Source organism: Desulfonauticus sp., from assembly GCF_055126295.1.
Window position 1 is genome coordinate 1 of record NZ_JBSRHE010000013.1, and the last position, 56,030, is coordinate 56,030.

Sequence of the window (56,030 nt, forward strand, 5' to 3'; positions counted from 1 at the left end):
TTTCATACGAATGAGCTTTTCATCTATTACCTGCAGGGCACCATCAGCAGTCTGGATAAGGGAGATGGCATCATTGGCATTACGAATACCCTGGTTCAAAGAAGCAATATCTGCTCGCATAAGCTCACGAATCGCCAGCCCAGCAGCGTCATCCGCAGCTGTACCTACCCTAAGACCAGAAGAAAGCCTTCTGGTAGAAACCCCCAGCCTGCCATAGGCAGTGGAGAGGTTTCTGGCAGCATTCATTGCCATTAAGTTGTGATTAACGACCAAAGACATTTTTTCCTCCTTAAATGACTTTGGTTAAATTTATTCAAAAATAATACCAAAAATGTCCCTTAAGTTTTTAGCCAAAAAGACGATAAAAAGAATGAACCTAAAAAGGAGTAGAGCCATGCGCATAGAAGGAATTAGTTCTCAAACAAAAATGAACATCTCTAACTTAGAGGAGCATAAAGTAAAAAACAGAGAGCAAACTCAAAAACTAGAACTAAAAGACTTGAGCAAACTCAAAGATTTAACTCAATCCCTCAACCAATACCTGGAAGCGCAGGAAATCCCTCTCAAGTTTAGAGTGCAAAACGAACAAAAGGTAGTGCAGGTAAACCTGATTGATACCAAAGAAAACAAGGTTATTCAAAAAATTCCCCCGGATGAAGTGCTCAACATTGCCAGGCACATTGAAGATACTATTGGAGTATTTGTGAGAAAAAGTTTTTAGGGAAGCCAGCAATTACTGACTTCCCTAAAAAGCATATAAACAGAAGGTAATTTAGGGACTACCGCTTAATTTGGATTAACACACTTAACATATTATCCGTAGTAGTAATAGTTTTACTATTGGCCTGAAAACCCTTTTCCACAGTTATCATCTTAACAAACTCAGTGGCCAAATCCACATTGGACTGCTCTAAAGAGTTGGAAGCAATGGTACCTTTGCCTCCAGTTCCAGCCAGGCCAGTTAAAGGTGGTCCAGACTGCCTGGTCTCAGCAAAAAGATTGCCACCCTCTCTTCTAAGGCCATAGCGATTGTTAAAGTCAGCCAAAGTCAACGCATATAATTCTAAAATCTGTCCATTGGAATATCTACCTGTAATAACTCCATCCCTGTCCACAGTAATGTTTTGTAAAAAACCAGCAGTATAACCATCCTGAGACTGGTAAATGGTAGTAGAGCCAGTACTGTAGTTGGTCACAGACAGGGCACTGCGCTCAGCATCATTAAAAGAATCTAAATTAGTTATGGTAGTGCCAATATCAGAAGCTTGATCTGAAGAACCTGTCCATCCAGGACCAATTCCATTATCAGTAAAGTCTCTATTTCTTAATCCAAAATTAAGCTCTATATTTAAGGCGTTAGTGTCTGAAGTATAGTCAGCATTGGTATTACCTAAAAAATTAGGAGTAAAAATGGGATAACCATTTTGAGAAAAGGCTGCTGGTTCCCATGTTTCTAAATCATTATAATCATATCCTGCTGGAGGAGTCCCATTAATAGTAAAAGCAGTCATATCAGCTAATTCTCCAGCTGAATTAAAGGTAAGGGTACCAATCATTAACACCCCTCTTTTAGTATCTCCTGAACTCCAGAAACTCCTGTTGTCTTCATTGGGATTTACTGCCACCATGTATTCCCAATATCTCTCTCCGCCTGTATTGGTTATATTGTCTTCCACTGGGTCAAAATAAACAGTAAGGTCATGGGAAGTTCCGTTTTCATCATATACCCTGATAGTACTTTGATAGGCATAGGCTGTATCTCCTAAAGGAGTATCCTGAGTTGCATCCCACTGATCAAACATGGCAAAAAAAGGATCCGTAGTACTAGTAGAATTATCTTCACTCCTGGAGTCCAGGTTCACCACCATGGAAACAGTTGTTGTTTCCTGAGGAGGAGATTGAAAGTTTTCCAGACGAATATCAGTAGGCGTTCCTACAGTTCTAACTCCTGGGGATTCTTGAGCGGTAGTAGTTGAAGTGGCTACTTGAGTTTCATCTTCTTGTTGAACTACCCATCCCTGCACTACATAACCATGTGGGTCTACCAGATATCCATCTTCATCAAAGCGAAAGTTTCCTGCCCTGGTATAGTATTCAACCTCTTCTCCCTTGGGGGAAACAATAAAAAAACCATTGCCCCCAATAGCCAGATCAGTGGATTCTGAGGTGGTTTCTAAGGAGCCTTGAGAAAAGTCTCCGTAAATGGCGCCTACAGCAGCGCCTCTACCCACCTGCCCCACGCCATTGGCTACAGTAATTTCCTGGCTTAGGGCATCCTCAAAGTAAATACGAGAAGCTTTAAAGCCCACCGTACTTACATTGGCAATATTATTGCCCACAACACTCATGCCTTCACCGTGGACCTTAAGTCCACTGGTACCTGAATATAAAGATGCTGAAAGTCCCATATATTACCTCCTATAAAAAACCAGGGTTAATTTTCTGAAACTATTTCCTTTACATTGTTAAAATCAATAACCCTACCATCTTCAAGCCTTAGTAAAGTTCCACTACCTGTATTTTGTATCCCTGAAACTTTACCACTTACTTCTGTATCCACTAAAACAGGATTTCCATTTACGCCTTCAGCCGCAAAAGTTACACTATAAACTCCATTGGCAGCTTCCTTACCTGTAAAGTCCTTGCCATCCCAGGTAAATTGATATTCTCCAGGCTGCCTGGAACCAAGGCTCGTAGAATAGATAATGTTTCCAAAGCTATCAAAAATATTTACATAAACCTCTTTAGCTGTATCTTCCAGACTATAGTAAATCTTGGAAATACTTTCTTCTTCTTTACTTAAGGTATCTCCTGCAGCTACTACTTCTTTACCAATAAAGCCTACAGCCCCAAGCATTCTATCCTGTTGATTTAAGGAGACCAGATTATTTATGCCTTCAGCAATGTTATTCATTTGCTCCAAACTGGAAAATTGCGCTAACTGGGCAATAAACTCTTTATCATCCATGGGGTTTAAAGGGTCTTGATTTTCTAACTGCGTAACTAAAAGTCTTAAAAAAGCGTCCTTATCCAGGGCACTATTGTTGCCAGTGGCTTTGTAGTTGGCAGCTTCTAATTCCCTTTCGTATTGCCCCAATAAACTACTTACCTGACTCATATCCCTGCTCCTTTAGGCAAAAAGACTAAGCTTGTTGTTTAAACCAGAAGGTTCTTCCAGGTTCTTAGCCTGAATTTCCTGGCCAGAAGAGAAGAAATATCTCAGCCTGGCCAGGCCTATACTGGTCTCAAAGTTTTTTTGTTGTTCAAAGTTATGATTTGTAAACTGCTGACCGTGTTCAAAACTGGCAAAATTTTCCTGCTCCAGTTGGGTCTTTACCTCCATCTTTTGCACCCTAAAACCTTCTTGCTCCAGATGAGCTTTCAAACTATGCAAATTATGCTGTAAAACCTGTCCCACTTCCTCATTATTGCTTTTAAGTAGCAAACTCACTTCCCCTTTATTCATCTGCAAAACCATTCCCACCTTTCCCAGGTCAGGAGGATTCAAACGCAAAACCATTCTCGTATTGTTCTTACTTATATTTTGCCAGACTGCTTGCTCCACCTGATTCCAGACCTGTCTGGAAATTTTATTATTAACACTTAATTTATCTACCAAACTGTCTTTTAGGTTAACATTGGAGTTTACCAATTCCACTTTAGAAAATTCCAGCTTTCCCTTATCTTTATCTTCACCTTTATATTCCAGAATTTTTTTATTTTTTTTAGTTTCAGTTAAATCTTTTTGATTTTCCTCACCTTTAGAATTAAATTCATTATCCTTTTTACTTTCACTTACTTCAGCTGCACCTTTAGTTTTAGCTTTTACATCTTGCTTTTCCAGGTTCAAATTTTTAGTTTTAGTATCATTTTCTTCCATGCCTTTTACTTTGCCCTCTTCTGTTTTAGCTTTAATAAAACTTTCACTTTTTTGGCTAACAGGCTTATCTTTGGCTTCTAGCAAAGCTAAAATATTTTTTAACATACTTTTCTGTTCTGCGCTTAACCCTTCCCAATCTGGATTTGCCTTTAAAAGCTTACCTGCTTCCTCACTTAAGCTTAAAAGTAAGTTTTTAAGTGCAGAAACAGAGTTTTCTCCTACAAAATTGGCTACCTTTTTAACTTCAAAGTGTCCTCCAGCAATCTTACTCAAGGCTTTAAGTTCTTTCAGGTTGAGCTCTACCTTGCTATCTTCAGGCAAACTATCTATTTGCTTCAATACCTTCTGGAAAAAGTGCTCCAGCTTTGTCTGTTTTTGGCTCAAAGAAGTGAGCAGATTTTCTGCTTCTTTAGGGGTAAATTTAATTTTTTGTAAAAAAGTTAAAAGCTCTTGTTTTTCAGAGGTGGACAACTTTAACTGGGGCAAAATCTTAGAAGGCATCCACAAGTTTAGTCCCAGTAAAAGTTCCTTCCAGGTAAGTTCCTGCTTCTCCACTTTTTTCTTTAAAAGAGAAATTTTTTCTTTGCTTACTCCCTTTTGTTGAAGCAAGCTTTCTACCTGGGAAAATTCTTCCTCACTTATCTTATCTTCCAGCTTATCCTGGACCTGTTCCAATTTGCGAGCCAAAGAAGTCTTTGGCTGGATAGGTTTTCCAGTTTGACCAGTGGAAATTAAAGGATTTACCTTTGTCTCCTCTTGCTTTAAGAGAGACGCAAAATCACCCCTAACCAGATTATTTTTAACTTCTTCTGCAGGTAAGGCAAAAAACAAAGTAGGAAAAATTTGCATGGCCAATCTCCTTTAACCCCTAATTAATCAAGACCCATTCCAAAATGGATACAGTACAAAAACTTTTAACTACACCCTTAAAAATTGGAGACAAAGTTTTACCCACCAGATTAATCCTGGCTCCCATGGTGGGCTTAACTCATCTGGCTTTGCGCAAACTCATTCAGGAATACGGTGGTTGTGGGTTACTTTTTACAGAAATGTGCAGTGCTAGGGCCATACCCAGTGAAAACCCTCGTAATTCTCCCTATTTTAAATTTCTCCCAGAAGAACTTCCCTTTTTAACCTGCCAGATTGTAGGCAATAACCCTCAGGAAATGCTAGCAGCTGCCAAACGCATTGAAGAACTTGGTTTTTTTGGGGTGGATTTAAATTTTGGCTGTAGTGTTGCTAATATCTATAAAAAACAAAGCGGGGCCTACTTACTGGAAGAGCCCCTTTTGGCCAGTAAAATCATTTCCCTTCTCAAAAAACACTTAACCATTCCCCTAAGTGTAAAGTTTCGCTTGCCCCAGGAGGCAAGCACGGCCAAAGTTAAAGAACTTGCCCAATCCTTTGAACAAAGTGGAGCAGATTTTTTAATCTTCCATCCCAGAAAGTTTCCAGATCGTCGCAATAGACCCCCTCGCTGGGAATACATAGAAGTGGTGCAAGCCAGTGTAAGCATACCTGTTTTTGGCAATGGCAATGTGTTTAACCCAAAAGACTTAAAAAACATCCTGAAAACTGGTTGTGCAGGTGTAGCCTTAGGTAGAATTGCTGCTGCCAGGCCCTTTATTTTTGCTGAACTTTGCCACAACTTTACTCCCACTAAAAAGACCTACCTGGAAGTAGCGCAAAAGATGCTCACCTATTTGCAAAATTTTTTTGAACCAGTACGGGCTTTAAGGCTCTTTTACAAATGGACAACTTACTTTTGCGCCAACTTTGACTTTGGCTTATCCCTTTATTCCCAGCTAAAAAAAGCTAACTCTTTAGAGGAAATAGAAAAAATACTACCCCACATCCTTACTCTAAATCCCCTGACTTCTCCCAATCTTCTGCTGCTGGGAAATTAATTAGAAAAACTTTTTTTCACTTTTTGTACCCAGAGCGACCCAGAAGTTAATCTTTGTGCAAAATTTTTTTAAACCCAAAAAGTCTAAAACTTCACAAGCCTGAACATTCTCTTTTAAGCTCAATGACTCACTTTTTTACCTTTAAAACACTTCATTTTTTTCTTGGCAAAGGTTAGAGTTTGTGCTATTTTTAACAAGCGTTTTTAAAAAGCAAAAAAAATGAGGAGGTTGTTCCATGGCTGTTTATGTTTACGGGCACAAGAATCCTGATACAGACTCTGTCTGTGCAGCTATTGCTGTTGCTGATCTTAAGAGCAAGTTGGGTGTAGAGGCTAAGCCTGCAATGCAAGGCGAGCTCAATCCTGAAAGTAAGTTTGTTTTGGAAAAATTTGGTGTAGACGCTCCTGAAATCATTTCTTCTGCCAAAGATAAGCAACTTATCTTGGTTGACCACTCTGACCTGGCTCAGAGTTTGGACGATTTGGCTGAAGGTGAAATCTTGGGTATTGTAGATCACCACAAATTAGGTGATGTAACTACTCCCAATCCTTTAGAATGCTGGATCTGGCCTGTTGGTTGTACCTGTACTGTGATTAAGTATATGTACGACTTTTTTGGCGTAGAAATTCCCAAAAATATTGCTGGAATCATGCTCTGCGCCATTTTAAGTGATACTGTTATCTTTAAATCTGCTACCTGCACTGAAAAAGACAAAGAAGCTGCTGAAGCTCTGGCTAAAATTGCAGGTGTAGATGACCTGAAAGCCTTAGGCATGGAAATGTTTAAGGTCAAATCTGCTGTAGAAGGCACTCCCATTAGAGACCTTCTTTTCCGTGACTATAAAGATTTTGACATGAGTGGCAACAAAGTGGGTATTGGTCAGCTAGAAGTAGTGGACCTTTCCATTTTAGATCCTGTAAAAGACGCTCTTTATGAAGAAATGAAAAAGGTTAAAGAAGAAAAAGGTAATCATTCTGTTTTCTTGATGTTAACAGACATTATGAAAGAAGGTACTGAGCTTCTCATCGTTTCTGATGATCCTTCTGTAGTAGAAAAGGCTTTTGGCAAGGCTCCTGAAGGTCGCTCTGTTTGGTTGGATGGAGTTATGAGCCGTAAGAAACAGGTTGTTCCCAATTTTGAAAAGGCCTTTGCTGGCTAAAAACAAATAATTGCTGCTAAAAAAAGCCCTCCTTTAATGAGGAGGGCTTTTTTTATGTCTAATTGTCTAGACTTTAGGCACAAATTGCAAAGCTTCTTTAATTTTCTCTTCTGGATACAAATAGTCCTGCAGTTTTCCGGCTAAAAAGTCATCATAGGCCTTTAGGTCAAAGTGCCCATGTCCACTAAAACAAAAGACTATACTTTTTTCTTCGCCTCTTTCCTTACACTTTAAAGCTTCGTCTATAGCAGCCCGAATGGCATGACTGGTCTCTGGAGCTGGAATAACTCCTTCAGTCTGGGCAAAAAGATGGGCAGCCTCAAAGCACTTGGTCTGAGGATAGGCTACTGGTGTAACCAACTTTTTATGTACCAAATGGCTAACAATAGGAGCATCTCCATGATAACGCAAACCTCCGGCATGAATTCCAGGTGGCTCATACTTATGTCCCAGAGTATGCATTAAAAGCAAAGGAGTAAGTCCCACTGTATCTCCAAAATCATAGGTATAAACTCCTTTGGTTAAAGTGGGACAAGAAGCTGGCTCTACTGCTATGAGCTTGTATTCCTTTTCTCCTCGAAGCATCTCGCCTGCAAAGGGAGCTACAAAACCACCAAAATTACTGCCTCCACCCACACAACCAATTAAAATATCAGGTTTTTCTTCAATCAACTGCAGTTGCTTAGCCGTTTCCAGCCCAATAATACTCTGGTGCAAAATTACATGATTAAGCACACTGCCCAGGGCATAATTAGTGTCCTCATTAGTAGCAGCATCTTCGACAGCTTCAGAGATGGCAATACCCAGGCTACCGTTAGTTTCAGGATTTTCTGCTAAAATACGCTTCCCAGCTTCTGTACGGGAAGAAGGAGACGCAAAAACTTCTCCTCCCCAGATTTGCATTAAAGACTTGCGAAAGGGTTTTTGTTCAAAACTGATTTTCACCATATACACAGTACATTTAAGGCCAAAAAAATTACAGGCCAAAGACAAGGCACTACCCCACTGGCCTGCACCTGTTTCTGTCGCCAATCTGGTTATGCCTGCCTGCTTATTATAATAAGCCTGAGCTATGGCTGTATTGGGCTTGTGACTTCCAGCTGGGCTTACACTTTCGTCCTTGTAGTAAATTCTGGCTGGAGTTTTTAAATACTTTTCCAGATTTCTAGCCCTTTTTAAAGGAGTTGGGCGCCAAAGTTGATAAATATTTAATACTTCCTCTGGAATCTCTATCCATGGCTCTTTACTCATTTCCTGCTCAATTAAAGCCTTGGGAAAAATTGGGGCCAGGTCCTTCTCTTCCACTGGCTTTTTAGTAACTGGATGTAGAGGTGGAGCCATTTCCTCTCCAATTTCAGCCAGCAAGTTGTACCAGGCTCTGGGCAAATCCTTACTACCCAAAATTATCTTGTTTTCCTCCATTCCAATGCCTCCCTTCTAGATTTAATTTTTTAAATTAAAATAGGGGAATAAGTATCACCAGTAAGGCACTTTCCCCCATCTTTAGTTACCACAAAGGTATTTTCCACTCCCACCATGCCAATTCCTCGCAGGCCATACTTGGGTTCCAGGGCAATCACCATATTTTCTTCTAAGGGATCAATTATTTTCCTGGCCAGAGGAGGATACTCATCTATAAAAAGTCCAATTCCATGCCCCAGAAAAGGAACTTTATTACCACCTAAGCCCATAAATCCTTCTTCTAAGCCTCTTTTTTGAGCCAGCTCCAGGGCTTGTACATATATTTCCTCTGGCAGTACGCCAGGCTTTAACTTTTCTCTGGCCATTTCCTGTATTTCTTCACAAAAACCTTGAGCTATATCCACTACTTTGGGCCTGGCCCATTCTTTGGGATAATAGATTTGAGTTTTATCCGTGTGATAGCCCTGAAAACAAAACCCCACATCCACACTAAGAACTTCATCTTTTTGCCAGATTTTTTCTAAAGAACCCATTTGAGGAGTAGCAGGGTGGACGCCTCGCAGACCTAAGGGCCCATTAAAGGAAGAGTTGTAATTACCACTATCACCTGCTGAAATATGCCCTAAAAAAATCTCCTCGCCAAAACCCTGCATGCGCATAAGCCCGGCATGGCCCAGTTCAAAAAACACTTCCCAGACCTTCTTAGCAATCTCGTACTCTGAAAAACCAGGCTTTATTCTGGCAGGTAAAAGTTCATACAGTCCCTTATGATGCCTGCTTCCTGCCCGTTGCAACCTTTCCAGTTCATATCCAGTTTTTACTGCCCTGGTTCTGGCCAGTAAGTAATCTGCAGCGACCAAAGTTTCTATTTTTACCTTGCTTTGAAATAATTCTGCCAGTTCCCAGGTCAAAAAGCGCTTTTCTACGCCTGCGACCTTTAAAGTATAGCCAAAATCTTTTAAAATCCCTTCCACCTGTCCATAAGAACGAAAGGCCAGAATATTCAAAACCGAGCTTTCCTTTAAGGCCCTTTCCAGCCCTTTTCTTACCATTAAAATGGGTTCTCCGGCCTGGGGAATAAAAAGCACTCCATTTACCCAGGTACCTGTAAAGTAGTAAATAAGGGTTCTAGAAAAAATAAAAATACCTTCACCGGCAAAATCCAACTCTTGCCAGAGCAATCTTAATCTCTGCAATCTTAAATTAACTTCTTCTCTAGGTAATTTTTCCATTTTAAACCTCTTATTCTAGTAAGGAATAATCCATTTTACGCCGTTTGGGCTCAAAGCCTGCCTGTTTAATTAAGCGCCTGAGCTCTTTTTCAGGCAAGCGAAAGGATACGCCAGTGGCTTTAACCACATTTTCTTCTATCATGGTGGAGCCAAAGTCATTGGCTCCCCAAAACAAGGCAACCTGTCCCACCTTTGGCCCTTGAGTTACCCAGGAAGCCTGAAGGTTGGGGATATTATCCAGAAATAACCTGCTTAAAGCCAAAAAACGCAAATATTCCACTGAAGAAACTTCTTCCACTTTAATCTGGGTGTTTCTGGGTTGAAAGGTCCAGGGGATAAAAGCAGTAAAGCCTCCTGTTTTATCCTGTAACTCTCTTAACTTATTTAAATGTTCAATCCTATCCTCAATACTCTCAACATGTCCAAACATCATGGTTGCTGTGGTTTTTAAACCCAGATTGTGAGCGGTTTCCATAACTTCCAGCCACTTAGCCGAAGAATACTTTCGGGGAGAAATCCGCTCTCTTACTCTATCCACTAAAATTTCTGCCCCCCCACCTGGAATGGAATCAAGGCCAGCAGCTATAAGTCTGCTGATTACTTCTTTCAGGGATAAATTTTCCTTTTCAGCCCAAAAAATAATCTCTGGAGGAGAAAAGCCATGCACTGCTACCTGGGGAAAGTTTTGTTTCAAAAATCTAAGCATCTTTTCATAAAAGGATAAATCCAAATCTGGATGCATTCCACCTTGCAGGAGAATCTGATATCCTCCCAAAGAGACGGTCTCTTCTACCTTTCTACCTAGCTCTTCAAAACTAAGGACATAACCACCTTGTTTTTCTGGAGCACAATAAAAAGCGCAAAACTTACAGCCAGAAACGCAAACATTGGTATAATTTATGTTGCGGTCCACTATATAAGTGACTATGGGCTCTGGGTGAAGTTTAAAGCGAAAGGCGTGCGCCCTTTGCCCCAAAAGAAAAAAGTCCTCTTCTGTCCATAATTCCAAAGCTTCCCTGGGGGTCAGTCTAGACATCTTCTCTCCTTTGCTTTAGCTTTAGAAGAGGTGGTTAATGGATTCCAGCCGCCAAGTAAAGGCTAAGAAAATCTAAAAGGAGAACAGACTGTTGGAAGAAATAGCTTTTGAGTGTCAACGCTGTGGACAATGTTGTGAAGGAAAGGGAGGCATTGTTGTAACCTTAGAAGAGCAAGAGAAAATAGCTGCTTTTCTTGAACTTTCCCTGGAAGAATTTCAACATTCCTGTATCCACAAAGTACAAGATAAAGCCCACCTTAAAGTCAAAAACAACTTTTGCCTCTTCTTTGCTCCTAAAAAGGGCTGTCTCATTCATCCTGTAAAACCCAAAGTGTGTGCAGCCTGGCCCTATTTTCGGGGCAATCTAGTAGATGAATCTGCCTTTTCCCTGGCCAAAGAATATTGCCCGGGCATAAATCCCCAGATATCCTTTGCAGAATTTAAAAAAATTGGCCTTTACTATTTGCAAAAAAACAATTTAATCTGCCAAGAAAAAGATGGTCCTACTGCTTTAAAGGTAGCTGACTTATTAAACAATGAAGGCTGAAAACTATTTTTCTCTTTTGGGTCTAAAACCTGGAGCAAGTCTTAAAGAGATAAAACTTGCCTATCGTAAGCTTGCTTTTCGCTATCATCCAGACCTAAACCCTCAGGACCCCTTGGCTACAGTTAAGTTCCAGCAACTAAATCAGGCCTATGTGTACTTAAAAAACAATTACCACCTCTATACCCAGCAGACTAAAACCCAAACTCAGCAAACTCAAACTCAGCACAAAACCAAGGCCCAAAACTTCCAGCAATCCACTCAAGCCAATTACCAAAGTGGAAAATATAGAGAAAAATTTTATACCACCCAGGAAGAAATTCTAAAGGATATCTTGAACGACCCCTTTGCTCGCAAGGTATTTGAAGACATTTTTCGCAAGGTAGAAGCACAAAAGCAGCCTCACTTTTCTTTAGCCACTCTTTTTAACTGGCAAAAGCTAAAAGAATTAAGTTCCTTTTGGCTAAAAAAACAGCTGGATTCAGAAGAAGAGCTCAACTTAAGCGTAAGTGAGCTAAAACCAGGCAGTAAGGTAAAAATCAACATTCACAACAAACTAAAAGAGAAAAAGGTCATTGAAATTACCATCCCTCCCAACTATGTTCCAGGTCAAAAAATAAGACTTAAGGGCCTGGGAAGAAAGCTGGGAAAATGGCAAGGAGACCTCTATCTAAAACTCTATCCAAGGGAAAATAATGCGCTTAAATAAATTCATTGCCCATACAGGTTATACCTCCAGGCGAAAAGCTGATGAACTCATCTTTGCTGGAGAAGTAAAAGTAAACAATCAAATAGTTACTGAACCCTATTTACAGGTAGACCCCAAAAGGGACAAAGTCAGCATAAAGGGAAAACTCCTTTCCTACTCTGAGGAAAATATTTATTTAATGTTAAATAAACCCATTGAAGTCATCACTTCAGCCAAAGATGAAAAGGGACGAAAATGCGTCTTAGACCTTTTACCTGAGCATCTTAAAAAGCAACGCCCCTTTCCTGTGGGGCGGCTGGACTACTTTTCTGAAGGCTTGTTACTTTTGACCACAGATGGAGAGCTTTGCTATCGCCTAACTCACCCCAAATACAAGATACCTAAAACCTATGTGGTAAAAGTAAGAGGCGAAAATATTGCTGAAAAAATTAAAATAATGCAAAAGGGAATGACCTTAAAAGAAGGAGAAAAGGTCCTACCCGCGCAAGTAAAGGTCCTAAAAACAGCAAACACTCACTGGGAAATAGAACTGACCATAACCCAGGGGTTAAATAGACAGATTCGCAGAATGTGTAGAGACCTGGACTTAACAGTTCTAAAACTGGTTAGAATCCAATTGGGCCCACTTCACCTAGGCAACCTGGCCAGGGGAAAATTTAAACACCTGACCACCCCAGAAAAAAAACTTCTCCTCAAAGCAGTGGGCTTGATTTAGCCCTTTCAAAAAGCAAATATAACAATAAATAAAATCTATATTTATTCACAACCAATTTCTCATTTACAACTTACAACACAATAAAATTTAAAAATATAATTTAATTAAACCCAAAAACTATTCATCTATAACCAAAAGCTTACTTCTTCCTACATTTAAAATTTTAACTCTAATATCATATACCTCTTTTATAATCTTATCTTCAATAGAACTTAAATCACCTTTAGCATATATTTTACCTTGTTTCATAAAAACAAAGTAGTCTGCAAATTTAAAGGCTAAGTTTAAATCATGCAAAACTATGATAGTTATAATACCCAATTCTGAAGTAATTTTTTTTAAGACTTTTAATATTTCTATTTGATTTTTGGGGTCAAGATGATTTATTGGTTCATCAAGAAGCAAAATCTTTGGTTGCTGAGCCAGTGCCCTGGCAATAAGCACCTTTTGCAATTCACCACCACTTAATTCACCTACATTTCTAAACGAAAAATATTTTAAACCAAATATATAAATTATATTTTCTACTAATTTTAAATCTTCTTGTCTTGGTTCAAAAATGATATAAGGCTTTCTACCCAACAAAATAGTCTCAAAAACAGTACTAGAAGCTGATGTACTGTTTTTTTGAGGTAAATAAGCAATATTTTTAGCTAACTTTTTTCTTGATAGATTTTGAACATCTTCTTTTTTGATATAAATTACTCCCTCCTTAGGTTTTATAATTTTATCTATAGTTTTTAACAAAGTAGATTTTCCAGAACCATTTGGTCCTAAAATAGCATACACATTACCTTTATTAAAACGCAAACTTATATTTTTAATAGATAGCTTATTCCCATATCCAGCACATATATTACTTATTTCAAGCATTTAGAACCTTCTCCTTTTTATTAAAAGGTAAAAAAACATTGGGGCGCCTGCAAAAGAAGTTATTATTCCAACGGGTAAAACTACTGGAGATAAAATAGTTCTGGCAATAAAATCGGAAAGACAGAGTAAAAATGCTCCCATAAGGGCTGAATAAGGGATTAAAAACCTACAGTCATCACCTATCAAAAATCTTATAATATGAGGAGATATTAAACCTACAAACCCAATTATTCCTAAAAAAGAAATACATACTGAAACAACTAATGCACTCAAAAACATACTTATAAGTCGTAAGATTTTTATATTAACTCCCAAGCTTTTAGCAACTTCATCTCCCCAAAACAAAACATTAAAGTTCCACCTATTAAGATAAAAATAGGTTATACCTACCAAAAAAGTAATAAAAATAATTTTATTTTCCAACCACCCTGCCTTTCCTATATCTCCAAAAGTCCAAAAAACAGTAGCTGCAACCTGAAAATCATCAGCAAAATATTGCAAAAACATGGTAGCAGAACCAAAAAGGCTACTCAAAGCAACCCCAGCTAAAACAATTGACTCGGGAGAAGCTCCCTTGAAACAGGATAAAAATAAAATAATGGCAATGCTGGTTAAAGCTCCTAAAAAGGCAAAAATAACCACTGGATAGTTATTAAATATAGTTACAGCTTCAGAGCCAAAAGAGTGCGACTTACCTGCCCCAAGCACAATAATGGCAAAAGCTGCTCCAAAAGCTGCTCCATGAGACACTCCCAAAGTAAAAGGAGAGGCTAAAGGATTTTTAAGTATCTTTTGCATTACAGCTCCAGAGACTCCTAGAGCTGCCCCGGTTAAAATCCCTCCAATAGCTCTAGTTATCCTTATATTCCAAAGAACATATGAATATTCTGAATTTCTTAAAAGGGCATTAATAACCTCTTCTAAACTCATTTTTATAGAACCAAAGGCTATAGAGATAAAAAAAATAGCTATTAATAAAAGAATCAAAAAAAAACCCAATATTATTTTTAAATTTATTTTTTGTGTATACTCTTTAATCAAAGAACTATTGTATAAAATCTGCTTACTATTCAAAATGGACACGTTCAAATCCCCTATAAGTTTTTTTCAAATCAGAAAAAACATCTCTACCTACAAACTTACAAAATATTTCTCTTGCTTTTTGTTCTGGCTCTACATCTAGAAATCTCTCTGGATAAATAACCTTACCTATAAAATAAGCATTTGCTAAAAGCGTTTCAAAGTTTGTCCTATAAAAATTATATGGAAATAAAGAATAAACTTTCTTATATTGAACTGCTTTTAATTTTTGATAAAAAGGCCTATTTTTTACATAATCCTTTTGAATAATCGGCATTCCTGCTGCATCCAAAAACAAATATTCCGGATTCCACAACAAAATTTTTTCTTTATCCAGAAAAACATGGCCTTTGATTTTTGTTTCATCAACTACATTATGAGCATTTATCCATTGCAAAGGAGGATAATAGCCCTCAGAGCTAGTAAGTCCATGAATACCTCTAGCACTAATTCCTCCAACATAAATAGAAGCCCTTTTTACTCCTTTTGTCCTATTACTTAAGTCTGCTATAGTTTCTAAAATATATTGATTTAATTCTCTGGCCCTTTTTTCTCTATTTAAAATCTTACCTAAAAACTCTAAACTATTTATTAAATTATTTACATCAACTCCTTTAGTTCCTATATATTTAATAACTGCTACAGGAATTCCTGTCTTACTTTGTATAATTTCTGCATTTTCTTTTTCAAAAGTAATTACTAAATCAGGCTTTATCTCCAATAGCTTTTCCAGATCAGGCAATTTACCAGGACCACCTTCTCCAACTACTGGTAATCCTTTTATTTTATCCTTCATTGCTAACCAATAGACCTTACCCACAGCCGGATTATCTTTCATTACCTCCCTCTTTTCTAACCCTTCTACTCCTGCAACTAAATCCAAAGCATCTAGATAAACAATATAACGCAAAGAAGCCGAAATAGGCACAACCTTCTTAACTTCTCTAGGAATAGTTATTTTTCTTCCCACCATATCCAAAATAGTAATCTGTTCAGCAAAACCATTTATCTGCAAGAAAAACATTAAAACTAAACAAAGTACATAAACATACCTTCTCATTTTTCCCCCTACTTACAAGCAATATAAGGTTTTATATCCAAAATAGGAGTCCCATCATAAACATCAATCCCTTTTACTCGAATAACATTATCCTGACATTCTAAAACTTCAAAAACAGATACACCTATGGGGTTTGGCCTATAAGAAGAACAGGTGCTAAACACTCCTTTCATTTCTTTTAAGTGAGGAGGTTTTTGTACTAACTTATCAAAAGTAAAATCTGAAGATTTATGAAAACAAAAAACAACTACAATTTTATCTCCTGTGTTTATATCTTTTATTCCTTTTTGATAAACAGAATCCAAGACAATCTCCCCTTCCAAATCTGATACAGACCAATGTCTGGGGACATTGTTGGTTCGATTTTTTATATATCCTATAGAATTAAACTTAAATTCCATAAATCTTTTCCCCTATTTTTTCTATTTCAGAAAATACACTTTTATTCTCAGGAATTTTACCATCCAAAGCTGATGCATAAACTTCAGGATAAAAGTCAATAAATCCTAAAAGTTCTATATCTTGCTGCTCCAATGTTTTCTCAAGTCTTTCTTTTAAGTTTGACGTAACCTTATTAAAAAGTAAGTAGGCTCTTTTACCCATATCTTTAGCTAAAAAATAAGCTCTTTTAGCTACTTCAATAGAGTCGAGATAAGGTTCTGCTATAGCAAGCACTACATCAATACCTTGCTCTATCCCTCTTCCAAAGTGCTCCACTCCTGCCTCTGTATCCACTATAACCAGTTCATCTTTTTTCAGTTCAATTTTCTCTAAAAACTCCCTACTCACCACCCCCATTGGACAAGCACAACCCTCCATAGGATGACTAATTTTACCTATACTAATTAAAAAAATATTCCCATCCTGTTGAATAAATTCTGTTGGGATACTCTCTAAAGTGACCAGACCCTTTTCTAAAATATTTATTTTTGCTTCTTTGTCTTTAAATTTTTTAATCAGTTTTTGCTGTACTGCCTTTTTTCCTCCTAAAAAATCCATAAAATCTTTGGGAGAATGTGCAAAACCAAATAACCTAAAAAGGCTCTTATTGCTTTCATCGCAATCTACCACCAATACTTTGTTTGCTTTTTGGGCAAAAAACTTGCTCAGAGCATAAGTAATAAAACTTTTTCCCACCCCACCTTTACCAACAATAGCAATTTTATTCATCTGCAACTCTCCCTTTTTAAAAAAATTAAAATTTAAAAGATAAACCTGCTTTTAGTGAAAATGGTGCTCCCACATAGTAGGATGCTCCAGAAACCGTATCATCCCAGGCACTAATGCTAGATACATAATGGCGATCAAATAAATTATTTAATTCTAAAAAAACTTTAAACTCTTTAAAAGCTCCAATATTTTTTTTTGTATAAGAAGCCTTAAAATCAAAAACTTCATAAGAAGGTATATCCTCCTTATGTTCTATATCTCCATATCTTTTACCTATATAACGCATCTGAGGAGAAATTTCCCATCCTTGATGTTTAAAAATAATTCCAGAAACAACTGTCCACTTAGGGACATCAACAATTTGCTTACCCTTTGTATCATATGTTTGACCTTGGTACTCTATATCTCTGTCATAAGTTAAACTATTATAAGTTGGATTTAAATAAAAAGTAAATTTATCAGAAAGGAAAAAATTCATTGGTAATTCTAAACCATAACCTTTAGCTTTCCCTATATTTTGATAATAAGTTACAGGCTTTCCACTATCTAATACTCTAGAGTCTGAAATCTTTGTTAACAAATTTTTATGCCTGGAAAAAACAAAGTAGGATTTATTTCTAAATAGGAATTATGATATTTAATACCAAAATCAAAATTATCAGACTCTTCTATATCATACCCATCAAACAAATCATTTAAAGTTATACCTGCAGCTTGAAACTGAGTGCGCAACCTATTGTAAAGACTTATAAGAGGCATATAGGCATAAGGCCGAATAAAATTTTTACCATAACTTACAGAAGATTCCCAGTTATCTGAAAACTTATAAGAAACCCCTGCAGTAGGCAGCCAGATATCATAAGTTCTAGCTTTTCTATCTAAATCTGGAGCTCGCACTAAAGTGGGTACTCCTCCAGAATATTCGTTACATATCCCTTGCTTGCTGAATCTTCAAATCTAAAATATTTAACTCCAGCTTGCCAATTAAGTTTATCCCCATTGCCAGCCACTTTTAAGTAAGGGCTATGTACATAAGTATCACCTGTAGTGGAAAATATTCCATACCCCCTATAAGTCAAAGAACCATCTGAATTTATCCAATAATTTTCAGCAGTAATATCCATATCTGCTACTTCATAGTGATAACCTAAACTTGCAATAATATTTTTAAACTCAACCTCAGCCTCTGAAATAATTCCCTTTCTTTCAATATCTCTATTCCTCTGCTGAACACCTGGCTTTCCTTGTAGCTTGCTATATCCAGTTTTTATTCTAGCATCTTCTTGAGATAAATAAGGCTTAAAAATAAACTTGAGATAATCAGTGGCCTGCAAAGTCAAAACACTTAGATAGTCTTTATTTTCATGTTTTTCCCAATTATACTTATAATACAAATAATCTTCGCTAGGATTTCCTGTAAAAGACTCGTTAAAATCTAAACGATAGTATTTATCTAAGTTTTCTGCTTGGTCATAAGTAAGCGATCTATACTTATAGTTTTCAATATAATTATAGTTCGCCCAAAATTTAATCTCTAATTTTTCTCCTAAAGGTTGCACTAAAGTAAAATTAAAATTATTCCTGGGGCCAATGTCTCCAGGGCCTTTCCATTTATCTGCTTCACTAAAAGAATAAGCTAAGGAAATTCTAGTAGTTAAAGGTCCTTTTTCTCCTGAATCCAATCTAAAAAAGGTTCTTTTATAATCAAAACTACCTAAAGATTGAGAAAATTTTACCCCAAAGTCTTTTGTAGCCCAAAGAGGTTTTAATTCTATAGCTCCAGCTCGGTTACCTACTCCAGAACCAAGATCGCTAGGTATAGCTCCCTTATAAATGGAAATACTCTCAAAATTATCCAGATCATAAATATAATTTCTCGGTCCCATTGGATTTCCTCCATAATTGGGAACCCCTTCTACAGTCATAGCCCCAAGATATCCCTTCACCCCTCTCACACGAATACTGGATTGCTCTGAAGCCAAATTATTGGGATCTACCCCTTCAAAAACCACTCCTGGCACTACAGATACAACTTCGTAAACACTAGCCTTTCCCTTTTCACCCGCAATATCCATACCTTCCCTGGTTATTTCCGTACCAGTATAAACTGTTTCATCAGATTGTTTGGTGGGAACAATTATTTTTTGCCCTTCTACAACGATATCAGGCAATACAATATCTTCTGCTCTCCCTGGTATTGGATTTAAAAAAAATAAACAGACTAATAGCCACCACAACCTATAAAATTTCATAACTACCCCCTTACCTTTATTCTAATTTAAATTTTATTCTAATTTTAAAAGCTCGAGGTAAATTTAAAGAACTTGGTGGAACAGGAAAAGGCGAAGACTTTTTTACCGCTTGCAAAGCAGCTTGATCTAAAACATCTTGTTTTGAACTAGTAATAATTTTTAAATTGGAAATAGATCCATCTTTATAAAGAGTAAAACCAACCACACTACTTCCCTCTATTCTCTTTAATCTAGCTTTATAGGGATAAATTTTATTTTTTTCTATTAATCTAACTAAAGAACTTATGTATTCATTATTTATACTATCAAAACTATTTTTTTCCTGTTTAATATGTTCTCTATTTTCAAAGTTATTTTCTTCTAAATCATTATCAAAAACATCTTCCATCCTGGGGATAGATTCCATATTTAATTTTTCTTGTTCATAAGCTTCTACAGTTTTCCAATCATCTAATTTATTAAAAGTATCATCTATAGGAAAAGGATATAAGTCCTTAGTAAAATATTTATTATCAATATTTTTATTCTCTCTTGGAAAAGAAGGAACCTCTATATTTTCATTTGGCACAATATAATCTTGAACGCTTATCTCCATATATATAGTATCTTTTTTCATATCTTTTTTAGCAATATACTCTTTTTTATTAATCAAAAATAAATGTATACTTAAAGAAATTAAAAAGAATATAAAAAAATACTTACTATCTTTAAATTCAACCATTTCAATTAATTTCTTTCAGTAGCTAAAACAATTTTTTTACAACCAGTTTTCTGAATAACATCCATTACACTTACGACCTTTTCTAGTTCTAATTCTCGGTCAGCCTTTATGATTACGCTTTCTAACTTAAAACTTTTATCTTTTTTTAACTTTGACGACAATTCCTTTAAACTTATATAATTACCATTAAAAAATATCTTACCATTATTTTCTATATAAACAATTATTTCTCGTTTTACATTTAAAGCTTTTGTATCTGCCTTAGGTAGATTAACAATAATTCCTTCTTGATCCATAAAACTTGAGGTTAATAAAAAATAAATTAACAGCAAAAACACTATATCTATTAAAGAAGTTAAAGGTACTTGAATAGAATATATTGTTTTTTTCTTAGGGTGTACTAACATACTAAAATACGCTCAAAACTTTAATAAATTCTACGCTACCATCCCGCAGCTTAGCTTCTAATTTATTAACCTGAGCAACTAAATAACTATGTGCCAACATAGTAGGTAAGGCCACGGCTAACCCCAGGGCTGTGGTCAACATGGCTTCCCATATTCCTCCAGCCAACACAGATGCATTTACTTTGCCTCCCATTTCTTCAATAACCATAAAAGCCTTAATCATACCAATAACTGTCCCTAAAAGTCCTAACAGAGGAGTAACATTCCCTATAGTAGCTAATACTTGCAAATACTTAGAAAACCTATCTACTTCTTCTTCAATGGCATGAAGCAAGACTGTTTCTATGGTTTCTCTATCTTGTTTTATTACTTCAATGGCCTTTGCCAGTACTCTTCCCAAAGGAGATTTACTTTCCAGGGCAATCTTTAAAGCAGAACTTACATCCTTTTTCCGTAAGTAAGCACAAATATTAACTCCAATTTCTTTTTTTTGTCTTTTCCAAAGAAAAAACCGAAAACAACGCTCCATAAAAATAGTCAAACTCAATACAGAACAACCCAGAATAGGAATAACTAAAAAACCTCCCTTCTCCAATAAATCCAGCATAAAAACCCCTTTTTTTCTAATTTAACAAACTCCTTCTACTAGAAATCAATTTACCATTTTTATATTCTTGCCAAGAATCTGGATTGCCATCACCATCTTTATCTATTTCTACTTTTCTAATCTTCCCATTTTCATAAAAATACCAGGTATCAATTTTTCCATCTTTATTTCTGTCTTTTTTAGCCAAACAAGGGAATCCTTCTTTAGAATAGAGCCAGATTACATCTATAAAACCATCCTTATCCTTTTTTTGATATTCAACTAACTTTCTCTCTTTATTATATACTTTTAACTCTATGACTTTTTTAAATTTATCATCAACAATTTCTTCTTTTACTGGAATATTATTTTTATAAACAATACGCCTAAAAATAGGAGTTTTTTCATTTCTAATTTCTATTATTTTTTTATTCTCATTCTTGTTAAGAAAAACATTCTCCTCAAAAAATCCATCTTCATCTCTATCTCTTTTTAACAAAACTTCATTTTTATTTTTATAGACTATTTTAAAGTCTATTTTACCATTATAATTTTCATCTCTATCAATACCTACTAAAATTCCATCTTTATAATGTTCGTAAACATCTTCTTGACCATCTCCATTGATATCATAAATTATTTTCTGGACATTATTACTTTTATCATAACTTATTATCTTCTTTTTCCATTTACCTTTTATTTTATTAAAAACAATTTTTCTTAAATAACCATTACTTTTTTCAATAACTATATTTCTATCATTATTAACTTCTTCTATTTTATTTACTTTTCCAGATTTAAAATATATAGTTTTTATTGTATCTTTAGAATCACCCAAAAACTCTTTTCTATACAGTATATCTCCTGAATTTGTAAAATAAGTTATTTTATCTATTTTACCATCAAAATTTAAATCTTCTTTTTTTATATACTTATCTCTACACAAATATATATATTTATCAAATAAACCATCTCTATTTTTGTCCATTTTTTCTAAAACTAAATTATTTTTTTCAAATATAAATACATGATATGGTAAATATTTACCTTTTACATATAACTCTTTTACTAAAATACCTTCTTTTATTTTAAAAACAGTCTGTTCCCAAAAACCATCTTCATCCAGGTCATACTTTATTTTAACTACCTTACCAGATTCATCTAAAAACAAAATTTTATCCACTTTACCATTCGAATTAACATCCTTTTTCACCATCCTGCTTATTTGAATACTTTTTTTAGCTCTTTCATAACCAGAAAATTTTTGAGCTATTTCCTGTTCTAAATTCATTGCCCAACCACTGCCTCCCAAAATTCCCATCAAAAAGACTATCCCCCCTAAAAACACCGCCTCAAACTTCCAGACCAAATTGTTCACAACTTTTTACCTTAAATATTATTATTTTTTAAACAAATAAAAAACAACCTTCTTTTTCAAAGACTATTTTTTTTTAAATTTGTATTTTTTAACATTATTTTTTATAAAGTATTACAAAAAGAGAATTTTCTTGTCAAGATGGCGAAAAACAAAGAGAAAAATAAAAAATTATTAAATTTCAAATAGATAAAAAATCACGCTTGTTTTTAGATTTGTAAAAACAAATAGGATATCAAGAAAGGACTGCAGGAAATAACTGACTGTTTAAAAAATATAAAAAGAAAGTATAGACATTAATAATCGAGTGGAAAATTACATAAAAGACTAGATTAAAAAAACAAAAGTTTAAAAAATTTTTTAAGCCAAAAACAACTCAATCTTAGTCTTCAAATAAGAAAAATAATTTACATAAAAACTAAGAAAAATTGCGCACAATTATCTGTTCTTTTTTCAAAGGACACCATACAGGGACTTTATCTTCTGTACTGATAACTCTATAGGGAGGAAAGGTTACATTACACTTTTGGGTTCCATTTTCCAGCTTAGTACAAAAGGGACATTCAGCACAAGACTTAACTACAATAACCACCTTGCTACCTCCTAGGAATTATTTTCAATAACTTCTACGTCCTTGGGTAAATCAAGAGAAAAGAGTTTATTATCCAACGGAACATTTATCTCTGTATTGGTTAAAGAAAGTTCATTGCCATTACCAAAAAAATCCACCAGCAAAATCCTATTTAAAATACTTTTCTTTTCATCTATCCAGATAAAGGCCAACACCAGATTGGGTTCTGGATTTTTAGGCACCAGCTTAAACTTAAGGCCATCTTTCTCTTTACCCATAAACTCAGATACAAAGTCCTCTTTGAGATTGGCCTTACCTGAAATAAACTTGAGCATGGTTTTAGAGGAAAACAACTTATCTTTGGGATATTTATAAGCTGTATTTTCTTCTGGAAAATAATCCCATACCCCCTGGGGGTTGACCAGTAATTTTTCTGGCTCTGGCTCTTCTACTTCCCATAAAATCAATTCTGGCTTTTTAAAGTAAATTTTTCCCTTTCTCAGTTCCTGTTCTTTACTCGCTGCATTGGTCAGGACCTGATAAAAGGTGGTCTTAAAGGAAACAATCTTTTCATAACTGGCTTGCATCTTATCCAGAGGCTCGCTGGCCCAAAGTAAAACAGGCCAGGATAAGCACAGCAAAAACAAGAAGACTAATCTCTTCATTTTTTTATCCTATTTTTTAATTTTCCAGAAAAACTTCTAAAAAACTTAACGCTTAAACTCAAATTAAGCAAGCTGAAAGCTTTTAGGAAAAAGAAAGGGCTGCGCCTATAGCGCCTATAAAATCCGGGTCTTGAGGAATGATAGGAGAAAAGCCCAAATTTTCGCTCAACAATTGAGCTACGCAGGGATTATGCGCCACACCTCCGGCAAAAATCAAAGGAGGAGTTGCGCCTACCCGTTTTAACATGTTGACACAGCGTTTTACAATGGCGTGATGCAGGGCCAGGGCAATATTTTCTGGTTTCTCGCCCTGAGCCATAAGGGAAGTAGCTTCTGTCTCAGCAAACACAGTACACATACTGTTAATAACAGGCACTCTATCTCCCTTAAGGGCATAGGGACCAAATTCTTCAATACCTATCTGAAAAATATTGGCCATTTGCTCCAAAAATTTACCTGTACCAGCAGCACAGCGGTCATTCATTTCAAACTTCAACAAACCTCCCTGCTCATTTAACAATAAGGCCTTGGTATCCTGCCCACCTATATCCAGAATACTTCTGGCCTGGGGAAAAAGCGCACTTACGCCCTTGGCATAGGCTTTTATTTCTGTAATTTTCTTAACAGGCACCTTTAAATCCAGCCTATCCACCAGCCCCCGACCATAGCCTGTGGCCACCACTCCCGCAAACGCCAAGTCCTTTAGCCCCTTTCTTAGCTGAGCCAGAGGGTCAAAGGTGGTGGGGAGTTGCTTTTTGAGCTGCAACTCCCCTTTATCCAGTCCCACTATTTCAATACTTCTCGAACCAATATCTATACCTAAAATCAACATAACTTTATTTTTCCAGCATTTCCACAAAGGCTTCTACTCTGGTTTTTAATTGCTCCACATCTTCCATACTATAATCTGTCTCTATATTTAGTACTGGAATATTATTTTTTTCTAAAAACTTGCCCAATTTTAAGCTTTCCTGTTGATAGGGCTGACAAAAAAGCAAACTATATTGAATAACGCCGTCCACTTTCAACTCTTTGGCCAGGTTAAGCACATTTTCCATTCTCTCTTCATTGGGGGTAAAACAAGCACAATCAATGCGCATATATCTATCTACCAGGGCATCTATCATCTCTTCTAGAGTCTCTTTAGATTCATCCATCAGGTCTCTGGTATTCCTGGTACCTATACAGGACTCTTCTCCCACCACAACTGCACCAGAGCTTTCAACCAGATAGGGAAGCTTCCAGTTGGGTACGGCCATAGGACAACCAGCCAAAAGCAACCTGGGGGTATTTTCTGGCACCACGCCCTCTTTTTCCTTTACCTTTTGCTCCAGTTCCTGACAGAGCTCCTCTATTTTCTCGCAAAAACGCTGTGGGTCGTCATAAAAGCTAATCTGGTTTATAAGAAGCACATCCCGACCAGAAATGGGAGTAGGCACCTTGGCTCTAAGCGCATTCAATCTCTGCAACACTTTGCGTTTGCGATTTACCAGTTTAATGGCTTCTTTCAGGCTCTCGGCTGTTATTTTATTGCCTGTAAGCTCTTCCAGCTTTTCCTTATAAGCCAGAACTTCTGCTTTAAAAAGCTCTCTGTCTGCCTTTTTCTTTTGCTGAGGCACTTCCATTACATAGAGATTTACATAGTCCTTAAAAACTTCATAGGCTTTCTTTTTTCCATCACAAGTGGTCTCGCCCACAATAAGGTCACAGGACTCAATAAACGGACATAACCTGGCCAGCTTAAAGCCAATAAAGGACTTGATAAGGGCACAGGTATTTCTGGGCACTATTTTTTCAGCCTCTTCCTTGCCTGCTTCTGCTCCAGCACAAAGCCCTACCTGAATGGCCTTAGCCGCTAAAGTCAACTCTTCTGGCACAAAAATACAAAAGGTACCAACTACCTTTTGACCTCTGGCCTTGGCGTCCTGCAATTCTTTAATTCTCAGGCCGTGCACCTCTGACACTACAAAATCCAGATACTCCATTCCCTTTAAACGCTTATCCTGAGAAAGGTAAATGTCTCCGTAAAATTTGCCCAAAACCGTAAGCAATCCATCATGGGCAGTAAGGTCTAAATTCAGTTTTTCCCACATCTCCCGATATTCTGCACTCATCTGCTACCTCCAAAAATTAAGTTTATTGTTTATAAAGGGAATAAAAGAGGGCAGCAAATTGGTAATCTCAATTGATTTCAAGAAAATATATTTTATTTTTGAATAGAAAATTCAAAAAGATAACCTGATAAGATTTTTAAAATCTTAAGATCCTAGCTTAAGCAAGGCTTGTTTATCTCCAGGCCAGGCAAAAGAGAAGCCAGTAAGGAAAATAGATGACTGAGGATAAAAAAGGAGACCAAGAAAAGATGAAATGTAAAAAAGCAAGGAGTAATTTAAAATTGGTTATTACCCTCCTCTTTTGAGGGGGCTTTTTGTTTGTCCTGGTCTTGACATGGAATTTCGAAGTTAATAGTTATTAATTTGGTAATAATGGGAGGAGAATATGTTGAGGTATAAAGCAAATCCTCAAAAAATTTTAGAAGCATTGGTTTTTTTAGCACAAAAAAACCCTGGAAACGGGTTTCATAATCTTCTCAAAATTTTGTTTTATGCAGACAAGTTCCACCTTCAAAAATATGGAAGGCCGGTCTTTGGAGATGTTTATATAAAAATGCCCTATGGCCCTGTTGGTTCTTTTGCCTATGATATTCTTAAAAAAAGTGATTTTATCCCTCAGGATATTTTAAAGGCGATTAATGAATCCCTGGAAGTTAAAAAGGAAAATGATATTCCGTCTGTTTTTGCCAAACGTGAGCCTGATCTTGATTTTTTTTCAGAGACAGACCTGGAATGTTTGAATGAAGCAATGGATAAATGTGAAAAAACTGATTTTAATTCTCTTACTCAAATAACCCATGAAGAAAAAGCCTGGCAACAGTCTAATATGCATTCAGAAATGGATTATGAATTATTTATAGATGATGATATTCCCAACCGTGATGAGTTAATATCCTACCTCAAAGAAACAGCTCACACCATTGTTCTTTAGTTTATTTATTATGCCTTTAAATCCTGGAGATATTATTCTGGTTTTTAAAAAATATTTAAATGGGATTGACCATGATAAATTTGCCATATGTGTTGCTCCTGAATATTTTTTCTTTTTTTATATTAACTCCAAACCCTGGAATAAGGCTCCTGATGCTCAAGTTCAGGTTATGGGCAAACTAGAAATATCCTGCCTAACCCATACATCTTATATTGATACCTCAAGTATTCAACAGCTACCAAAACAAGCAATAGATGCAGCTATTCAAGCTGGCAAAGTATGGTCAGCTTCCCCAAATGTATGTCAGAGAATAAAAGAAGTAGTTAAAAATAGCAGATATTTATCTCTAAAACATAAAAAAATTATATTAAACTCCTTGTAAAATTTACTTTTAAAATTACTCCCTTTTAAAAAAAAGGAAGTAATAATATATAAATTTGTAAATACACATGTAACTACAGTCTTTATCCACTTTACACAAACAATACTATCTAACAATATATTGAGATAAAACTCAATAACAAAAGCGAAAAGTTCAATAAAGAAGACTTTACTGAATTCATTTTAAACTAAAAAGAATTTCTTCTTCATATAAATCAAGTACAAAACCTAATTCTACAGCTGTAAATAAACAGAGTTACAGGTTAGTTTTTTAGGATATTTTTCACTATATGATGCTTGTAGTTCAGCTGGAATCCAGCAAGAAAAACTATATCTTTCAAGTTTTGACAAGTTGAGAATATGTTCAGGAATAAATTAAGGCTTTTGGAAAAAAACACTAATAATTCAAGTTTGAATTATTGACTCTTTTGGTGCCCCCGCCAGGACTCGAACCTGGGCTAACCGGGATTAGGAATCCCGTGCTCTATCCGCCTGAGCTACGGGGGCGTTAAGAAGAAGTACTCTTACACTTTTTCTTCTCTCTTGGCAACCAAATAATCGCCTGCCCTTCTACCCTTATTTTTTTTGACTTATTTGGCCCTTTTTCCTGCAAAAAAGTTAAGTTTTATTCACAAGTTCGTCCTTAAAATTTACTTGCCTCTAAAAACTTTTACCACTAAGTAGCTTTCCTTTCACAGGAGACACTATGAGCAAACTAACCGCCTATTTAGGTTTACTTTTGGCCATGTTACTCTGGGGTACTTCTTTTGTAGCCCTAAAAATTGCCTTACTCAACTATCCTCCCTTTACAGTTGTTTTTGGCCGTATGTTCGTAGCAACCTTTATTTTTTTCCTTATCTGGCCCAAAATAAAACCTAAAAAAATCTATTTTTCCGACCTGAAACTCATCTTATTGATGGCTTTATTTGAGCCCTGTCTTTATTTTATTTTTGAAGGATATGCCTTAAAATACACTTCTGCTTCTCAAGCTTCCTTGATTGTAGCCACCTTACCCCTAATGGTAGGTATTGGAGCCAATCTTTTACTTAAAGAACCTCTAAACTTAAAAATTATCTTAGGCTTTATCCTGGCTATTTTAGGAGTATATGTACTTACCATCTTTAGCCATCCAGAAAGTACAAGCCCCAACCCCTACTTAGGCAACTTCCTGGAATTTCTGGCCATGGCCATGGCTACAGGTTATACCTTGCTGGTACGCCTTTTAAGCCGCAATTACCATCCCTTTTTCCTCTCTGCTGCCCAGGCCATTATAGGAAGCCTATTTTTCCTTCCCCTGGCCCTTTATTTTGACCCCTGGAAAAGCTTTTCTTTTCACCTCTCTGGCTTTCTAGCTATACTTTACTTGGGCTCTGTGGTAAGCTTTCTCGCCTATTCCCTCTACAATCAAGGTGTTGGAACCATTTCTGCCAGCAAAGCTGCGGCTTTTGTCAACCTTATTCCGGTTTTTACCCTCTTTTTTAGCTGGCTACTCTTAAAAGAAACCCTAAACTTACCTCAAATAGGTGGAGCCATCCTGGTGGGAATTGGCATTGCCCTAAGTCAGGAAATCTTCCAAAAAGGCTCCAGAAAATCCCACTCCCTTAAAGCAAAAAAGACAAAACTGTAATTAGCAGGATATTGAGTAAAATTCCTGGCAGAGAATTGTAAAATATCCTTTACCTTATGCAAATAAGCATCCTTTCCCTTTAAACGGTAAAGAAAAAGTAAAGTATAAACCAGGGCAGAAAGAGGAGAAATTAAAGTATTGTCAAAATATTGCTTGGGCCTTAAAAAAAGGTCCTGGCTTCCCTTTGAACTTAAATAAATATCTTCATCCGCAAAAAGCTCCCAAAATTTATCCAACAACCTCAGAATTAAATCTAAAACAAATTCTTCTTTAAACAACCAATATACTCTGGATAGGGCCATCAAAAAATAGGTATAATCATAAGCAGTTCCTTTACTGCCTATTTCACCTTCTATAAAGGAGTGATAAAGCTCATCTTGAATATAAAAAGTATCTTTTAAAAAGAAAAAAAGATTTTTTATTGCAGTTTTTATCTTTTCTTGTGGGAAAAGTTGGTAATATTCACAAAGAGCAAACAAAAATAAACTGTTATAATCACAAAGTATTTTTCTATCTATTTCTGGTAAAACCTTTTCCTCTCTTTTTAACAAAAGCTTTGCAAAAATTTTGTCTAATTTATTCAAGTCTATACTGCCAACCTTTTCTGGCGATAAAAATATAATATTTTCTCCAGTATAACTTCCGCTTGCTTCTTCTTTAAAATTCCCTTTATCTTCTATTTTACTTATTTCTTTTAAATAAGAAAACTCTGATTTAGAGAGGGTCTTTTCTAGTTCTTCTGCCCTCCAGAGATAATACCTGCCCTCTTTGCCTTCACTTTCAGCACTAAGAGAGGAAAAAAAGCCGTTATTTGGGGCCTGCATTTTCTGAAAACAAAAATTTAATGTTTTTTCTATGGTTCTAAGGAAAATATCTTCCCCAAATAATTTATATCCGCGAAGAAAAAGGAGTAAATTAAGGGCCTGGTCATAAAGCATTTTCTCAAAATGAGGAAGTTTCCATTCCCTATCCACACTATAGCGAAAAAATCCTCCTCCTATCTGGTCAAAGACCCCACCCCTAGCCACATGCCTCAGGGTTTTCTTAACTATTGACCCAAACTCTTCCCTATCCCTGATACTGCTTAAAAAAAGCCAGCTAGGTACAAGAAAAAACTTAGGAGCTTTCCCCAATCCACCAAACTCCCAGTCAATATCTTCTTTTAATTGGGTTAAAGCCAGTTCCAATTCCTGGCCTGTAAATTCATTTTTCACAGGTAGATATTGTTGCTTTAACACATTCTCTAGCTCTAAAGCTGTCTCCTCCAGCATTTTTCTTTCCCTTTTCCATAAGATACTTATTCTTTTAACCAACTCTTTAAAACCTACTCTATCCAGTAAGTTTTCTTTGGGAAGATAGGTAAAAGCTAAAAAAGGTTTCTTTTCTGGAGTAAGAAAAAGGTTTAAAGGCCAGCCGCCATATCCATTTAAGACATAACAGGCCTGCATGTACAAAGTATCCAGGTCCACTCTTTCTTCTCTATCCACTTTAATACAGACAAAATTTTCATTGAGGATTTCTGCTATTTTTTTATCTGAAAAGCTTTCTCTGGCCATTACATGACACCAATGACAGGAGGAATAACCAATGGATAAGAAAATGGGTTTATCCTTTTCTCTGGCTTCTAAAAGGGCCTTTTCTCCCCATGGTTGCCAGAAAATGGGGTTATCTTTATGTTGTTGAAGGTACAGGTTTTTACTCTGGGCTAACAGGTTCATAACCACCCCTTTATAATTTGCTTGTAAGTTAGTTCAAGAAAAGGTATTTTCACTTTACTTTATCTAAAAAAGGAAAAAATGAAAATCAGTATTTTTTATTTTCTTTTAGGTATTTTAGCCGGGATTGTGGGAGCAGCCCAACCTGGTATAAACAGTATCCTGGACCAAAAATTAGGTAGTGCCCTTCTGGCCTCTACCATTTCCTTTATGGTAGGCACTATTTTTCTCTTAATCTTGAGTTTTAGCCTAAAAATCCTGCCCATACCTTTAAAGGCCTTTACCCAGGCTCCCTGGTGGGCCTATCTGGGAGGGCTTTTAGGTGCTTTTTTTGTGCTCGTGTCCGTAATCCTTGCCCCCAAAGTAGGTGCTGTCACCTTAATGGGCTTATTGCTCACAGGCCAAATCCTGGCTTCTTTGCTTTACGACCACTTTGGAATTTTAGGCTATCCTGTCCATCCCATTTCCTGGTGGCGCATCCTGGGGCTCATTTTAATGGGAATAGGCGTCTATCTTACCCACCGCTTTTAAAAAGGAGTTTATTTATATGTCCTACACCCAAAGAAAAATGTATTTTTTCCTTCTGGTCTTAACAGTAGTAACTACTTTTGGTTTTCAGGGATGGCGCACCCTTTTAAATAACTTTGCTGTAGAAGTGGTAAATATAAATGGCCAGCAAATGGGGCTTTTGCAATCTTTACGCGAAGTGCCAGGTTTTTTAGCCCTTCTGGTAATCTATCTTTTGCTCTGGTTTAAGGAACACAGATTGCTGGTCTTTTCTGTTTTTCTTCTGGCTCTGGGAATTGGTTTAACTGGATTTTTACCCACCTTTTATGGCTTTATCTTTACCACCTTACTTATGTCCTTTGGTTTTCACTATTATGAAACCTTAAACCAGTCCTTAACCCTTCAATACTTTTCCCAACAAGAAGCTCCTTTAGTTATGGCAAGACTTAAAAGTTTCTCCCACTTAACCAACATCCTGGCTGGAGCTGTTATTTTTGCACTTTCTTTTTTCCTTTCCTATTCCTCCCTTTTTCTTTTTCTGGGAATAATCATTGCCTCAGGAGCACTCTGGGCCCTCAGGCAAAACCCTCTAGATAAAGAAGTTCCTCTTCAACACAAAAAAATGATTCTTAAAAAAAGATACTGGCTCTTTTATGTGCTCACCTTACTTGCTGGTGCCAGAAGGCAAATCTTTATTGCCTTTGCTGTATTTTTGCTGGTCAAGCGATTTCACTTTAGCCTGGCTGAAATAGCCTTTCTTTTTGTCCTCAACAATCTAATAAACTACTGGTTAACCCCTTTTTTGGGCAAGGCCATTAACTATTTTGGGGAAAGGAAAGTCCTGTCTTTAGAATACTTCTCCCTTATCTTCATTTTTCTGGCTTACGCCTATTTACAAAACCGCTATTTAGTAGCCCTGATGTATATTTTGGACCACATTTTCTTTAACTTTGCCCTGGCCATCCGCTCCTATTTTCAAAAAATAGCTGACCCCAAGGATATTGCCCCTTCTATGGCTGTAGGCTTTACCATCAATCATATTGTAGCTGTAATCATGCCTGTAATTGGCGGAATCCTCTGGATGCAAGATTATAAACTACCCTTTTTAATAGGCGCAGTCCTAAGCTGTGCTTCTCTATTTTTTGTTCAGCTAATCAAACTACCGGATAAGACTCCTTCCAATTAAACAAGAATGTTGTCTTATAGAAATAACTAAGTTATAAGCTTTGCCAAAGGAGGCTTAAGCCATGAAAAAAGTATTCTTTGTCTTTAAAAAAGAACCCATGTGTTTTTTACACGTACTTTTAAATGCCCTGGAATTAAAGGAAAAGGATATAGAAGTGGGCATAATTCTGGAAGGAGAGGCAACCACTCTGGTAAAGGAATTTGGCAATCAGCAAAGTCCTATTTTTCAATTCTACCAACAAGCCCAAAGCCAAAATCTCTTTTATGGAGCCTGTCAGGCCTGTTCGCAAAAAATGGGGGTTTTGGAAGAGGTAAAAGCACTTGGCCTAACTCTACTAGCTGAATTAAAAGGCCATCCATCCATGTTTAAATATTTTAATCAAGGATATGATGTGATTGTGTTTTAATAAACTTAAAAAGGGAGAGGGAGAAGATGGACTTAAAGGAAGAAATAACCACCTTGGCTCAGAGGGCCAAAAAGGCCTCCAGGCTACTGGCCAAAGTAAATACTGCGGCCAAAAACAAGGCTCTGGGGCTTTTAGCTGAAAAAATACTCAGTCAAAAAGAGGAAATTTTTGCAGCCAACCAAAAAGACCTGCAACTGGCTCAAGAAAAAGGCCTGGATGCTGCCAGGGTAGATAGGCTGAGGCTAACTGCAGACACCTTAGACTCCATGTCCAGGGCCTGTTTGGAAGTAGCCAATTTTACTGACCCGGTCGGTTTAATTGAAGAAATGCAGGTCCGCCCCAATGGCCTTAAGGTAGGTAAAATGCGTATTCCCCTAGGGGTAATCGCCATTATTTACGAATCCAGGCCCAATGTAACCATAGATGCTGCCATTCTCTGCCTAAAAGCGGGCAATAGTGTTATCTTGCGAGGTGGCTCAGAAGCCTTTTATTCCAATCAAATCTTGTCCTCTCTTATCTCCAGCTCTCTGGAGGAAGCAGGCTTACCCAGAGATGGAGTAATTTCCCTGCCTACCACAGAGCGCAAGGCTGTGGAATACCTTTTAGAACTGGAAGAATACATTGATGTGGTTATCCCCAGAGGTGGGGAAGGCTTAATCAGGGCAGTGGTGGAAAAGGCCAGAATGCCAGTCCTAAAACACTATAAAGGGGTTTGCCATATTTACGTCCATAAAGACGCCCAGTTGGAGCAAGCCCTGGAAATCGTCTATAATGCCAAGGTACAAAGGCCTGGGGTGTGTAATGCCCTGGAGTGTCTCCTGGTTCATGCAGAAATTGCCCCTGTTTTTCTTCCCCTTTTAGAGAAAAAAATGGGAGATAAAGTAACCTTTCATGCCTGTAGCTTAAGCCAACCCTATTTGCCCAAAAGTGTACCTGCCACTCCAGAAGACTGGGGCAAGGAGTATTTATCTTTAGACCTGGCAGTAAAAACTGTTTCCTCGGTGGAAGAAGCCCTGGAGCATATTGAGACTTATGGTTCCAATCATTCTGAGGCCATTTTGACCCAGGACTACAATTTAGCCCTAAGGTTCTTGCAAGAAGTGGATGCTTCTGCTGTACTGGTCAATGCTTCCACTCGTTTTAACGATGGTGGGCAATTTGGCTTAGGAGCAGAAATAGGCATTTCCACTTCCAAGCTCCACGCCTATGGACCCATGGGCTTAAGGGAACTTACTTCCACCAAATTTATAGTTTTGGGACAAGGACAAATAAGGACAGCTTAAAACCAAGGAAATACCATGGCTAAAGTCAGCTACTTTAGACTAGTTAGACAAAAACTTGGCCCCCTTTTCCCCCTGTTTTTTGGGGGAGCCTCATTGGCCTGTGTTTTTGTCTATGGTTTTTTGGTCTTCTATTGGGGAGAGGGCTGGACACCTTTAGAAAGTTTTTACCAGGTGGTTATCACCCTTTCTACAGTGGGCTTTCATGAGGTTCATCCTTTAAGTGAGCGAGGACAAATTTTAACCTCTCTTTTAATCTTGCTGGGAGTGGGCAACTTTGCTTATCTGGTGGGCGCCTTTTCCCAGATTTTGGTGGATGGAACCCTCCAGGAAATCATTAAACAAAAAAGGTTAAGGCGTATGTTAGCAAAAAAGGAAAATCACTTTATTGTCTGTGGATTCGGCCGTATTGGCAGTGTGGTAGCCCTGGAAATACTCAAGGAAGGACACGCTGTAGTAGTAATTGAACAGGACGAACAAATTGTAGAGCGCTTAAAACTACAGGGCATTGACCATATCCATGGGGATGCCACTATTGAAAAAAACCTTGTCTTAGCCAATATCAAAAAAGCCAAAGCCTTAATCACTGCCCTAAATGATGAAGCCAAAAATGTATATGTGGTCTTAACTGCCAGGCAACTGGCCCCAGACCTACCCATTATTGCCAGGGCTGACCACGAAACCACCATTCCCAAACTAAAACTAGCTGGCGCTACCAAGGTAATGACCCCGCACCTTATTGGGGGGATTCGCATGGCCCAAACAGTATTAAAACCCAATGTAACTGACTTTGTGGACCTGGCTATGCAAGATAGCTCCCTGGACTTGCAAATGGAAGAGCTGATTATTTCAGAAAAATCCACTTTAGCTGGCAAAGACCTCATTCAATCCCAAATAAGGCCTAACTACAACCTTATTATCATTGCCATTAAGAAAAAAGATGGTCAAATGGTCTTTAATCCTGGTCCCAAAACCATCATAGAAGCTGGAGACACCCTCATTGCTGTGGGCAGCAAGGAAAATTTACGGCGTATTGAGGAGATTTTATAGGTGAATCTAGAGAGCATAAAAGCAAGAATTACAGAATTACGCAAACTAATAAGCTATCACAACTATCGCTACTATGTTTTAGATGACCCTGAAATAAGTGATGCAGAATACGACGCCTTGTACGCAGAGCTTAAGGAACTGGAAGAAAAGTACCCTCAATTTTTTGACCCCAATTCTCCTACCCAAAAAATAGGTGGTCCACCTCTGAAGGAATTTTCTCCCTTTACTCATTCTTTGCCCATGTATAGCCTGGATAATGGCTTTTCTTTAAAGGATGTGGCTGACTTTATAGCCAGAGTAAAAAAACATTTGCCTGCAGAGGAACTGGAATTCTGGCTGGAACCCAAATTAGACGGTCTGGCGGTGGAAATAGTTTATGAACAAGGGCAGTTTAAACAGGGTGGTACCAGAGGAGATGGAGTAGTAGGAGAAGATGTCTCCAGCAACCTAAAAACCATAAAAAACCTGCCCTTAAACCTTTTCCCGCCCTATCCAGCTTATTTGGAAGTACGCGGAGAAGTGATTTTAAACAAAAAAGACTTTGAACGCCTCAACGCAGAGCAACTAAAAAAAGGAGAAAAGCCCTTTGCCAATCCCAGAAATGCAGCTGCAGGTTCCTTAAGGCAACTGGACCCCAAAATTACAGCCAGGCGCCCTCTTTTCTTTTATGCCTACGGAGTAGGCAAGGTAGAGCCTTCCTCTTTTGAGGGGAAAACCCAGGAAGAACTCAGCTCTAAGTTAAAAAACCTGGGCCTGCCCACTGTTCCTCTGGGAAAAAAAGTAAAAACTTTGCAAGAAATAGAATCCTTTTATCTGGAGTTGCAAAAGCAGAGGAATTCCCTTCCCTTTGAAATAGACGGAGTGGTGATTAAGGTAAATTCCCTGGCTCACCAAAAGCTCCTGGGCTTTACAGCCAAGTCCCCTCGTTTTGCCCTGGCCTTAAAATTTCCAGCCAAGCAAGGCATAACTACCCTTAAGGATGTGCTTTTTCAGGTGGGCAGGACAGGAGTAATCACTCCAGTAGCCCTTTTAGAGCCCCTTTCTTTAGGCGGTGTGGTGGTTTCCAGAGCCACTCTCCACAATGAAAGCGAAATCAAAGCCAAGGATTTAAAAATAGGCGATAAGGTGCTGGTACAGCGAGCTGGAGATGTAATCCCGGAAGTGGTGCGGCCCTTAAAGGAAGAGCGAACTGGGGAAGAAAAAGAAATCATTTTTCCTGAAAACTGCCCTGTATGTGGAAGTAAATTGCAAAAATCCACTCAGGAGGTGGCCATTCGCTGCGAAAACATCTCCTGTCCAGCCAGATTAGAAGCAAGTTTGATTCACTTTGTTTCCAAAAAAGGCCTGGATATAGAGGGATTGGGTAAAAAGTGGATACCCCTGCTTATGGAAAAAGGACTGCTCCAGACTCCAGCAGATATTTTTCGCTTACAAAAGGAAGAACTGATAAAACTTCCCCGCATGGGAGAAAAATCTGCTTCCAATCTACTTCAGGCCATAAAAAGGGCTAAAGAAAAGCTCACCCTGGACAAACTGATCTATGCCCTGGGCATCAGGCATGTAGGTGAACAAACCGCTAAAATCTTAAGCAGCCACTTTAAAGACCTGGACGCCCTGAGTCAGGCCAGCAAAGAAGAATTGATGCAATTAAAAGACATTGGACCAGAAGTGGCCCGTTCTATTGTGGAATTTTTTAGCCTCAAAGAAAATCAAAACCTTTTACAGGACTTAAAAAACCTGGGACTCTGGCCCCAGGCAAAAAAAGAAACTGCCGAGCAAAACCTGCCTTTGACAGGAAAAACTTTTATCTTTACTGGAAAATTAAAGAGTTTGAGCCGTGCTCAAGCCAGAGCAAAGGTAGAAACCCTGGGAGGAAGGGTGGTAAGTGCCATTTCCTCTCAGGTGGATTTTGTGGTTGTAGGCGAAGACCCTGGCAGTAAATTGGCCAAAGCCAGGAAACTAGGTTTAAACACCATCTCAGAAACAGAGTTTTTAAAATTAATCTCTTAAGCAAAAGGAGTTTTTATGCATACACCTTTAATTATCCTGGGAGCAAAGGGTAGAATGGGCTCAACTATCACCACCCTGGCCCTGGCTGACCCGGCTTTGGAAGTAAAAGCCTTAATTGAACGAGAGGAAAAGTTAAAAGAAATTGAATTTAGCCAGCCTTTTAAGACCTCCAGCCTGGAAGAAGCCCTGCAAAAATTTCCTGGCAGTGTGGTTATTGACTTTACCACCCCTAAAGTGAGCCTGGACACTGCTAGACTTTGTGCTAACCTGCAGGGAAAGGCAGTTATTGGCACCACTGGCTTTAGCCCTGAAGAAATCTCCATCCTAAAGGACCTGGCCCAAAAGACTCCTTTACTCCTGGCCCCCAACATGAGTGTGGGCATAAACGTGCTTTTAAAGATACTTCCTCAGCTAGTAACCCTGCTGGGAGAGCAATACGACCTGGAAATCAGTGAAATCCACCACAAGTTTAAAAAGGATGCACCCTCTGGTACTGCCCTAAAACTAGCAGAATGCCTGGCTGCAGCCAGAAAGGTGGAGCTAAAAGAGGTGGCCAGGTATTGCCGTGAAGGTATCATTGGCCAAAGGCCTGCAGGAGAAATAGGCCTGCAAACCCTAAGGGGTGGAGATGTGGTTGGCGACCATACTGTGTACTTTTTTGGCCCGGGCGAGCGCATAGAAGTAACGCATAGGGCTCATTCCAGGGAAACCTTTGCCCAGGGAGCCTTACGGGCAGCCAAATGGCTTTATACTAAGCCAGCAGGCAAACTCTATTCCATGGCTGATGTCTTAAGTTAAAAAAATTAAAAAACCAGGCTCTTAAATTTAAGGTCAGGACTTAACTCTCCTGACCTTTCTTATCTTTAAAAGAAGTAAAAGGAGTTAAACTCACTTTGAATATACTTGTCTGGCAAACTGCTTTTTTAGGTGACCTTATCCTGACCACGCCTTTAATTGCCTCTTTAAAAAACCTTTACCCCCAGAGCAAAATCACTCTGGTAGCCAAAGGTTTTGCCAGGGCTGTATTTCAAAATAACCCCCACTTAGATAACCTGCTAATATACGAAAAAAAGGAAAATTTTTTTAGCTTTATCCAGAAACTAAAAAAAGCCCGCTTTGACCTGGCTATCTCACCTCACCGCTCTCATCGAGCCAGTCTGGCCCTGTTTTTAAGTAAAATCCCCCAAAGAATTGGCTTTGACCGGGCTGGATTTTCCTTTTTATATACCAAAACCTTTCCCCATGCTTTTGACGGCACCCATGAAATAGAAAGGAACTTAAGCCTATTGCAGGGTCTAAGTACCTATGCCAAAAACAAACTTGTTTTTGAACCCAGACTCTACCTAACCTCTAAAGAGAAAAGTATAATCCAAACTTATGGGCTCACTTATAAAGACTACTTGCTCATTGCGCCTGGCAGCAAATGGCCCACCAAACGCTGGACCAGGCAAGGTTTTCAAGAGGTAATCTCTTATTGGCTAAAGAAAAAAGTACAGGTGGTTTTAATTGGCGATAGGGAAGATGCACCCTTTGCAACCCAGATTACAACTGGCTTTAACTCCCCTCTCCTCTTAAACCTGGTGGGCAAAACTTCCTTACGGGAAAGCTTTGGGCTGATTAAGGGAGCCAGGGTTATTCTTTCCAATGATTCTGCACCAGTACATATGGCCCAGGCCCTGAACACGCCTGCAGTGGTTATCTTTGGTCCCACCATTACTGCTTTTGGATTTTATCCCTATAAACTGGGAAAAGTCCTGGAAGTGCCCTTAAAATGCAGGCCCTGCGGACTGCATGGCCATAAAGCCTGCCCTCAAAAGCACCACCATTGCATGCAACAAATAGAGGTTCCCCAAGTCATTACCAGCCTGGAAAATTTTTGGGAAAAGGGCCTGTAAACCGGTTCAAAAAACTTAACCGTAAAAAAAATTGAACCAGGGTCAAAAAAAAGTCAAAATTAACTTGACAATTTTTTCCTTTTCCCTAATATGCCTTGCTTAAGGAAAAGGGAGAAAATCTCTTTTTCGGCGTCAGGGGTCTTTGTTAATTGCATAGGGGTTTTTGAGTTGCACTCAAAAACAACACTTCAAAAGGAGGAAAACTTAACATGAAAAGATTTGCTATTCTTGCAATCATGGCTGCCTTTATCCTGGGCACTGTAGCCATGGCTTCTGCTGTTGAGCTCAAAGCTCGTGGTGCTTGGCGCGCCCATGCCAACTGGACTGATAATTTGAATTACCAGGATGCCGACAACACAGATGGTGACGGCCAGAGTGAAGATGATTTTAATGTTAAAGAAAGAGCTAGAGTCTGGTTTGATTTTATTGCCAATGAAAATGTAAAGGCTGTTTTGGGCCTGGAAATTGGTAACTTCCGTTGGGGGCAACCTGGCGCTGCTGACCTTTCTTCAGATAACCCTGGTATTATCAAAGTAAAACACGCTTACCTTGATTTTAATCTTCCTGAAACTCAAATCAATGTAAAGGCTGGTTTGCAGTGGGTAGAACTGCCCAGTGCTTTTGGTTCCAACATTTTTGGTGGTGATGTAGCTGCTCTGGTTACCACCATCCCTGTTAATGAAATGGTTTCTGTAGTAGCTGGTTGGGCCAGACCTTATGATAAATATGAAGAAGATGGTAACAATAGCAGAAACGATGAAACTGATATTGCCTTCCTGGTTGTTCCTGTAAAACTGGATGGCGTAGCCTTAAACCCCTTCTTCGCTTATGCCTGGATCGGTAAAGATAGTGGCCTTCCTGCTGATAACGGAGATGGTGGCTATTCTAACCTCCCTGCAGGTTTAACTTTTGAAGATGATTCTTCTGCCTGGTGGGCTGGTTTAAACTTTAAGGTAACCATGTTTGATCCCATCGTAATTGATGGCGATCTTAACTATGGTAAGGTTGATGCTGATACTACTGGTGATGATGTAGATGTTGCTGGTTGGTTTTTTGATTTAGCTGTAAGTTACAAAATGGACATGATGACTCCTCAAGTTTTCTTTGTTTATAGCACTGGAGATGATGCCAGCGATTTAAAGGATAACGATTATGGACGTTTTCCTGTATACTACACTGAAGTATTTGCTCCTACTACCTTTGGTTTTGCTGGTTCCAGCTTTACCTATGACAGTGAAATTGGAGCTTATGCCTCTGGCCTCTGGGCTGTAGGTTTTGCCTTAAGAGACATTAAGTTTGTTGATAAGCTTTCTCATGAGTTTATCCTTATGTATGCTAGAGGTACAACTGACAAAGATGCTGTAGATGATGGTTACTTAGATGATTCTACTTTAACCACCAAAGACTCTCTTTGGGAAGTTGACTTCAACACCAAGTATCAAATGTATGAAAACCTGGCAGCTATCGTAGAACTTGGTTACCTCAAAGCCAACTATGATGAAGATTTAGGAACCAGGGGTGACAACTACAAAGATGATGCTGCCTGGAAAGTTAGCGTAGGTGTTACCTATAACTTCTAATTTCAAACTATAACCCTGACGCCTGCAAGCAAAAGGGCCAGGCTTTGAGCCTGGCCCTTTTTATTTTTTTCTCCAAATCTAAAATAAAAAAGGCCCTCTTTTGCACAGAGGGCCTTTTAAACAAAAAAACAAACCCCAACTAATCTTCGGTCATGCTAATACACTGAGCAGGGCAGGATTCAATGGCCTCTTCTATTTCTTCTTTGCTGGCGCCATCAGGATTAATCACATAGGCTTTGTTTTCGCTTTCATTATAGGCAAAAACTCCAGGACAAAGCTCTACACAGGTTTCACACCCAATGCATTCATCCTGGTCTAAAATAACTTCTCTACTCATAACAAACCTCCTTTTTAGTTTAAATTCTAGCTAATCCCAAAAATAGGGTATGTAAAGAGACCAGAATGAAAATATATCCCTTGTACAACCCTTTTTTGGGTTTAGAACCAAAAGTAAGCTCCACTGCCCTGTGAGGGCAAAGGGCAAAACAGGCCAAACAATTGGTACAATAGTGATTAATTTTAAACTTATCTTCCCATTTTTCAATGGCCTGATAAAGGCATTTAGCCTGGCAAATACCACATCCTGTACACTTTTCTAAGTTTATCCTCAATCTTAAGGGATTAACTTTACCTAAAAACACACTAACCAGCCCCAGAGGGCAAAAGCCAAGACAATGGGTCATTTTCCCCTTTTGATAGGACCAGAAAACAATAAAAAACAAACTAACCAGGCCAAAAATACTTACCAGGAAAAACAACACCTGCCCTTCTAAAACTCCATAGCGTCCCATTAAGGCCAAAAGCACCACCAGAGCCAGATTAATCCAGGCTCCTTTCCTACTAAGGGGGGCTTTAGATTTTCGCTTTTGTAAATTGGCTCCCCAATTATCCAGCCCTCCCACATAACAGAGATGGCTACACCAGGCAGGACCTACCAGCAAAAGAGTGCTCAGAAACAAACCCAGCATGAAAAATCCTCCCCCACGGTAAAGAGGGCCACCAATAATCAGGGCAGGAATGGGAAAATGCAACTTACCTGTAAGCAAAAAACGACCATCCACCCAGAGCCCCAGTCCCAATTGGAAAAAAAAGACCAGGGAAAAAAGAGCCCAGATTTTGGGCCTGAGCCTGTACTGTTCTTTAGGCCTTAAAAACCTTTCTCCCACATAAACTCCGTATAAAGCCAGTAAAAAAGCCTGAAAAATCCCCAGCTTAAAAACAAAACGGTCAAAGAGAAGTAAAGGAAAAGAAGATTTTAATCTTAAAAAATTAAGTAAACCAAAGACAACCAAAAAGATAAAAAGTAAAAAAAATCTATCCTTTACTTTTTCAAAATTTTTCCAGCTAAAAACTAAAGCCAAAAAGGTGAATAAAACCACCAGAAACATAATAAACACCAGTCTAAACCAGGGCATATGGGCCTGTATTCTAAAGGATATCAGAGTATAACTCACTTCTATCCAGGTAAAAAATAAAAAAATAAGTGCCAGGGGCAGTATAATTTTACTTAATCTTAGATTAAAGATAGTTAAAATCAGCAAGAAAAAAAAGATTAAAACAAAATTGAGCTCTCCCATTCTAAAAAAATGGGCCATGCCCAAAAGCAAGCTAAAGAGAATTGTTCCCTTGTTTAGAAAACCCATCTCTTATCTCCTGAGGAGAATAAATAGTAAAAAGTTCCTTGCCCTGCTTTACCGCACTCCTTTCCAAAAGTTTAAGCACAAAGGCCAAAAAAGAAACCATCTTTTCTAAAGAAAGCCTATCCACTTCCTTAGCCAGCCTGGCATGTCTTCCCAATCGCCCTCCCAATAGCACCCTTACCTGTATTTCCCCTCTGCTAAGAGCTTCTTGTTCACAGGCCAAAGCACACTCTCCACACCCCAGGCAATTTGAAGTAAGTTCTAAGCCTGGCTCAAGTAAAATAGCCTGCTCCTTGCAGGCCTGCAAACAAAGACCACACTTCACACACCTATCTACCTGCACCTTTATTTCTGCCCTGCCAATAAACCCCACATCCTTGATTTGAGAACGGGCACAGGCATTGGGGCAGGCAGAAAAGCCTATTTTAAATAAATGATGTTTTTTAAGGTCCTTTTCCTGTCCCCAGGAAGAAGTTCTGACTATATTTTTTATCCTTGCAAGTAGGTTAGGACCATCTAAGACTAAAGCCTGGGGGCACTTTCCCTCTACTCCTCTACAAAATTCCAGTTCAAAACCACCTATTCTTTCCTGCATCTATTACCTCGTCAAAAGTAAACAATAAAAACTAGTTTTAACCTTCTTCTAATTTCATTTTTCTCTAAAACTTAATTTCTAATATTTGAAACCACTTTGACTTAAGTCAAATTTTTTCTCCCTAAAAGTAAAAAAAATTGCCTTTTTTCTTTGTATAGTATATATTTGACTCCAAATAGGAGAGGAGGAGTTATGAAAGTCCTGTTAAAGATTTTTATGGTCTTAGGTATAGCTATTTTTATTGGCTTTCCACTCTTTAGTATGACCTATTACACCATGGTCAGAACCTCAACTCCTGGTTTTTGCTCTTCCTGTCATGAAATCAGGTTTGCCTACAACACCTGGAAAAGTTCTTCCCATGCCTTTAATTCCAAAGGAATTGTGGCTGATTGTATGGACTGCCACCTACCTGCGCCTCAGGACACCTGGAATTTTTTCTATGCCAAAACCACTCACGGTATCAAAGACATCCTGGTTCACCTTTCTTATGATGACCCGCTTCAAGAGTACGACCACGAAGAAAATCGCCAGAAAGCCTATGCTTCTATCAAAAACGACCAATGTCAAAAATGCCACCGCAACATTCTCTATTTAAGCAACAAAAGAGGAGCCATGCTTGCCCATCGCTCTGTGCTTTATCCCAGACCTGGTTATGAAAAAAAATGTACTGACTGCCATCAAAACCTGGTACACAAGGCCAAAGGTTTTTACCAATTGGGACAAATGTAAATAATTTTTTATAAACCAAAGGAGGTCTTATGAGGGGGAAATTTAAATGGGTTCTTTTACTACTGTTGCTCAGTATAGGCCTGTTTACAGGCAACATACTGGCCAAAAACTTTAGTAAAAGCAAAGAATTCAGGTTAGAAAGAAGTCTCTCCAAACAGGGACAAGCCTGTATTGAGTGCCACAAGGTAGAAACTCCTGGGATTTTTGTGGATTGGGCCAATTCCAGACACGCCCATGCCAATATTTCCTGTATTGACTGCCACCAGGCCGATGCCACAGACCCGGATGTAAACAAGGCCCACTTTAAGCAATACGAAAGAAGCGACAACAAGTGGGGAACCTCTGAATACCGGGTACCCATTGCCACGGTAGTTACTCCCAAAGATTGCTCTCGCTGTCACCCTGATGAAGTAAAGCAATACTCCAGAAGTAAACATGCCAATACAGTAGAAATTATGTGGAAGCTGGACCCCTGGCTCAATCAGGGAATGAACACTGACTGGGAAAGGACTGCAGGCTGTTTTTACTGCCATGGCACAGTGCTTAAGCTGGACAAAGAAGGAAAATTAGACCCTAAAACCTGGCCCAATGTGGGCGTGGGAAGGGTAAATTTAGACGGCAGCTTGGGCAGTTGTACCAGTTGTCACACCAGGCACAGATTTTCTGTGATGGATGCCAGAAAGCCAGAGGCCTGTGGACAGTGCCATTTAGGTCCTGACCATCCCCAAATTGAAATTTATACTGAGTCCAAGCATGGCGACATTTACCAGGCCTTTAAAGAAGAATACAATTTTGAAGCTGCTCCTGGCACCTGGACTCCTGGAGTGGATTTTAGAGGTCCCACCTGTGCTTCCTGTCATATGTCTGGAGCAGGCACAGTGCTTACCACCCACGATGTTACTGAGCGTTTGTCCTGGGAGACACAAGCGCCTTTAACTGTAAGACCAGAAAATTTTAAACCCTTCCCGGCCCAGACCAACTGGAAAGTAGAACGCGACAAAATGAAAGAAATCTGTAAACAATGTCATGCTCAAAGCTGGGTAGATGCTCATTATGTAAAACTGGATGAAGTGGTCAAAGAATATAACGAAATTTACTTTAAGCCAGCCAAAGAAATGTTGGATAAACTTTACGCCAAGGGCTTATTGGACAAGAGCAGGTTCTTTGATGAAAAATTAGAAGTGGAATTTTATGAACTCTGGCACCACGAAGGTAGAAGGGCCAGAATGGGAGCAGCCATGATGGCTCCAGATTACACCTGGTGGCATGGTTTTTATGAATGCAAACATCGTTTTAACCAGTTTATGGCTGAAGCCAAACATCTCCTGGAAACTGGCCAAAAGGCAGAAAAATACGAAAACTTCCCGGGCACTGGTGGAAGCACAGTAAGGCCAGTGCAAATCTTTGGACCTAAAAAATAACTTAAATAAGGGGTAGCTTAAGCTACCCCTTATTTATTTAACACCTCTGCGTTATAACTACTGCGCACCAATGGACCAGCAAAGACCTTTAGCCCCAAACTTTCTCCCTTTTCCTGGTAATATTTAAACTTTTCTAAAGAGACATATTCCTGCACAGGAAAGTGTTTTTTGCTGGGCTGTAAGTATTGACCCAAGGTAACCCAATCACAGTTTACGGCCTTTAAGTCTTCTAAGACCTGCAGGACTTCCCTTTCCTCTTCTCCCAGACCAAGCATAAGCCCACTTTTGGTGATTACTTCTCCCTGGGCCAGTTCTTTGCTCCACTTTAAAACCTGTAAGCTTCGTTTATAATCAGCCTGGGGACGCACCTTAGGATAAAGGGAAGGTACTGTTTCTAGATTATGGTTGAGCACATAGGGCTTAGCTGCCAGAACCAGGCTAAGGGCTTCTTTACTGCCCTGAAAATCCGGAATCAAAACCTCCACCTTTAATTCTGGATTTTCCTTGAGCAAGTTAATCACTCTGGCAAAGTGTAAAGCCCCTCCATCTAAAAGGTCGTCTCTGGTCACAGAAGTAATAACCACATACTTTAAACCCAGCCTTTTAACTGCCTCGGCAATTCTTTCTGGCTCTTTGGCATCTACAGGCTCAGGCTCTTTATGCTCTATATTACAAAAGGTACAACTGCGCGTACAATACTTGCCCAAAATCAAAAAAGTAGCTGTGTGCTTGCAAAAACATTCAAAGATATTGGGGCACCTGGCGCTCTGGCAAACAGTATTTAAGTTTAAATCCCTTAAAAGTTTTCTCGTCTGGCCAAAATCCTTTTGAGTAGGTAGTTTTATCCTCAGCCACCGGGGCTTAGGCAAATACTTTTTTAAAGCCATTTAACAAATCCTCTTTTACCTGTTTTAGAGAAGGTTTATACTTGCTTTCCAGATAAATAGAAGTCATTTGCCTGCCTAATCCGCAAGGGTTAATGTATCTAAAGACGCTTAAATCCTCTGTTACATTTAAGGCCAGGCCATGATAGGAAACCCATTTTTTTACGCCAATACCAATGGAGGCAATCTTTTTTTCCCCCACAAAAACTCCACTAAGGCCTTGAATACGCCTGGCTTTAATTTCATAAGTCAACAGGGTTTGCAAAATTACTTCTTCCAAATCCCAGAAAAACCTCTTTATTCCCCCTGGCCTTTTACTCAACCTAAAAATGGGATAGGCAACCACCTGGCCAGGAAAATGGCAGGTAATATTACCTCCTCTGGAGCTTTTAACCAGCTTGATTCCCTTTTCCTCCAGGATGTTTTGAGGCAAAAGTAAATTTTCCTCTCCTCCATGACGGCCCAGGGTAATCACGGGCAAATGCTCCAGGAGTAAAAGCACCTCTTCTTTGCCTGCCAGCACCTCCTGATGGTAATCCAGTTGCAAACTCAAGGCCTGTTCATAATCAATAAGTCCCAGATCCAGTACTCGCATTTTTACCCCTTTTTATTTTGACTTTCTTTAAATTTTTTCTTTAAAATACTTCAAAAAGGAGTTTCCCATGTCTCAAATCAAAGAAGCTATCACCTTATCCTTTCTGGCTGATTCCCTGGCCCTAGGCGGCCACTGGATTTATGACCAGAAAGTGTTAAAGAAACATTCCTGGGAGCATCTACAAGCTCCTCTAATCAAAGACTTTCACCCGCACAAACAAGCAGGCGAGCTTACCCACTACGGAGACCAAACCCTTGTCCTGCTTCAAAGCTTGGCCGAGAAAAAAGAATTTGACCTCCAGGACTTTGCCCTGAAATGGCAAAATCTTTTTCTCGACTACTCAGATTATATTGATCATGCAACCAGAATTAGCCTGGACAATTTCAAGCTGGGCTGGGGGCCAGAGGATAGTGGCTCCATGATGAACGACTTAGCTGGTGCAGCCAGAATTTTTCCTCTTTTTCTCCTTTATGCCAGGGATTTAGAAGTCCTGGAAGAAGCCGCGCAAGCCCAGACAGCCATGACCCACAAACATGAACAGGTAGTGGAAGCAAGCTCCTTTCTGAGCAGGGTGGGTTTTGCCCTGCTTCAAAATCCAGACCTGGAAAAGGCCCTGGAATTTGGTCTGGAAAAAGAGTTTACTTACCTGCCAGCAAAAAAGTGGCTGGAAAAGGCCAGGGCACACTTAGATCTGCCAGCAGACCAGGTCCTTTTAAAACTGGGGCAAACCTGTCACATTGATGAGGCCTTTCCTGCTACCCTCTATTTACTCCTGAAATTCTTTACCACTCCTAAGCAAGGACTTATAGCCAATGTCTTAGGTGGAGGAGATTCTGCAGCCAGAGGCCTTATCCTTGGCTTTTTCTTTGGTTTAACCCCTAAGGGTAAGGAACTCCTTTCGCTTTGGCTGCCAGAGTTTAAACTGGCTGCTACGCTCAAATCCCTTTTGGACCAATTTTAAGGGGCAATTTTCCAATTTTCAGGAGACAAAAAATGTACGGAGTATATAAAAAAATCCTTCGCATTAACTTAAGTGAACAAACTTACTTCTTTGAACCTTTAGACCCAGAAATTTTAAGTCAATATCCAGGAGGTAAAGCCCTTGGCACTTACCTGTTAGCCCAGCAGGTCAAAAGCAAAATCAATCCCTTATCTCCAGAAAATCCCCTTATCTTTACCACTGGTCCCTGTAGCCAGAGTGTTATTTGGGGCAGCAGTAGATATGCTGTTTTTGGTATTTCTCCCCAAACTGGCTTTTATGCTGAATCCTATGCAGGAGGAAAAGCCCCTGAAGCCATGGACAGAGTGGGAGTAGATGCCCTTATTTTAGAAGGGCAAAGTGCAGAGCCAGTGGTCTTAAAAATAGAAGAAAATAGCTGCACCTTTTATCCAGCCCAGGACCTCTGGGGCAAGGATACCTATACTACAGAAGATGAAGTCTTAAGGCGATATGGCAATCCCAAACTAAGGCCCGGTGCCCTGGTCATTGGCCCAGCAGGGGAAAATCAGGTAAGTTTTGCTCTCATTGAAAACAACTATTGGCGCTCTGCAGGACGCTGTGGGCTGGGAGCGGTCCTGGGGGCCAAAAAGGTAAAAGCCCTTGTTTTTCAAGGACAAAGCAAAAGAACTATAGCCAGGGAACAAGAACTAAAAAATTTTGCTTTTGAATTCCTCAACAACTACCGTAATCATCCTGTAAGCAAAAATTACCTAAATTATGGCACCACCCAGATGGTCTCCATCTTAAACCAGGTAGGTGCCTTTCCTGCTCGTTATTGGCAACAGGGGACTTGTAGCCACTGGGAGCAGATAAACGGAGAAGCCTTAAGAAAACTTTTACAGGTAACTCCTCATGCCTGCCCCAGGTGTTTTCTGGCCTGCGGCAAAATTTCCACTGTGCCCCAGGGCAGGTATAAAGGACTTACTGTAGAAGGACCAGAATATGAGACCATCTTTGCCTTTGGTGGCCTTTGTCTGGTCAAAAGCCTGCCTGAAATCATGTATTTAAACGACCTTTGCGACCAACTGGGGCTGGACACCATTTCCGCAGGCAACCTCTGTGCCTTTACCATTGAGGCTGTACGCCAAAAGAAGGTAAAATTTGACCTAGATTACGGCCAGACAGAAAAGATTGCTGAGCTTATTAAACTCATTGCCTTTAAGCAGGATATAGGAGAAGTTCTGGCCCAGGGCATAAAAAAGGCTGCCCAAAAATGGGATATGGAAGATTATGCCGTACATGTAAAAGGTCTGGAACCCGCAGGCTATGACCCCAGATACTTTAAAGGCATGGCCCTATCCTATGCCATTTCTGATAGAGGAGCCTGTCATTTAAGGACTACCTTTTACAAGCCAGAACTGGCAGGCGTTATTGACCCGGCCACGGTCAAAGACAAGGCCAGACTGGTCATTGACTATGAAGACCGCTTAAATGTCTTTGATAGCCTTATCCTGTGCCGTTTTTACCGGGATTTTTATCCCTACTCGGAACTGGCGAAAATACTTACTTTTATCACTGGAGATACCTGGGAAGAGCAAAGGGTGAAAAATTTAGGAGCCCAGGTTGCCCATCTGGCGAGAAAAGTTAACCTTTCTCAGGGTCTAACTTCGCAAGACGATTCCCTGCCCAAACTCTTTTTTAAGCTTCCTCTGGAAAATCAAGGTCCTTTAAGTGAGGAAGAGTTTGACTATCTAAAACAAGAATACTACCAGCTACGCGGTTGGCCTCTTGCTTAAACCTATCTTTAATTCCACTTTTTATTAGGAGATGCTATGTTAGCCAAGTGTGTTGACAATCTAAAATCCTTTATCGTTATGGACATCCTGGAGATGGCTTCTAAATTGGAACAACAGGGAGAGCACATCGTTCACTTAGAAATAGGAGAGCCAGATTTTCCCCTTCCCAGTGCAGTGAAAAAAGCCATTGAAAAAGGGTTAAAGGAAAATCACACCCATTACACGCACAGCCAGGGGATTCTGGAATTAAGAGAGGCCATTTGTGCCTATTATCAACAAAAATATCAAGTCCAACTAAACCCGGACCAAATCTTTGTCACCCAGGGCACTTCTCCAGCCTTGCTTTTGGCCCTGGCCCTCATCCTAAACCCCCAGGAAGAAGTGATTTTAACTGACCCCTGCTATGCCTGTTATCCCAATTTTATCCACCTAAGGCAGGGCATTCCCCGTTATCTGCCCATCTTTGAAGAAGAAGACTATCAGCTAGATATCTCTCGCCTAAAAAAGATGTTGACCCCTAAAACCAAGGCCCTTTTACTCAATTCTCCAGCCAACCCAACCGGAAAACTCCTTTCTGCTCAAAACCTAAAAGAACTAGCTGAGCTCAGCCAGGAGAGAAATTTGCTGCTCATTTCTGATGAAATCTATCACGGACTGGTCTATACTGGAAAAGAACATTCTCTTCTGGAGTTTACTCCCAGGGCCTTTATCTTAAACGGATTTTCCAAACTTTTTGCCATGACTGGCTTAAGGCTTGGCTATCTCATTGTACCTGAAGATTTTATCCTGCCCTTACGCAAAATGGCTCAAAACTTTTTTATTTGTGCCAATTCCCTGGCCCAGTTAGCTGGAATTGCTGCTTTAAAGGAAGCCTGGCCAGAGGTTAAGCAAATGGTTGCCACCTTTGCCCAGAGAAGGACCCATCTTTTACAGGGGCTACAGGAACTTGGCTTTGAAATCCCAAGTCCGCCTGAAGGGGCCTTTTATGTCTTTGTTAAGGCCAAACATTTAACCAAGCACTTTGAAAACAGTTCCCTGAACCTGGCTAAGGACATTTTACTTAAAGCCAGAGTAGGAGTTACCCCAGGCATTGATTTTGGGGCCAGAGGAGAAGGTTTTTTGCGGTTTTCCTATGCCACTTCTTTAGAAAACATCACTCTGGGACTGGAAAGGCTGAAAAAATACCTGCAGAAATTTTAATTAGAGGAATTTATTGAACCTATTAGTTGCTCTAAAGATGCCAAAATTTCTTGTTCAGAAAGGGAATATTTCTTTAGAACCTCTTTTAACGGGGTAAAAAGTTCCTTGCACAGGATACAAACCCCTAGGGTTTCCCCTAACTGACGGAAATACTTTTCAGTTTGAGGATACTTGCTTATCCAGTCCAGAAGGTTTTCCTCTACATTAAGCATTCTTGACCTCTTTTAACGCTTCTGGAATTTTTTGAATTATGGTTTCAATTTGGGTGGCTGGAGAAGGATTAGTCTTTGCTCCAGCTACTCTATTTACCTTAGCAGCTAACTCCATAGCTCCAGGAACATCAAAACCTGCATAAATCAAAGCACTGACCAAACCAGTAAGGGTATCGCCTGTTCCTCCAATGGCTTCCAGTGCTTCCACACAAGGAGCATCTATTTTGGACCTGATAACGCCTCTCTCTACCACTAAATCCTCTCTACCCTTGACCAGCATAAAAGTACTGGCATTGTTATGGGCATAACTCCTCTTAAGCAAGGTCTCCCGTTCCTCTTCTTGATGCAAAATAAACCCTCTGGTATAAAAGGGATGTGGAGCCTTTTCATCTGCTAAAAAGGCCAGCTCTCCCAAATCTGGCGTAAAAAGGTCATACTTGCCAGCCAAGCCACTCATTTTGGCTGCATACATATGCCCGGCATCTGCAATTAAAAAAGGCTTGGTAGGTAATTCTTCTATGGCCCAGAAAAGCTTGTACTGCCAATCCACATCCGGCAATAGGTAATGAAAAGTAATAACTCTTGGAGCTAGTTTAGCCAGTTCTTTTTGCAAAAAGGAATAAACCCTGTGGGTACCTTCACCTCGACCTATATCCCCAGCCAGGCACAAGTAAGGAGCATCCAATCCCAGTTCTTTACAGACCAGAAGAGCAGTAGCAGCCAGGGCAGTGGTCCCTCTATTAATTTCCAGCTTAAAATCCTTTAAAAAAATATTTGTTCCTCTTAACTCATAAACTCCGGTTAATAGGGGACAATTAAGAGAAGGATAAGTGCCAGCTAAAACAAGCATCTTTTTTGTATCTCCTCAAAGGCCAGGCCCAGGGCATAACCACATAAAGTATGACCACACTCTCTGGGATTGGGAGCTTCTTTAAGAGTTTTGCCAATTAACAAACTGGCTAAATAGGGCACATCCGGGCAACCTCCACCTGACACATTGACAATGCGCCCACTTTTCTTTTCCACGCTAATTTTCATGTTGGCCGCGCGGACCATAAAATAATCCCCAAAATCAACGACCTTAAACAGATCCACAGGTTGTAAAAGCTCCTCTTCTGCATCCAAAACCAGAAAATCCAGAGGCTCTATTTGCTTTTTTAAAAGCAAATTTTTACACCCCAAACTTTCCACTACCAATACTTCTAAGGCCAAATCACACCCTTTGCGTACAGCAGGAGGCGGGCCTACCACCTTAAACTTGTAGCCCGCCTCTTTTAAGACCTTTTCGGCTGCAATAACCTCACTGGTATTGGCAAAAAGAAAAAGCCCTTTGTCCTGTTTTGGAGTTTTTTTAGAGCTGGAAAAAAGATTAAAAAATTTTAACCACTTCACTTTTCTAAAACCAAACTATCTTCATTTTCTTCTTTTACCTGCCAGCCTTTACTGGTAGCAGCTCTGGTCACATTTTCCCTGGCAGTTTCAGTATCTACTAAAACTTTTATCTGCCCCCTGTCCATGGTTTTTATCTTTTCCAGAACCAGTAAAACAGGCTGGGGACAAGAAAGTCCTCTGGTATCAACTACTTCCATCCTATGCCTCCTTTAGGACTTTTTGCTCTGGGCAAAACCCACCCACAGACAAAAAATAAAACCAACAATCACACCTGCCATACCGTGCACCCCAATACCTTTGGGAGAGCTGGCCAGCCCAAAGTTATGGGCAAAGGCTGCGCCAATAATCATTCCCAGGACAAAAATACCAGCATCCCCATCACCTTCTCCTGCCAAAAACAACTGCCTGCCCGGACAACCTCCAGCCAGGGCAAAGGCCAAACCAGCTAGAGTCATGCCTGCAAAGTTCCAGAAGTGTTGGTCGTGGGCAATGGGTTGGTGAGCAAAACCAGGATGAAACTGCCCTAAAAGCAGGTTCATGCCAAAGGCTACCACTACTAAAGCTACTACTCCCCAGAAAAGATGTTTCTGGCCAAAAAGAAGTAAATCTCTAAAAGCCCCCATGGTGCAAAAACGACTTCTCTGGGCCAAAAAACCAATCACCAGGGCCACACCCAAAGAAGCCAGCAAAGGCGCATACATGGCCCCAGGTCCTTTTACAGAATAAAAAAGCACGTCATTTTTAGGAGCGCCTTCCAGGGGTGGATAAATAAAACGCAAAACAAGTAATCCCAGGATAAACAAGGGAAAAATATATCCAGCTAGAGCAGAACTGGAAGTGGACCTTCCCAAACTATAGCCGCGTTTAAAAAATAGGGTCCCTAACCAGATGCCAAAGATTAAGCCCAACAAGCCCACAATGGCATTACCATCACCACCTGCCAGACGAAGCAAGGCCCTCCAGGGGCAACCCAAAAAAACCAAAGCGCCAATCATGGCAAAAATGCCTAGAAAAAACCTGATTACTGGAGCTGAGCCTCCTCTGGGCTTAAACTCCTTAAAGGCCAAGGCAGCTAAAAAAGAGCCCAGCACAAAACCCAAAATCTCTGGCCTTAAATACTGCACCACTGCTGCCCGATGTAATCCCAGGGCTCCAGCAATATCCCTTTCCATACAGGCCACACAAATCCCCATATTGGGGGGATTACCCCACTTCTGGAGCAAAGGAGCAAAAAGGCCAATAAAAGCACCTACAGCAATAATCCCCCAGGAAGAAGCAAAAAAATTCTTCCATTTCCCCATATAAGACCTCCTTTTCTAATTTACTAACTTCAGCTTATCTTGGAGAAGCCAAAAAAAAGTCAAATAGTTTAAATCAATTGAAAACCATAATCAAAATAAAAAAAATCAATATAGCTTTTCTATTGTTCTCATTTTTAAAAGTGGTCCTATTCTTGCTAAAGAAGAAAATATGAAAAAAATTTTTCCTCTTTTGCTTTTTTTCTTTTCTCTGGCCTGTACCTATTCAGGCAAGCATGTGGTAAATGAAGCTCCTTTTACCCTGGCCTATCCTTATATCTATTCTCCGCCAGTGGTGGAAAAAAGTCCTGCCCCCCTTTTTGCTTACCCTGGAAAAAAGCCAGCTAAAACACAAAACTCTGCTCTTTTTTTCCCCTTTTATTACAACCCAGGGAAAAGGAATCTAAGCTTAGAGCAAACTTTAGGTAGAGTTTTTTATCAGACCTGGGCTGGAGAAAGAGTCTTTAAGGAGTCATTTTTTTGTCCTCAGAATCTAACTTCTAAAAAAGAAGCTCTAAACCTGGCCCAGACTAAAAAAGTGGACTGGGTAGTCATTGGTCAAATTACCTACTTACTGGATGGAGGCTCTCTTACCAATACGGCCCTGAGTTTACATTTAGAAATCTATTCTGCCCAGGACCAGAGTCTTATCTGGTCTTTGGACCACGCTGGCAGGCTGGATAGCTCTGCAGATATTGATTGGTACTTAATCAAAAGAAGGATTGTCTTACCAGAAGATGGTCTTAGTTATTTGCTCGCCCAGCTGGCTTTGGACCTGGCCAGACCTGTCAAAGCCTGGACTCAAGGAGAAGACTTTGAAAAGCTTATTTTGCCTCGAAAAGTCTCTTCTCCCTCTAAACCCCAATCATCACCTTCCACTTCTACTCCTTAACTTTTTCTTTAAAAAATTTTTTTTCACTAATTTCATTGCTTTTTTTCTATTCTTTTTTTAGGCGCTTTCCTGGTTGTTAAGATTGGCTTTAGAAAAAGGAGTGTGCCTCATGCAAAGAGATGGATTTAAAACTCGTTTTGGAATTCTGGCTGCCACTCTGGGCTCTGCAGTGGGTCTTGGAAACATCTGGAAGTTTCCCTATATGACTGGAGAGAATGGTGGAGCCAGCTTTTTACTGGTCTATTTGCTCAGCACTTTTTTAGTAGGACTGCCCATCATGATTTCTGAATTGGTTTTGGGTAGAACAGCCAAGGCCAATGCCATTACTACTTACTATCAATTACCTAAAAAAAACAAAAACTTTTGGTCTCTAATTGGTATAGGAGGAGTAGCTGCAGCCTTTTTGATTCTGGCTTTTTATACTGATGTGGCTGGCTGGGTCTATGCCTATGTTTACAAAACAATAACTGCCAACATCCTTTCCACTAGTCCAGAAGAGACCTCCAAAACCTTTGGCTCTCTTATCAGTACGCCCCTAACATCCCTGTTCTGGCAATGGCTGGTGCTTGGAGTAGTGGGGCTCATTATCACCATGGGTGCCTCTAAGGGAATTGAACGCACCACCAAAAAGCTCATGCCCTTACTCTTTTTGTTTTTAGTTATCATTGTGGTGCGCAGCTTGACCTTGCCCAAGGCCAAAGAAGGGCTTCTTTTCCTCTTTTCTCCAGATTTTAGCAAAATAAATGCTCAGGTGGTACTGCTGGCCATGGGACTGGCCTTTTTTAAGCTCTCCATTGGCATGGGAACCATGACCACCTATGGAAGTTATTTTAGAGATGATGCCAATATTCCAGCTACAGCCACCAAGGTTATGCTGGCTGACCTAAGTGTTTCCCTGCTCGCTGGCCTGGCCATTTTCCCGGCAGTATTTACCTATGGTTATGAACCCCAGGCTGGCCCATCTCTACTTTTTATTACCATTCCAGCCATTTTTGCCTCTTTACCCGGGGGAAGAATTTTTATGCTGCTTTTCTTTTTGCTGGCTTCCTTTGCTGCCACTGGAGCCATGCTTTCTTTGCTGGAAGTACCTGTAGCCTACTTTTGTGAAAGCAAAAAGATGTCCAGGACCAAAGCCACCTTGCTTTCCATAGCCATCCTGGTGGCCCTGGGTGCTACAGCCACTCTTTCTTTTAATGTCCTTAAGGATGTTAAATTCTTTAATCTCAACTTCTTTGACCTCTACGACTTTATAAGTTCTAACATCTTACTTCCTGTAGGTGGACTACTCATTGCCCTTTTTGCTGGTTGGACCTGGGGAAAAGAAAAGATATTTACTACCCTTAGCAACTATAATACCCTAAACAACCAGAAAATTATTTCCCTTTACTACTTTGTCCTCAAATACATCACACCTATTCTGGTCTTTATTATCCTCTTAAAAGGTCTAAAACTATTTTAAATAAAAAAGGCAGGCCAGGTGCCTGCCTTTTTTATTTTTACAATGTACTTTTAAAAAACTAATAGGCTTCTTCGTATTCCAGGTCCTTGGCTTCCAGCTTATGGCTAAAGGTCTTATATGCCCAAAATTGGTAGAAAATAACAATGGGTACAAAGATTAAAGCCACACCCAGCATAATCTTTAAAGTCAGGGGAGAAGAAGCTGAATTATAAATGGTCACACTATAAGCAGGATTTAAAGAAGAAGGCAAAAGGGCTGGATAAAGGCCAACCAGAGCAAAGGCTGTAACCCCCAAAATAGTGAGAGCTGAAGCCAGCCAGGCTTTAAGCCATTCTTGGGTACCCATATACACCCGACTTAAAACCAGGCCTCCTACCGGCAAAATAAGCAAGGCAAACCACAAGGGAGACTTGAGATAATTGGTAAAAAGTTTGGTTGCCACTGCCGTGTAGGCTAAAAATAAAACCAAGACCACGGTCAGCACTGCCCAGAGCTTACTGGCCATCTGGCCACTTCTTCTTTCCAAGTCTCCACTACCTCTAAGGGCCATCCACAAACCTCCATGCACAGCAAAAAGCAGGACAAAAAGCACTCCGCCCAAAAGTCCATAGGGATTTAAGAGGGTAAAAAGATTGCCCCGAAAAATACCCTGTTCATCTAAAGGCAGGCCTTTGAAAATATTGGCAAAAGCTACCCCCAGTAAAAGGGCAGGCAAAAAGCTGCCTAAAAACAAACATATTTCCCAGATCTTTTGCCAGCCAGGATTATCAATCTTGCTTCTGAATTCCAAAGACACCCCTCTTAAAATCAGGGCAATAAGCAAAAGGAATAAGGCTGTATAAAGGCCTGAAAACATTATAGCATAGGCCCTGGGAAAGGCAGCAAAGGTCACTCCACCAGCAGCAATTAGCCAAACTTCATTGCCATCCCA

60 protein-coding genes and 1 tRNA gene (1 of these 61 running past the window's edge) are annotated in these 56,030 nt (G+C 39.3%); 25 read left to right on the forward strand and 36 right to left on the reverse strand.

The features are described from left to right. The coding region (locus ACTCIM_RS08345) for a flagellin N-terminal helical domain-containing protein (protein ID WP_472314972.1) at positions 1-279 on the reverse strand (279 nt) is incomplete at its 3' end. 115 nt (positions 280-394) lie between these two features. Here ACTCIM_RS08345 and ACTCIM_RS08350 point away from each other — a divergent pair. After that, positions 395-721, forward strand: coding sequence for a flagellar protein FlaG (locus ACTCIM_RS08350; RefSeq protein WP_029965515.1), 327 nt, complete (start codon positions 395-397; stop codon positions 719-721). Between the two features lie 58 nt (positions 722-779). On the opposite strand, the gene ACTCIM_RS08355 is transcribed toward ACTCIM_RS08350, so the two are convergent. From ACTCIM_RS08355 to ACTCIM_RS08365, 3 genes are read right to left on the reverse strand one after another with little or no spacing between them, the layout of a single operon-like run. After that, positions 780-2,408, reverse strand: a complete 1,629-nt coding sequence (locus ACTCIM_RS08355) for a flagellar hook protein FlgE (protein WP_472314974.1) — start codon at positions 2,406-2,408, stop codon at positions 780-782. A gap of 26 nt (positions 2,409-2,434) precedes the next feature. Next, complete coding sequence (locus tag ACTCIM_RS08360) at positions 2,435-3,118, reverse strand: flagellar hook assembly protein FlgD (protein WP_464278587.1); 684 nt, start codon at positions 3,116-3,118, stop codon at positions 2,435-2,437. A 12-nt stretch (positions 3,119-3,130) separates the two neighbouring features. Continuing rightward, on the reverse strand, positions 3,131-4,729 hold the full coding sequence (locus ACTCIM_RS08365; RefSeq protein ID WP_472314976.1) for a flagellar hook-length control protein FliK: 1,599 nt from the start codon (positions 4,727-4,729) through the stop codon (positions 3,131-3,133). 44 nt (positions 4,730-4,773) lie between these two features. Here ACTCIM_RS08365 and ACTCIM_RS08370 point away from each other — a divergent pair, with 44 nt between their 5' ends. Both ACTCIM_RS08370 and ACTCIM_RS08375 read left to right on the forward strand, forming a co-directional pair. After that, on the forward strand, positions 4,774-5,787 hold the full coding sequence (locus tag ACTCIM_RS08370; protein WP_464278589.1) for a tRNA dihydrouridine synthase: 1,014 nt from the start codon (positions 4,774-4,776) through the stop codon (positions 5,785-5,787). A 235-nt stretch (positions 5,788-6,022) separates the two neighbouring features. After that, positions 6,023-6,946, forward strand: a complete 924-nt coding sequence (locus tag ACTCIM_RS08375) for a manganese-dependent inorganic pyrophosphatase (protein WP_472314978.1) — start codon at positions 6,023-6,025, stop codon at positions 6,944-6,946. 66 nt (positions 6,947-7,012) lie between these two features. On the opposite strand, the gene ACTCIM_RS08380 is transcribed toward ACTCIM_RS08375, so the two are convergent. From ACTCIM_RS08380 to mqnC, 3 genes are read right to left on the reverse strand one after another with little or no spacing between them, the layout of a single operon-like run. Beyond that, complete coding sequence (locus tag ACTCIM_RS08380; protein ID WP_472314979.1) at positions 7,013-8,368, reverse strand: TrpB-like pyridoxal phosphate-dependent enzyme; 1,356 nt, start codon at positions 8,366-8,368, stop codon at positions 7,013-7,015. A 29-nt stretch (positions 8,369-8,397) separates the two neighbouring features. Next, positions 8,398-9,600: a M24 family metallopeptidase gene (locus ACTCIM_RS08385; RefSeq protein WP_464278592.1), complete on the reverse strand. Its 1,203-nt coding sequence runs from the start codon at positions 9,598-9,600 to the stop codon at positions 8,398-8,400. A 10-nt stretch (positions 9,601-9,610) separates the two neighbouring features. Continuing rightward, a complete protein-coding gene (gene mqnC / locus ACTCIM_RS08390) occupies positions 9,611-10,636 on the reverse strand; it encodes a cyclic dehypoxanthinyl futalosine synthase (protein WP_029965504.1) in 1,026 nt (341 codons plus the stop codon). Positions 10,637-10,727: 91 nt separating this feature from the next. Here mqnC and ACTCIM_RS08395 point away from each other — a divergent pair, with 91 nt between their 5' ends. Genes ACTCIM_RS08395 through ACTCIM_RS08405 form a run of 3 tightly spaced genes read left to right on the forward strand, consistent with a single transcriptional unit; the run spans position 10,728 to position 12,604 of the window. Beyond that, positions 10,728-11,183, forward strand: coding sequence for a YkgJ family cysteine cluster protein (locus ACTCIM_RS08395; RefSeq protein ID WP_029965501.1), 456 nt, complete (start codon positions 10,728-10,730; stop codon positions 11,181-11,183). Further along, positions 11,173-11,889, forward strand: coding sequence for a DnaJ domain-containing protein (locus ACTCIM_RS08400; protein ID WP_472314980.1), 717 nt, complete (start codon positions 11,173-11,175; stop codon positions 11,887-11,889). Before ACTCIM_RS08395 ends, ACTCIM_RS08400 begins: the two co-directional genes overlap by 11 nt. Beyond that, positions 11,876-12,604: a pseudouridine synthase gene (locus ACTCIM_RS08405; RefSeq protein ID WP_472314981.1), complete on the forward strand. Its 729-nt coding sequence runs from the start codon at positions 11,876-11,878 to the stop codon at positions 12,602-12,604. Before ACTCIM_RS08400 ends, ACTCIM_RS08405 begins: the two co-directional genes overlap by 14 nt. Positions 12,605-12,721: 117 nt before the next feature. Here ACTCIM_RS08405 and ACTCIM_RS08410 read toward each other — a convergent pair whose 3' ends face one another. The 16 genes from ACTCIM_RS08410 to ACTCIM_RS08485 all read right to left on the reverse strand — a co-directional run bounded on the left by ACTCIM_RS08410 (position 12,722) and on the right by ACTCIM_RS08485 (position 25,478). Then, on the reverse strand, positions 12,722-13,477 hold the full coding sequence (locus ACTCIM_RS08410; RefSeq protein ID WP_472314983.1) for an ABC transporter ATP-binding protein: 756 nt from the start codon (positions 13,475-13,477) through the stop codon (positions 12,722-12,724). Beyond that, a complete protein-coding gene (locus ACTCIM_RS08415) occupies positions 13,478-14,560 on the reverse strand; it encodes a FecCD family ABC transporter permease (RefSeq protein WP_472314984.1) in 1,083 nt (360 codons plus the stop codon). It lies immediately after the preceding gene. After that, positions 14,544-15,617 (reverse strand): iron ABC transporter substrate-binding protein, encoded by a 1,074-nt coding sequence (locus ACTCIM_RS08420; RefSeq protein WP_464278599.1) that lies wholly within the window; start codon positions 15,615-15,617, stop codon positions 14,544-14,546. The genes ACTCIM_RS08415 and ACTCIM_RS08420 overlap by 17 nt, the downstream gene beginning before the upstream one ends. Positions 15,618-15,625: 8 nt before the next feature. After that, positions 15,626-16,018: a tRNA (N6-threonylcarbamoyladenosine(37)-N6)-methyltransferase TrmO gene (gene tsaA, locus ACTCIM_RS08425; RefSeq protein WP_464278600.1), complete on the reverse strand. Its 393-nt coding sequence runs from the start codon at positions 16,016-16,018 to the stop codon at positions 15,626-15,628. Continuing rightward, positions 16,008-16,787 (reverse strand): ATP-binding protein, encoded by a 780-nt coding sequence (locus ACTCIM_RS08430; RefSeq protein ID WP_464278601.1) that lies wholly within the window; start codon positions 16,785-16,787, stop codon positions 16,008-16,010. Before ACTCIM_RS08430 ends, tsaA begins: the two co-directional genes overlap by 11 nt. Positions 16,788-16,812: 25 nt before the next feature. Then, positions 16,813-17,367 (reverse strand): TonB-dependent receptor domain-containing protein, encoded by a 555-nt coding sequence (locus ACTCIM_RS08435; protein WP_472314986.1) that lies wholly within the window; start codon positions 17,365-17,367, stop codon positions 16,813-16,815. Continuing rightward, positions 17,361-17,684 carry a TonB-dependent receptor domain-containing protein gene (locus tag ACTCIM_RS08440; protein WP_472314987.1) on the reverse strand — a complete coding sequence of 108 codons (324 nt, stop codon included), beginning with the start codon at positions 17,682-17,684 and terminating at the stop codon, positions 17,361-17,363. Before ACTCIM_RS08440 ends, ACTCIM_RS08435 begins: the two co-directional genes overlap by 7 nt. After that, complete coding sequence (locus ACTCIM_RS08445) at positions 17,684-19,039, reverse strand: TonB-dependent receptor plug domain-containing protein (protein ID WP_472314988.1); 1,356 nt, start codon at positions 19,037-19,039, stop codon at positions 17,684-17,686. Before ACTCIM_RS08445 ends, ACTCIM_RS08440 begins: the two co-directional genes overlap by 1 nt. Before the next feature lie 16 nt (positions 19,040-19,055). Then, on the reverse strand, positions 19,056-19,760 hold the full coding sequence (locus ACTCIM_RS08450; RefSeq protein WP_472314990.1) for an energy transducer TonB: 705 nt from the start codon (positions 19,758-19,760) through the stop codon (positions 19,056-19,058). Positions 19,761-19,765: 5 nt separating this feature from the next. Further along, positions 19,766-20,167 carry an ExbD/TolR family protein gene (locus tag ACTCIM_RS08455; RefSeq protein ID WP_472314992.1) on the reverse strand — a complete coding sequence of 134 codons (402 nt, stop codon included), beginning with the start codon at positions 20,165-20,167 and terminating at the stop codon, positions 19,766-19,768. 1 nt (position 20,168) lies between these two features. Then, positions 20,169-20,774, reverse strand: coding sequence for a MotA/TolQ/ExbB proton channel family protein (locus ACTCIM_RS08460; protein ID WP_472314994.1), 606 nt, complete (start codon positions 20,772-20,774; stop codon positions 20,169-20,171). 16 nt (positions 20,775-20,790) lie between these two features. Then, the gene (locus tag ACTCIM_RS08465) at positions 20,791-22,074 is read right to left on the reverse strand and encodes a hypothetical protein (RefSeq protein WP_472314996.1); all 1,284 of its coding nucleotides are present in this window, start codon (positions 22,072-22,074) and stop codon (positions 20,791-20,793) included. Between the two features lie 472 nt (positions 22,075-22,546). Next, on the reverse strand, positions 22,547-22,720 hold the full coding sequence (locus tag ACTCIM_RS08470) for a hypothetical protein (RefSeq protein WP_464278607.1): 174 nt from the start codon (positions 22,718-22,720) through the stop codon (positions 22,547-22,549). 11 nt (positions 22,721-22,731) lie between these two features. Then, complete coding sequence (gene lolA / locus ACTCIM_RS08475) at positions 22,732-23,364, reverse strand: outer membrane lipoprotein periplasmic chaperone LolA (RefSeq protein WP_464278608.1); 633 nt, start codon at positions 23,362-23,364, stop codon at positions 22,732-22,734. A gap of 82 nt (positions 23,365-23,446) precedes the next feature. Beyond that, positions 23,447-24,193: an acyl-CoA dehydratase activase gene (locus ACTCIM_RS08480; RefSeq protein ID WP_464280234.1), complete on the reverse strand. Its 747-nt coding sequence runs from the start codon at positions 24,191-24,193 to the stop codon at positions 23,447-23,449. Between the two features lie 7 nt (positions 24,194-24,200). Next, positions 24,201-25,478, reverse strand: coding sequence for a double-cubane-cluster-containing anaerobic reductase (locus ACTCIM_RS08485; protein WP_472314997.1), 1,278 nt, complete (start codon positions 25,476-25,478; stop codon positions 24,201-24,203). Between the two features lie 385 nt (positions 25,479-25,863). Here ACTCIM_RS08485 and ACTCIM_RS08490 point away from each other — a divergent pair, with 385 nt between their 5' ends. Both ACTCIM_RS08490 and ACTCIM_RS08495 read left to right on the forward strand, forming a co-directional pair. Continuing rightward, the gene (locus ACTCIM_RS08490) at positions 25,864-26,409 is read left to right on the forward strand and encodes a type II toxin-antitoxin system antitoxin SocA domain-containing protein (RefSeq protein WP_029965480.1); all 546 of its coding nucleotides are present in this window, start codon (positions 25,864-25,866) and stop codon (positions 26,407-26,409) included. A 10-nt stretch (positions 26,410-26,419) separates the two neighbouring features. Then, positions 26,420-26,791, forward strand: coding sequence for a hypothetical protein (locus ACTCIM_RS08495; protein WP_472314999.1), 372 nt, complete (start codon positions 26,420-26,422; stop codon positions 26,789-26,791). A 428-nt stretch (positions 26,792-27,219) separates the two neighbouring features. On the opposite strand, the gene ACTCIM_RS08500 is transcribed toward ACTCIM_RS08495, so the two are convergent. Continuing rightward, positions 27,220-27,297: transfer RNA gene (locus tag ACTCIM_RS08500), tRNA-Arg, on the reverse strand. 199 nt (positions 27,298-27,496) lie between these two features. On the opposite strand from ACTCIM_RS08500, the gene ACTCIM_RS08505 reads away from it, so the two are divergent. Next, the gene (locus ACTCIM_RS08505; protein WP_464278612.1) at positions 27,497-28,417 is read left to right on the forward strand and encodes a DMT family transporter; all 921 of its coding nucleotides are present in this window, start codon (positions 27,497-27,499) and stop codon (positions 28,415-28,417) included. On the opposite strand, the gene ACTCIM_RS08510 is transcribed toward ACTCIM_RS08505, so the two are convergent. Next, entirely contained in the window at positions 28,351-30,135 is a 1,785-nt protein-coding gene (locus tag ACTCIM_RS08510; RefSeq protein WP_472315000.1) for a thioredoxin domain-containing protein, read from the reverse strand. The genes ACTCIM_RS08505 and ACTCIM_RS08510 overlap by 67 nt on opposite strands. 78 nt (positions 30,136-30,213) lie before the next feature. Between ACTCIM_RS08510 and ACTCIM_RS08515 the strand changes: the two genes are divergently transcribed. From ACTCIM_RS08515 to ACTCIM_RS08555, 9 genes are all read left to right on the forward strand, one after another. Beyond that, positions 30,214-30,663 carry a DMT family transporter gene (locus ACTCIM_RS08515; RefSeq protein ID WP_472315001.1) on the forward strand — a complete coding sequence of 150 codons (450 nt, stop codon included), beginning with the start codon at positions 30,214-30,216 and terminating at the stop codon, positions 30,661-30,663. 16 nt (positions 30,664-30,679) lie between these two features. After that, a complete protein-coding gene (locus ACTCIM_RS08520) occupies positions 30,680-31,825 on the forward strand; it encodes an MFS transporter (protein WP_472315002.1) in 1,146 nt (381 codons plus the stop codon). A gap of 61 nt (positions 31,826-31,886) precedes the next feature. Then, entirely contained in the window at positions 31,887-32,231 is a 345-nt protein-coding gene (locus tag ACTCIM_RS08525) for a DsrE family protein (RefSeq protein WP_472315003.1), read from the forward strand. Positions 32,232-32,257: 26 nt separating this feature from the next. Continuing rightward, positions 32,258-33,514 (forward strand): glutamate-5-semialdehyde dehydrogenase, encoded by a 1,257-nt coding sequence (locus ACTCIM_RS08530; protein ID WP_472315004.1) that lies wholly within the window; start codon positions 32,258-32,260, stop codon positions 33,512-33,514. A gap of 15 nt (positions 33,515-33,529) precedes the next feature. Continuing rightward, positions 33,530-34,561: a potassium channel family protein gene (locus tag ACTCIM_RS08535; RefSeq protein ID WP_472315006.1), complete on the forward strand. Its 1,032-nt coding sequence runs from the start codon at positions 33,530-33,532 to the stop codon at positions 34,559-34,561. Next, the gene (gene ligA, locus ACTCIM_RS08540) at positions 34,562-36,571 is read left to right on the forward strand and encodes an NAD-dependent DNA ligase LigA (protein WP_472315008.1); all 2,010 of its coding nucleotides are present in this window, start codon (positions 34,562-34,564) and stop codon (positions 36,569-36,571) included. It abuts the gene before it with no gap. A 15-nt stretch (positions 36,572-36,586) separates the two neighbouring features. Then, positions 36,587-37,369 carry a 4-hydroxy-tetrahydrodipicolinate reductase gene (gene dapB, locus ACTCIM_RS08545; protein WP_472315009.1) on the forward strand — a complete coding sequence of 261 codons (783 nt, stop codon included), beginning with the start codon at positions 36,587-36,589 and terminating at the stop codon, positions 37,367-37,369. Positions 37,370-37,464: 95 nt separating this feature from the next. Next, positions 37,465-38,466 carry a glycosyltransferase family 9 protein gene (locus tag ACTCIM_RS08550; RefSeq protein ID WP_472315010.1) on the forward strand — a complete coding sequence of 334 codons (1,002 nt, stop codon included), beginning with the start codon at positions 37,465-37,467 and terminating at the stop codon, positions 38,464-38,466. 209 nt (positions 38,467-38,675) lie between these two features. Further along, positions 38,676-40,046, forward strand: a complete 1,371-nt coding sequence (locus tag ACTCIM_RS08555) for an outer membrane homotrimeric porin (protein WP_472315012.1) — start codon at positions 38,676-38,678, stop codon at positions 40,044-40,046. A 139-nt stretch (positions 40,047-40,185) separates the two neighbouring features. Here ACTCIM_RS08555 and ACTCIM_RS08560 read toward each other — a convergent pair whose 3' ends face one another. The 3 genes from ACTCIM_RS08560 to ACTCIM_RS08570 are packed head-to-tail and all read right to left on the reverse strand — an operon-like array spanning position 40,186 to position 42,281. Continuing rightward, on the reverse strand, positions 40,186-40,383 hold the full coding sequence (locus ACTCIM_RS08560; RefSeq protein WP_472315014.1) for a ferredoxin: 198 nt from the start codon (positions 40,381-40,383) through the stop codon (positions 40,186-40,188). A 19-nt stretch (positions 40,384-40,402) separates the two neighbouring features. Then, on the reverse strand, positions 40,403-41,689 hold the full coding sequence (locus tag ACTCIM_RS08565) for a 4Fe-4S binding protein (RefSeq protein WP_472315015.1): 1,287 nt from the start codon (positions 41,687-41,689) through the stop codon (positions 40,403-40,405). Next, positions 41,655-42,281: a 4Fe-4S binding protein gene (locus ACTCIM_RS08570; protein ID WP_472315017.1), complete on the reverse strand. Its 627-nt coding sequence runs from the start codon at positions 42,279-42,281 to the stop codon at positions 41,655-41,657. Before ACTCIM_RS08570 ends, ACTCIM_RS08565 begins: the two co-directional genes overlap by 35 nt. 192 nt (positions 42,282-42,473) lie before the next feature. On the opposite strand from ACTCIM_RS08570, the gene ACTCIM_RS08575 reads away from it, so the two are divergent. Together ACTCIM_RS08575 and ACTCIM_RS08580 are read left to right on the forward strand one after the other, a co-directional pair. Further along, the gene (locus tag ACTCIM_RS08575) at positions 42,474-43,010 is read left to right on the forward strand and encodes a cytochrome c3 family protein (RefSeq protein ID WP_464278628.1); all 537 of its coding nucleotides are present in this window, start codon (positions 42,474-42,476) and stop codon (positions 43,008-43,010) included. A 29-nt stretch (positions 43,011-43,039) separates the two neighbouring features. Next, entirely contained in the window at positions 43,040-44,431 is a 1,392-nt protein-coding gene (locus tag ACTCIM_RS08580) for a multiheme c-type cytochrome (RefSeq protein ID WP_464278629.1), read from the forward strand. Positions 44,432-44,460: 29 nt separating this feature from the next. Here ACTCIM_RS08580 and lipA read toward each other — a convergent pair whose 3' ends face one another. After that, the gene (gene lipA / locus ACTCIM_RS08585) at positions 44,461-45,318 is read right to left on the reverse strand and encodes a lipoyl synthase (RefSeq protein WP_472315019.1); all 858 of its coding nucleotides are present in this window, start codon (positions 45,316-45,318) and stop codon (positions 44,461-44,463) included. After that, on the reverse strand, positions 45,293-45,910 hold the full coding sequence (lipB, locus tag ACTCIM_RS08590) for a lipoyl(octanoyl) transferase LipB (RefSeq protein ID WP_472315020.1): 618 nt from the start codon (positions 45,908-45,910) through the stop codon (positions 45,293-45,295). Before lipB ends, lipA begins: the two co-directional genes overlap by 26 nt. 67 nt (positions 45,911-45,977) lie before the next feature. On the opposite strand from lipB, the gene ACTCIM_RS08595 reads away from it, so the two are divergent. The 3 genes from ACTCIM_RS08595 to ACTCIM_RS08605 are packed head-to-tail and all read left to right on the forward strand — an operon-like array spanning position 45,978 to position 49,846. Beyond that, entirely contained in the window at positions 45,978-46,871 is an 894-nt protein-coding gene (locus ACTCIM_RS08595; RefSeq protein ID WP_472315021.1) for an ADP-ribosylglycohydrolase family protein, read from the forward strand. Between the two features lie 32 nt (positions 46,872-46,903). Continuing rightward, the gene (locus ACTCIM_RS08600) at positions 46,904-48,646 is read left to right on the forward strand and encodes an aldehyde ferredoxin oxidoreductase family protein (protein ID WP_464278633.1); all 1,743 of its coding nucleotides are present in this window, start codon (positions 46,904-46,906) and stop codon (positions 48,644-48,646) included. 36 nt (positions 48,647-48,682) lie between these two features. After that, positions 48,683-49,846, forward strand: a complete 1,164-nt coding sequence (locus ACTCIM_RS08605; protein ID WP_464278634.1) for a pyridoxal phosphate-dependent aminotransferase — start codon at positions 48,683-48,685, stop codon at positions 49,844-49,846. On the opposite strand, the gene ACTCIM_RS08610 is transcribed toward ACTCIM_RS08605, so the two are convergent. Genes ACTCIM_RS08610 through yedE form a run of 5 tightly spaced genes read right to left on the reverse strand, consistent with a single transcriptional unit; the run spans position 49,843 to position 52,751 of the window. Next, entirely contained in the window at positions 49,843-50,058 is a 216-nt protein-coding gene (locus ACTCIM_RS08610; RefSeq protein WP_464278635.1) for a hypothetical protein, read from the reverse strand. The genes ACTCIM_RS08605 and ACTCIM_RS08610 overlap by 4 nt on opposite strands. Beyond that, positions 50,051-50,908 (reverse strand): NAD(P)H-hydrate dehydratase, encoded by an 858-nt coding sequence (locus tag ACTCIM_RS08615; RefSeq protein WP_472315022.1) that lies wholly within the window; start codon positions 50,906-50,908, stop codon positions 50,051-50,053. Before ACTCIM_RS08615 ends, ACTCIM_RS08610 begins: the two co-directional genes overlap by 8 nt. Continuing rightward, entirely contained in the window at positions 50,896-51,450 is a 555-nt protein-coding gene (locus tag ACTCIM_RS08620) for a putative Se/S carrier protein (protein ID WP_464278637.1), read from the reverse strand. The genes ACTCIM_RS08615 and ACTCIM_RS08620 overlap by 13 nt, the downstream gene beginning before the upstream one ends. Next, positions 51,447-51,647: a sulfurtransferase TusA family protein gene (locus tag ACTCIM_RS08625; RefSeq protein ID WP_464278638.1), complete on the reverse strand. Its 201-nt coding sequence runs from the start codon at positions 51,645-51,647 to the stop codon at positions 51,447-51,449. Before ACTCIM_RS08625 ends, ACTCIM_RS08620 begins: the two co-directional genes overlap by 4 nt. A gap of 12 nt (positions 51,648-51,659) precedes the next feature. Further along, complete coding sequence (yedE, locus tag ACTCIM_RS08630) at positions 51,660-52,751, reverse strand: YedE family putative selenium transporter (protein ID WP_472315023.1); 1,092 nt, start codon at positions 52,749-52,751, stop codon at positions 51,660-51,662. 169 nt (positions 52,752-52,920) lie between these two features. Here yedE and ACTCIM_RS08635 point away from each other — a divergent pair, with 169 nt between their 5' ends. Both ACTCIM_RS08635 and ACTCIM_RS08640 read left to right on the forward strand, forming a co-directional pair. Beyond that, positions 52,921-53,640, forward strand: a complete 720-nt coding sequence (locus ACTCIM_RS08635; protein ID WP_472315024.1) for a hypothetical protein — start codon at positions 52,921-52,923, stop codon at positions 53,638-53,640. A gap of 109 nt (positions 53,641-53,749) precedes the next feature. Continuing rightward, the gene (locus ACTCIM_RS08640; RefSeq protein WP_464278641.1) at positions 53,750-55,099 is read left to right on the forward strand and encodes a sodium-dependent transporter; all 1,350 of its coding nucleotides are present in this window, start codon (positions 53,750-53,752) and stop codon (positions 55,097-55,099) included. 58 nt (positions 55,100-55,157) lie between these two features. Here the strand turns inward: ACTCIM_RS08640 and cydB are convergent, their stop codons facing one another. Continuing rightward, on the reverse strand, positions 55,158-56,030 hold the 3' portion of the coding sequence (gene cydB / locus ACTCIM_RS08645; protein WP_472315026.1) for a cytochrome d ubiquinol oxidase subunit II. 153 nt of this gene lie beyond the right edge of the window; the window shows 873 of its 1,026 coding nt (coding positions 154-1,026); its start codon lies beyond the right edge, outside the window; it ends in the stop codon at positions 55,158-55,160.

What these genes read in the sequence shown, in the direction of transcription:
- ACTCIM_RS08350 (WP_029965515.1), top strand. Translation starts at nt 395, where the DNA reads ATGCGCATAGAAGGAATTAGTTCTCAAACAAAAATGAACATCTCTAAC.
- ACTCIM_RS08355 (WP_472314974.1), bottom strand. Translation starts at nt 2,408, where the DNA reads ATGGGACTTTCAGCATCTTTATATTCAGGTACCAGTGGACTTAAGGTC.
- ACTCIM_RS08360 (WP_464278587.1), bottom strand. Translation starts at nt 3,118, where the DNA reads ATGAGTCAGGTAAGTAGTTTATTGGGGCAATACGAAAGGGAATTAGAA.
- ACTCIM_RS08365 (WP_472314976.1), bottom strand. Translation starts at nt 4,729, where the DNA reads ATGCAAATTTTTCCTACTTTGTTTTTTGCCTTACCTGCAGAAGAAGTT.
- ACTCIM_RS08370 (WP_464278589.1), top strand. Translation starts at nt 4,774, where the DNA reads ATGGATACAGTACAAAAACTTTTAACTACACCCTTAAAAATTGGAGAC.
- ACTCIM_RS08375 (WP_472314978.1), top strand. Translation starts at nt 6,023, where the DNA reads ATGGCTGTTTATGTTTACGGGCACAAGAATCCTGATACAGACTCTGTC.
- ACTCIM_RS08380 (WP_472314979.1), bottom strand. Translation starts at nt 8,368, where the DNA reads ATGGAGGAAAACAAGATAATTTTGGGTAGTAAGGATTTGCCCAGAGCC.
- ACTCIM_RS08385 (WP_464278592.1), bottom strand. Translation starts at nt 9,600, where the DNA reads ATGGAAAAATTACCTAGAGAAGAAGTTAATTTAAGATTGCAGAGATTA.
- mqnC (WP_029965504.1), bottom strand. Translation starts at nt 10,636, where the DNA reads ATGTCTAGACTGACCCCCAGGGAAGCTTTGGAATTATGGACAGAAGAG.
- ACTCIM_RS08400 (WP_472314980.1), top strand. Translation starts at nt 11,173, where the DNA reads ATGAAGGCTGAAAACTATTTTTCTCTTTTGGGTCTAAAACCTGGAGCA.
- ACTCIM_RS08405 (WP_472314981.1), top strand. Translation starts at nt 11,876, where the DNA reads ATGCGCTTAAATAAATTCATTGCCCATACAGGTTATACCTCCAGGCGA.
- ACTCIM_RS08410 (WP_472314983.1), bottom strand. Translation starts at nt 13,477, where the DNA reads ATGCTTGAAATAAGTAATATATGTGCTGGATATGGGAATAAGCTATCT.
- ACTCIM_RS08420 (WP_464278599.1), bottom strand. Translation starts at nt 15,617, where the DNA reads ATGAGAAGGTATGTTTATGTACTTTGTTTAGTTTTAATGTTTTTCTTG.
- tsaA (WP_464278600.1), bottom strand. Translation starts at nt 16,018, where the DNA reads ATGGAATTTAAGTTTAATTCTATAGGATATATAAAAAATCGAACCAAC.
- ACTCIM_RS08430 (WP_464278601.1), bottom strand. Translation starts at nt 16,787, where the DNA reads ATGAATAAAATTGCTATTGTTGGTAAAGGTGGGGTGGGAAAAAGTTTT.
- ACTCIM_RS08445 (WP_472314988.1), bottom strand. Translation starts at nt 19,039, where the DNA reads ATGAAATTTTATAGGTTGTGGTGGCTATTAGTCTGTTTATTTTTTTTA.
- ACTCIM_RS08450 (WP_472314990.1), bottom strand. Translation starts at nt 19,760, where the DNA reads ATGGTTGAATTTAAAGATAGTAAGTATTTTTTTATATTCTTTTTAATT.
- ACTCIM_RS08455 (WP_472314992.1), bottom strand. Translation starts at nt 20,167, where the DNA reads ATGTTAGTACACCCTAAGAAAAAAACAATATATTCTATTCAAGTACCT.
- ACTCIM_RS08460 (WP_472314994.1), bottom strand. Translation starts at nt 20,774, where the DNA reads ATGCTGGATTTATTGGAGAAGGGAGGTTTTTTAGTTATTCCTATTCTG.
- ACTCIM_RS08465 (WP_472314996.1), bottom strand. Translation starts at nt 22,074, where the DNA reads ATGGGAATTTTGGGAGGCAGTGGTTGGGCAATGAATTTAGAACAGGAA.
- lolA (WP_464278608.1), bottom strand. Translation starts at nt 23,364, where the DNA reads ATGAAGAGATTAGTCTTCTTGTTTTTGCTGTGCTTATCCTGGCCTGTT.
- ACTCIM_RS08485 (WP_472314997.1), bottom strand. Translation starts at nt 25,478, where the DNA reads ATGAGTGCAGAATATCGGGAGATGTGGGAAAAACTGAATTTAGACCTT.
- ACTCIM_RS08490 (WP_029965480.1), top strand. Translation starts at nt 25,864, where the DNA reads ATGTTGAGGTATAAAGCAAATCCTCAAAAAATTTTAGAAGCATTGGTT.
- ACTCIM_RS08495 (WP_472314999.1), top strand. Translation starts at nt 26,420, where the DNA reads ATGCCTTTAAATCCTGGAGATATTATTCTGGTTTTTAAAAAATATTTA.
- ACTCIM_RS08505 (WP_464278612.1), top strand. Translation starts at nt 27,497, where the DNA reads ATGAGCAAACTAACCGCCTATTTAGGTTTACTTTTGGCCATGTTACTC.
- ACTCIM_RS08510 (WP_472315000.1), bottom strand. Translation starts at nt 30,135, where the DNA reads ATGAACCTGTTAGCCCAGAGTAAAAACCTGTACCTTCAACAACATAAA.
- ACTCIM_RS08515 (WP_472315001.1), top strand. Translation starts at nt 30,214, where the DNA reads ATGAAAATCAGTATTTTTTATTTTCTTTTAGGTATTTTAGCCGGGATT.
- ACTCIM_RS08520 (WP_472315002.1), top strand. Translation starts at nt 30,680, where the DNA reads ATGTCCTACACCCAAAGAAAAATGTATTTTTTCCTTCTGGTCTTAACA.
- ACTCIM_RS08525 (WP_472315003.1), top strand. Translation starts at nt 31,887, where the DNA reads ATGAAAAAAGTATTCTTTGTCTTTAAAAAAGAACCCATGTGTTTTTTA.
- ACTCIM_RS08530 (WP_472315004.1), top strand. Translation starts at nt 32,258, where the DNA reads ATGGACTTAAAGGAAGAAATAACCACCTTGGCTCAGAGGGCCAAAAAG.
- ACTCIM_RS08535 (WP_472315006.1), top strand. Translation starts at nt 33,530, where the DNA reads ATGGCTAAAGTCAGCTACTTTAGACTAGTTAGACAAAAACTTGGCCCC.
- dapB (WP_472315009.1), top strand. Translation starts at nt 36,587, where the DNA reads ATGCATACACCTTTAATTATCCTGGGAGCAAAGGGTAGAATGGGCTCA.
- ACTCIM_RS08555 (WP_472315012.1), top strand. Translation starts at nt 38,676, where the DNA reads ATGAAAAGATTTGCTATTCTTGCAATCATGGCTGCCTTTATCCTGGGC.
- ACTCIM_RS08560 (WP_472315014.1), bottom strand. Translation starts at nt 40,383, where the DNA reads ATGAGTAGAGAAGTTATTTTAGACCAGGATGAATGCATTGGGTGTGAA.
- ACTCIM_RS08565 (WP_472315015.1), bottom strand. Translation starts at nt 41,689, where the DNA reads ATGGGTTTTCTAAACAAGGGAACAATTCTCTTTAGCTTGCTTTTGGGC.
- ACTCIM_RS08570 (WP_472315017.1), bottom strand. Translation starts at nt 42,281, where the DNA reads ATGCAGGAAAGAATAGGTGGTTTTGAACTGGAATTTTGTAGAGGAGTA.
- ACTCIM_RS08575 (WP_464278628.1), top strand. Translation starts at nt 42,474, where the DNA reads ATGAAAGTCCTGTTAAAGATTTTTATGGTCTTAGGTATAGCTATTTTT.
- ACTCIM_RS08580 (WP_464278629.1), top strand. Translation starts at nt 43,040, where the DNA reads ATGAGGGGGAAATTTAAATGGGTTCTTTTACTACTGTTGCTCAGTATA.
- lipA (WP_472315019.1), bottom strand. Translation starts at nt 45,318, where the DNA reads ATGGCTTTAAAAAAGTATTTGCCTAAGCCCCGGTGGCTGAGGATAAAA.
- lipB (WP_472315020.1), bottom strand. Translation starts at nt 45,910, where the DNA reads ATGCGAGTACTGGATCTGGGACTTATTGATTATGAACAGGCCTTGAGT.
- ACTCIM_RS08595 (WP_472315021.1), top strand. Translation starts at nt 45,978, where the DNA reads ATGTCTCAAATCAAAGAAGCTATCACCTTATCCTTTCTGGCTGATTCC.
- ACTCIM_RS08600 (WP_464278633.1), top strand. Translation starts at nt 46,904, where the DNA reads ATGTACGGAGTATATAAAAAAATCCTTCGCATTAACTTAAGTGAACAA.
- ACTCIM_RS08605 (WP_464278634.1), top strand. Translation starts at nt 48,683, where the DNA reads ATGTTAGCCAAGTGTGTTGACAATCTAAAATCCTTTATCGTTATGGAC.
- ACTCIM_RS08610 (WP_464278635.1), bottom strand. Translation starts at nt 50,058, where the DNA reads ATGCTTAATGTAGAGGAAAACCTTCTGGACTGGATAAGCAAGTATCCT.
- ACTCIM_RS08615 (WP_472315022.1), bottom strand. Translation starts at nt 50,908, where the DNA reads ATGCTTGTTTTAGCTGGCACTTATCCTTCTCTTAATTGTCCCCTATTA.
- ACTCIM_RS08625 (WP_464278638.1), bottom strand. Translation starts at nt 51,647, where the DNA reads ATGGAAGTAGTTGATACCAGAGGACTTTCTTGTCCCCAGCCTGTTTTA.
- yedE (WP_472315023.1), bottom strand. Translation starts at nt 52,751, where the DNA reads ATGGGGAAATGGAAGAATTTTTTTGCTTCTTCCTGGGGGATTATTGCT.
- ACTCIM_RS08635 (WP_472315024.1), top strand. Translation starts at nt 52,921, where the DNA reads ATGAAAAAAATTTTTCCTCTTTTGCTTTTTTTCTTTTCTCTGGCCTGT.
- ACTCIM_RS08640 (WP_464278641.1), top strand. Translation starts at nt 53,750, where the DNA reads ATGCAAAGAGATGGATTTAAAACTCGTTTTGGAATTCTGGCTGCCACT.